This is a genomic window from Poseidonocella sedimentorum (assembly GCF_900116005.1).
GTDB classification, from domain to species: Bacteria; Pseudomonadota; Alphaproteobacteria; order Rhodobacterales; family Rhodobacteraceae; genus Poseidonocella; species Poseidonocella sedimentorum.
In genome coordinates this window covers 226,652-280,917 of sequence record NZ_FOYI01000003.1, presented here as the reverse complement: position 1 = coordinate 280,917, position 54,266 = coordinate 226,652, and the positions used below count along the sequence as shown (strand labels likewise).

Sequence of the window (54,266 nt, the reverse complement as noted above, 5' to 3'; positions counted from 1 at the left end):
TCTTTCTCGGGGGGCTTTACAAGGGTAAAGAGTTTCGCGAGCGCGGAATCGACGGTGATCATTTCGTGGGGCTCTGATCTTCGACTTGTGACAGTTCCCACTCCTGAAACGTGCGTCCGTCTGCGAGCTTCCAAGCGATCCGTCCATTCGTCGACCTGCCCGAGATAACAGCGGCGGCGGCGCTCGGGCTGGAAAATGCGTAGTCCGTGGTGAACTGGGCACGATTGTTCAGGATTGAAATGGTTCCATTGGCAACCAATTCCGCGTGAAGTGTCGTGTAGTTTGACTTGTGTGCCTCTGCACCGACCCATTGGGCACGCACGTCCGAACCCTTTTGCACTACCATTTCGCCATCGATGAGCCGCGCCTGAGCGGTAATCTCATGTCGCGGCAGCGAGAATTGGAACATCGGCGCGTCGGTCGTTTCAGCAACTAGCTTGGCTTGCGGACTGCGCTTTTTCTGAAGGAACATATCGATCCGGATCGCCGGTAAAATCATGAAAAGCGTTTCCAGAAAGCTCTCCATATTCGCGATGGCGGCTTCGCTGAGGCGACTGCCCGGCGGGGTGTTGCCATTTTCAAGTGGAATTGCCCCAACCTCGCGCGCGATCTCCACGAGGCGCGCTTCGATGTAGCGGACATGCGCCTTGTGCAAATTGTCTGCGGCGCTGGTAATGAAGACAGCCTCTTCCCACCAATCCTTGCCCGCGACATGACCGCGCAGGCGCGCTCCCAGGTCTTCGGCCTCGCCGATGTAAGCCATCGGGACGCCATCGCGGGCACCGATGAGGATGTAGACTCCGGTGTGGCCCGCTTCCGCACGGCGCAGCGCAGTCGCGACCTGAGTCCGGGGAAAGCGCAGGACATGGCCGGTCCAGTTGAAGACCTCGGCTGTGAGCATGCCGTCGGGGCGACCATCGACGAAGTAGAGTTCGAGGGATCGTCCATGCGCGGTCATGCCGCCTCGTAACGTCCTGATTTTCCGCCGTCTTTCAGGATCACGCGGATGCCGCCGATTTCCATGGCGCGGTCGACCGCCTTGGCCATGTCGTAGACGGTGAGCGCGGCGGTGGTGACGGCGGTGAGAGCTTCCATCTCGACGCCGGTCTGGCCCGTTGTCTTGACCGTGGCTTTGATGCGGATGCCGGGGAGGGTTTCGTCCGGTGTCAAATCCAGCGCGACCTTGGTGATCGGCAGCGGGTGGCAGAGCGGGATGAGATCGGCGGTTTTCTTGGCGCCCATGATCCCTGCGAGCCGGGCCACGCCGAGCACGTCGCCCTTCTTGGCCTTGCCGTCGCGGATGAGCGCGAAGGTCTCCTCGGCCATGCGGACGAAGCCTTCGGCTTGGGCGATGCGGTCGGTGCTCGGCTTGTCGGAGACATCGACCATATGGGCGCGGCCGTCGGCGTCGAAATGGGTGAGGTCGGCCATTCAGGCGGCTCCGGCGAGCGGGTCTGCGAGGAGCGCGCGGGTGGCGGCTTCGACGTCCTGCTGGCGCATGAGGCTCTCGCCGATGAGGAAGCTGCGCGCGCCGTGGCGGGCCATGCGGGCGAGATCGGCAGGGGTGTTGAGGCCGGATTCAGAGATCAGGAGCCGGTCTTCGGGGACGCGGCCCGCGAGCTCTTCGGTGGTCTCCAGCCGGGTCTCGAAGGTCTTGAGATTGCGGTTATTGACGCCGATGAGCGGGCTTTTGAGGGTCAACGCGCGGTCGAGTTCCTCGCCGTCATGCACCTCGATCAGAACATCCATGTCCCAGCCTAAGGCGGCGTCTTCGAGCTCGGCGGCCTGGGCGTCGGAGACGCTGGCCATGATGATCAGGATGCAGTCGGCCCCGAGCGCGCGGGCCTCGGCGACCTGATAGGTGTCGTACATGAAATCCTTGCGCAGCGCGGGCAGGGCGGTGGCGTCGCGCGCGGCGGTCAGGAAGGGTTTCGCCCCTTGGAAAGACGGTGTGTCCGTGAGAACCGAGAGGCACGTGGCGCCGCCCGCCTCATAGGCTTGGGCGAGGGTGGCGGGGTCAAAATCGGCGCGGATCAACCCTTTGGACGGGCTGGCTTTTTTCACTTCGGCGATGAGGCCATAGCCGGTGTGGCTGGCGGCGCGCAGGGCGCGGGCAAAGCCGCGAGTTGGTCCCGCGTCGCGGGCTGCGGCTTCGACCTCGGCCAGGGCGCGCACGGCTTTGTCAGCGGCGATCTCGTCGAGTTTGTAGGCCTTGATCTTGTCGAGAATGGTGCTCATGCGGCCTCCGAAGTGAGCTTGGCGAGCGCGGTGATCTTGGCGCGCGCGGCGCCGCTGTCGATGCTCTCGCGGGCCATGTCGGCGCCGGTTTTGAGGTCGGGCGCTGTGCCGGCGACGGTGAGCGCGGCTGCGGCGTTGAGGAGCACGGCATCGCGGTAGGCGGTCTTGGCCCCGTCGAGCAGCGCGGCGAAGGCGCGGCCGTTCTCCGCAGGCGTGCCGCCGAGGATTGCGTCGAACGGGTGGACCGGCAGGCCGGCCTCCTCGGGGTGCAGCTCGCGCTCGGTGACGCTGCCGTCTTCGTTGAGCGCCGCGACCCAGCTGATGCCTGCGATGGAGAGCTCATCGGTCCCGTCGCTGCCATGCACGAGCCAGGCTATCTCGGATCCAAGCGCGCCGAGCGTCTCGGCCATGGGGCGCAGCAGGTCGCGCGAGAAGGCGCCGGTGAGCTGGCGGCGGACGCCGGCGGGGTTGGTCAGCGGGCCGAGGATGTTGAAGATCGTGCGCGTGCCGAGTTCGGCGCGGGTGGGCATCACGTGGGCGATGGCCGGGTGGTGCATCGGCGCCATCATGAAGGCGATGCCGACCTCGCGAAGCGCGGCTTCGACGACCTCGGGGCCGACCATGACATTGATGCCCATCTGGGTCAGCGCATCCGCCGCGCCGGATTTCGACGACAGGTTGCGGTTGCCATGCTTGGCGACGGTCACGCCCGCCCCGGCCACGACGAAGGCGGTGGCGGTCGAGATGTTGAGCGTGCCCTTTCCGTCGCCCCCGGTGCCGACGATGTCCATCGCGCCGGCGGGCGCTTTGACGGGCTTGCACTTGGCGCGCATGACGGAGGCGGCGGCGGCGTATTCCTCGACCGTCTCGCCGCGGGTGCGCAGGGCCATGAGCAGCCCGCCAATCTGGCTCGGGGTGGCTTCTCCTTCGAACAGGATATTGAAGGCGGCCTCGGCCTCGGCGCGGGTCAGGGACCGGTCCGCCGCGGCGCCGATCAAAGGTTTGATCGCATCGCTCATGCGGGCTCCTTCACAGCGTCGAGGAAATTGCGCAGCAGGTGATGGCCGTGCTCGGAGGCGATGGATTCGGGGTGGAACTGCACCCCCTCGATGGGTTTGGTGCGATGGCGCAGGCCCATGATCGTGCCGTCCTCGAGCGCGGCGGTCACCTCAAGCTCGGGCGCAAGATCGGTCTTGTCCACGACCAGCGAATGATAGCGCGTGGCCTCGAAGGGCGAGGGCAGATCGCGGAAGACGCCGCGACCCTGGTGATGCACAAGGTCGGTCTTGCCGTGGACGATTTCGCTGTGGCGCACGACCCGGCCGCCAAAGACCTGGCCAATGGTCTGATGCCCGAGGCAGACCCCGAAGAGCGGGGTGCCGGTCTCGGCGGCGGCCTCGGTAATGGCAAGACAGATGCCGGAGGCATCCGGCGTCCCCGGCCCGGGCGAAAGCACGATGCCGGATGGCCGCAACGCCATGGCCTCCTGAACATTGAGCGCATCGTTGCGATGCACGACCACCTCGGCACCAAGCTCGCCCAGATAATGCACGAGATTGTAGGTAAAACTGTCGTAGTTATCGATGAGAAGCAGCATGTCGCGGCACTTCGCTTTCGGCTCCCGACGGGGAGGGGCGTTTCGGTCGGCCCTACATGTTCAGGCTTGACCGCAAGCGTCAAGGGGTGGGCCGCGCGCGTCGTCGCCGCAGGCGCGGAAAATGATCGATCATTTTCCGGCCCGTTTTCCGATCAATCGGAAAACGGCTACCGCACCCGGCGTACGGACTCGGTGTTGCAGAACACCACGATCTGCCCGGCGTTTTCAACCGCCGTGTAGCCGCGCCGTTCGATCTCTTCGAGGAACCTGTCGCGTCCCGCATAGCGCTCGATATCGCGCAGTTTGCGGCGGATCACCGCACCGGAGCGGGCGGCTTTGGACGAGAAGAGGTGGGTCATCCAGGCATCGGGAGAGAGCGGCGCAGTCATGGCCCCGAGTGTTTCCCCGATCGGTTAAGAACCCCTGAAATGGCGCAGCACGTGGATCCGGATCGCCGAGGCGAGGCCGCTGTCCGTCCCGCGATCCTCATCGATCTGAGCGGCGAGTTCGTTGATCGTCTGGCCGCGCGTTGCCGCGATCTCGCGGAACGCGGCCCAGAATTCGGCCTCCAGCGAGACCGACGTGCGGTGGCCGCGCAAGGTGAGCGAGTGTTTCTGCGGCCGGCCCGGCATCAGTCGCGCCGCTTGCCGTCAAGCTCGCGCGCGGCCTTCTCGGCCTCCGCGCGCGCCTTGTCCTTTTGCGCTTTGGTCTGTCCGAACTTCACCGCGTTTTCATCGGCCTGCGCGCGTTTGGCGCTCTTGGCCCTGTCCTTGCGGAAGCGGGAGAGGTTCGTGACCTTGGCCATCGGCTTACTTCGGTCCGATCATCTCTTCGGGGCGCACCACGCGGTCGAAGGTCTCGGCATCGACAAAGCCAAGCGCGATGGCCTCTTCCTTGAGGGTCGTGCCGTTTTTGTGCGCGGTCTTGGCGACCTTGGTGGCGTTGTCGTAGCCGATTTCGGGCGCCAGCGCCGTTACCAGCATCAGGGATTCGCGCATGAGCTTGCCGATGCGTTCCTCGTTGGCTTGGGTGCCGTTGAGCATCCGTTCGGTGAAGCTCGCCGCCGCATCGCCCAGAAGCTGCATCGATTGCAGCAGGTTATAGGACATCATCGGGTTGTAGACGTTGAGCTCGAAATGCCCCTGGCTGCCTGCGAACTTGATTGCCGCGTCATTGCCCATCACATGGGCCGCCACCTGCGTGAGCGCCTCGGCCTGCGTCGGGTTGACCTTGCCGGGCATGATCGAGGAGCCGGGCTCGTTTTCGGGCAGGATCAGCTCGCCGAGGCCTGAGCGCGGGCCCGAGCCGAGAAAGCGCATGTCGTTGGCGATCTTGTAGCAGGAGCCCGCCACCGTCGCGATCGCACCGGACATGAACACCATCGCGTCATGGGCCGCCAGCGCCTCGAACTTGTTGGGCGCGGTGACGAAGGGCAGGCCGGTGATCTCGGCCATGTTCGCCGCGACCTGTTCGCCCCAGCCCTTTTTCGTGTTGAGCCCGGTGCCCACGGCCGTGCCGCCCTGCGCCAGCTCGTAAATCCCGGGCAGCGCCGCCTCGATCCGCGCGATCCCTTGCCGGATCTGGTGGGCATAGCCGGAGAACTCCTGCCCCAGCGTGAGCGGCGTTGCGTCCTGGGTGTGGGTCCGGCCGATCTTGATGATGTCCTTGAACTCTTCGGTCTTGGCCTCGAGCCCTTCGAGCAGTGCCCGGAGCCCCGGCAGCAGCACGTCGCGCGCGGTCATCGCGGCGGCGATATGCATCGCGGTCGGGAAGGTGTCGTTGGAGCTTTGCCCCATGTTGCAGTGGTCGTTGGGATGGACCGGATCCTTGGAGCCGATCTCGCCGCCCAGGATCTCGATCGCGCGGTTGGCGATGACCTCGTTGGCGTTCATGTTCGATTGCGTGCCCGAGCCGGTCTGCCAGACGACGAGGGGGAAGTTGTCATCGAACTTGCCGGCGACCACTTCGCCTGCCGCCTGGATGACGGCATCCGCGATGCCCGCATCCATCGACCCATTGGCCTTGTTGGCCATGGCGCAGGCCTGCTTGATGACGCCGAGCGCCCGGACGATGGCCACGGGTTGCTGTTCCCAGCCGATGGGGAAATTCATGAGCGAACGTTGGGTCTGCGCGCCCCAATACTTGTCGGAGGGGACCTCAAGCGGGCCAAAGCTGTCGGTTTCAGTGCGGGTCTCGGTCATCGCGCGTCTCCCTGGTCGATGATCTTGTTGCATGCGGTTTACCCGCCCCGGGCGCCGACGGCAACGCGATCTGCGCGCCAAAAGGGGTGAGTCGGGGATGCGGGGCGAAAGATTGTTGCGTAAACGCAGGGTAATCATATGTTCTCGCCCCGCATTGTTGATCCAACGCAGCGTCGTTAACTCTGCCTTTAGGTTCTGCTTCGCGAAACCGGGTGCGGTGCGGTACAAAAATGACCTCTCATCAGGGGTTTAGTTGTGAAGCAGTTTCTGATTTTTCTGTCGTTGATCTTTGCCGTCGCAGCGCCGGCCAATATCCTGAACGATTATGATCTGGGCAAGCGCCCGGTCATTCTCACCCAGCCCGCGCCCGTTCCGCTCGGTCGCCCGCACCTGGATCACCCGATCCGGCTCAGGGTGGACCGCATGGCCTCGCGGCTTTCGGCGCCGACGGTCGGCCGCACCGTGGGGGATGCCTCGGTCGGAGGCGACGTGCCCTCGCTTGAGGCCGTGATCACCGATCTCTTCGGCGCGCCGATCGAAGCCTTTGTCTCAACCAGCGCGGGCCTGATGGGCCCAGACGATTGCCTTCTTTGCCTTGAGAGCTTTTCGCCGGTCATCTTCACCACGCCGCCGCTCATGGAAGACAAGATCGCGCCCCTGCTTCTGGCCTCCAACGCGCCGCTGGGGGAATACATCATCCTCGCGCGCGCCTATCCGACACAACGCGGCACCTCGGGCCCCGCTGGCCGGTCGGCCGGGGCGCCCACCAACGGGTTCGGTGGGTTTACGGACGGGAATAGCCTTCGCACCCTGGCTTCGCTCCGCAGTGCGGCGGGGACAAGCTCCGGCTCGTCCGACGGCGCCTCGGGAGGGAGCGGCGCGACGCTGACGCCCACCCCGGTCGAGCCCAGCCTCACGCCAGTGCCGCTTCCCGGCGCGCTGCCGCTCCTGATCGCCGGACTCGGCGGGTTGGGCCTCATCGCCCGCCGCCGCGCACTTCAGTCTGTTGAACGAGGCTGATCAAGCGCGAGAGGATGGTTCGGACCTCAACCCGACCGCTTTTCCGAGGACCTCCAACACTCGATTTTCTGAATTCGCTGTCGCCTGGCGGGACGCACGGGCGATCTGCGCGATACCTTCCCTTCGCGGCCACGCATCGCCATCGCCATTCGTTTGACGCGCGCAAGACCCAACAAGCGCGAGGATCGCCACCGGAGCGCGGACTTTCAAATCAACCCTGATGGACGAGCTGTTGATGGACGCGCCTTTGACAGACGGCCTTTGATAGACGGGCCGTTGAGATGTGTTCGCGCGTAAGGCTGCGCAATGGCCTTACTTGCGGAACCGGTCGAGGCTGACAATTTCGGCGTCCTTGCGTTTTGGCGCCGCGTCGTCATCGCCCGCTTTTTCGCGCGCGGGTTCGGCGCCGGACGGAGTCGCGCGGCCCGGCCCGTCCACAGGCTCGCCAGCGTCATCCGCGTCGGACGGGGCATCCCCAATCGTGCGCAACGTCTCGGGCTCGTCTTCCTCGGGACTTTCGAACCGCAGCCCGAACTCGACCGACGGGTCCACGAAGGTGCGGATCGCATCATAAGGAATGTAGAGCGGCTCGGGCGCATCCCCGAAATTCAGCGTCACGCTGAATCCGTCTTCATCCACCGACAGGTTGTCGTACCAATGCTGCATCACCACCGTCATCTCGCCGGGGTAGCGATCCGAGAGCCAGTCGGCGATCTCGGCATCGGGGTGCAGGGTGTCGAACGTGATGAAGAAATGATGCTCCCCCGGTAACCCGTGGTCCGCAACATCCTGCAGCACTTCGCGAATGAGCGACCGCATGGCCCGGTGCATGAGATTACCATAGTCAATCTCGCGCGACATGTGACTCACCTCCAACTACGACACGTCCAGAGCATAGGTGAGTTTGGGCGAAACGAAAGGGGGAACCTCGGCGCTTTTGCCGGGCCCGGGGCTCAGAGGGCGGAAAGCCCGAAAGATGCCGCCGCCATGAGCATCAGCGCGCCCCCCAGCGGCAGGCGCGCGCCGAGGAGCAGCGCCGCGGCGAGGGCGGTGAGGGCCAGCGCGGCAGGGTCGGGGCGCGCAAGGTCCGGCAGGGCGATCGACAGCGGGCCGAGCCGGAGCGCGCGGGTGGCCTCGAACAGGATGGCCATGGAAAACCACAGCGCGAGGTTGAGGATCACCCCCGCGACCGCGGCTGTGATTGCGCGCAGCGCGCCCGCGAGCGCAGGCGCCGAGGTGAGCCAGCCGACGTAGGGCGCGGCGAGGAAGATCCACAGAAAACAGGGCACGAAAGTGACCCAGAGCGCGGTCGCCCCGGCCAGAATCGCCTGACCCGTGCCGCCCGCGCCGATCATCGCGACGAACTGGGTCACGAGGATGAGCGGGCCGGGGGTGGTCTCGGCGAGGCCGAGCGCGTCGATCATCTGGGAGGCGGTGATCCAGCCATGGGTCTCCACGAGGCTCTGCGTCATATAGGCAAGCACCGCATAGGCGCCGCCGAAGGTGATGATGCTGAGCTTGGAGAAGAACACCGCCACATCCCACAGGTAGGGCGCGGGCCAGAGCAGCAGCGCCGCGAAGGGTAGCGCCCAGAGACCGCCCCAGATGAGCAGCGTGTGGAGGCTTGATCGCATGCTCGGCCCGTGGCGCGAGGGTGCGGGCGGCTCCGCGGGGGGAGCGTTGCGAAACAGCACCGCGCCTGCGAGCGCCGCGCCGGCGAGGATCAGCGGGAAGGGCAGCCCGAGCGCGAAGATCGCGAGGAAGGAGCAGGCCGCGAGCGCGCGATCGGCCCCGCTGCGCAGCGCCTTGCGCCCCAGACGCACCAGCGCCTGAAGCACGATCACGATGACAGCGCATTTGATCCCCATGAAGGCGGCCTGAACGCCGGGGGCGGCGCCGTACGCCGCGTAGCCCAGCGCCAGCACCGCGATCACCGCCGCGCCCGGCAGCACGAAGAGCCCCCCGGCGATGAGCCCCCCGGCGACGCCCCGCAACCGCCAGCCGGCGTAGGTCGCGAGCTGCATCGCCTCGGGGCCGGGCAGCAGCATGCAAAAGCCGAGGGCGCGCAGGAAATCCGCCTCGCCGAGCCAGGGGCGGCGCGCCACCAATTCGCGGTGCATCAGCGCGATTTGCGCCGCCGGCCCGCCGAAAGACAGCACGCCAATCCGCCCGAATACCCGGGCCAGATCGCCCAGCCCGGGCTCCCCGTCGCGCGCCTTGGTCATGGATAGAGTGCCCCCGTTTGCCGCCGTGCTCCGCCCCGCCGCGCCCACCAAGCCGCATCCGCGAGGGCGGCGCAATAAAAATGCGTGGCGAGGGTTTGTTAAGCATTCGCTTCTAGTGTTTCCAACAAAGCAACAGTTGCCGGATTGACGAGAGGAGCGCCCGTGCCCGCACTGCCCAACCCGCATGAAGTCGCCGCTGCGATGGGCGATCGGGGCCGCATGGCCATGCTGATGGCGCTGCACGAGGGCGCGTGCCTCTCGGCGAGCGAGCTTGCGACGGTGGCAGAGGTATCGCGGCCCACGGCGAGCGCGCATCTCAAGCGGCTAGAAGGCGTGGGGCTGGTCTGCGGCGAGACCGACGGGCGCAAACGGGTGTTTACGCTTTCTGGCGCCGGCGCGGCTGATGCGGTGGCGTCTGTCTGGCGGTTCATTGATCCCGAGGCGGAGGGGCCGGCGGCTGTGGCGCTGCGGCCCGAAAAGGCGCCTCTGGGCGCTGCGCCTTCGGCGAAAGGCGCGATGCCCGCGCAAGAGGATGAGGCCGTGCCCGCAACGGGCAGCGGTGGGGGCGCTTCGGCGCCGCTTGCTGTCGCGCGCGCGGACGCAACGATTTCTGCGCCCGTCAGTGATGACACCGACCGCGAAATTCTTGAGATTGCTTCGGGCGAACGCGCGCCCGCGTTGGAGGCAGAGCCGCCGAGGGTCACGGCTGAGGACGAGGTCACCGCCAAAACCCTTGAGCCGGATGCGGCGGCGGCGATTCTGGCCAGTCTGCGCGCGCGCGGGGGGCTTGACGGGGCGCCGGAGGGCGCGCGGTTGACCCGGGCGGGCCGGGCGATCCTTCTGGCGCGCGGGCTTGATCCGGCGGTGCTGGAGGCGGGCGATCTGGCCGAGGCCGAGGGCCCCGAGACCATGGCCGCGCCGCTTGCGGACGGGCTTTATGCGATGTGCCTTGAGCGCGGCTGGATCATCGATCCGCCGGGCGACGTGACCCCGGACGGACAAGCGGCGCTGGACCAGCGGTTTCCGGTGCCCGAGGCGTGAGCCGCGCCTCGACAGTTCCATCACAGAAAAAGACGTAGATCCCGGCGCGGGTATTCCCGCCGCCGCGTCACACCGTCCGGCCTGAAAACCACTGAAAAATTAAGGGGGAAAGTGCAGGCTTCTGTTGCCAGGTGCCTGCGAACCCCGCCTTACGCTGCTAGGCGCAAGGGCTTAGATTTCGATAGTTCGGACTGCTTACGCAGCCAGAGCCACCGGAGCACGATTGTCGTTTGCAATTGTACTTTTCGGACCGATAACGGTGGTACCTCACCGAGACAAAGCTACACCTTTAGACGTTCGTCGATCCTGTTTCGGCCCCATGATCCCCAAACGAAGGATTTTTGGTGGAGCCGCCGGGTACCGCCCCCGGGTCCGATCCGCTTATTACGAGCGCGTTTATGTCCATAGTCCCGAGGGACAGGTCTAATATAGGGCGCTTGCCGGGGCGAATTCAAGGGCCATCAGAGGTTGGCGAGGATGAGCCAGAGCGCCAGCACGGCCTCGACCGCGAAATAAAACAGCGCCTTGGCCAGCGGCGGGCGGTCGATCACCAGCGAGGTGGCGCGGCCCAGGGCGGCCCCGGCATAGGCCAGGCCCAGCATGAGGTAGGCCAGCGGCGCGCCGATGAGGATCGCGCCGAGCCCGAGCGCGACGAAGAGCCCCCCGGCGGACGCGCGCAGCTCGCTCAGTCCCATGGTGCTGCCCGCGGGTTGCAGGTCGAGCGCGGAGGCGGCGGTGCGCGGCGAGAGCCAGCCGATCGCGCCGAGGGCGATGGTGATCAGGGCGGCGGCGATATTGAGCAGGTCGATCATGATGCGGGCGTTCCTTCGTGGCTCTCTCGGTTGTAGGGCGCGCGGGGCCGGGCTCAAGGGCGCACGGTCTGGGCGGCGGCGCGGGATCGGTGTAGCACTTGACCAAAGATCACTGGGAGACGTGTGGAGCCGCGAGGATGATTACACCGGATTATTGCCGCGAAATGGCGCGCTACAATGCCTGGCAGAACGACCAGCTTCGGGAGGCGATTTACGGGCTGCCCGTGGCGGAGATCACGCGCGATCGGGGCGCGTTTTTCGGCTCGATACTCGGGACGGCCAACCATCTGCTCTGGGGCGACGATATGTGGATGGCGCGCTTCGGCGCGGGGCCGCTGCCGGAAATCGCGCTGGCCGAGAGTCCGGCCCTGACCCCGACGCCCGCCGCCTGGGCCGGGGCGCGGCGGCGGCTCGACATGCGCATCATCGCTTGGGCGGACCGGCTCGCGGCGCTGGATCTCGTCGGCGATGTGTCGTTTTTCTCGGGCGTAGAGCAGCGCGAGATGAGCCTGCCCGTCGGTCTCGCGATCACGCATTTCTTCAACCACCAGACACACCACCGCGGGCAGATTCACACCATGCTGACCCAGGCCGGGGCGGCGGGGCCGGTCACGGACCTTATATTCCGCAAGCGCTGAGCCGCCGCGCGCCCCGCCCGGCGCGCGCGGGCTTGATCCGCTGGCCAGCGGCCTAGTCTTTAGGATAGGTCTGGGGGGCATGGGGCGCCGGCGGGCGGTTTTGGCCGCAGGGTCCGCCTGGCGGTTGCGCGCTGCCCCCATGTCATAAAACGACCCCCGCTCGCGGGGCTCCGGGCTGGCCCGGCGGCCCGGACGCAACGACGGGGGCACCAGAAGTGAGAGGGAAAGATGTCAGATACAACAACGCAACAGGGGATCCCCGAACCCAGCGGCGGGACGGAGATCATCGACACCGATTATGAAATCGGACAGGACAACATCGAACGGCAGATCGGCCCCTTGGGTCTCGACATCCACAACCCCGTCTTTGCGATTTCGGGGCTGATGGTGGTGCTCTTCGTGTTCTTCGCGCTGGCGCTGCCGGATCAGGCGAGCGCGATGTTCGGCTGGCTCCGGCCCTGGCTCACCAGCACGTTCGACTGGTTCTTCCTCGGCTCGGCCAATATTTTCGTGATTTTCTGCCTCTTTCTCATCGTCTCGCCCTGGGGCTCGGTGCGGCTCGGCGGCGATGGCGCGCGGCCCGACTATACCTATGCGGGCTGGTTCGCGATGCTCTTTGCCGCGGGCATGGGCATCGGGCTGATGTTCTACGGCGTCTCCGAGCCGCTGAGCCACTATGGCTCGGCCATTGGCGGCACCGCCGGTGAGGCCGGTGCGCGCACCGACTGGGCCCCCCTCGGCGCGGCGGCGGGCGACACCGAGGCAGCGATCCGGCTCGGCATGGCGGCGACGATCTTCCACTGGGGGCTGCACCCTTGGGCGATCTACGCGGTGGTGGCGCTGGCGCTGGCGCTCTTCAGCTATAACAAGGGGCTGCCGCTGACGATCCGCTCGGCCTTCTACCCGATCTTCGGCGAGCGGGTCTGGGGCTGGTGGGGCCACCTGATCGACATCGTCGCGGTGTTTGCCACGCTCTTCGGCCTTGCCACCTCCCTCGGCCTCGGCGCGACCCAGGCCAATGCCGGGCTCAACGCGCTCTTTGGCGTGCCCACCGGCTCGACGACCGAGGTCATCCTGATCTCGCTCATCACCGCCGTGGCGCTGGTCTCGGTGATCCGCGGGCTCGACGGGGGCGTGAAGGTGCTCTCGGAGATCAACATGGGGCTGGCGTTTCTGCTTCTGCTCTTTGTGCTGCTGATGGGCCCGACGGTTGCGATCCTGACCGGGTTTGGCGACAGCCTGCTGGCCTATATCCAGTACCTGCCGGCGCTGTCCAATCCGATCGGCCGCGAGGACGTGAACTTCAGCCAGGGCTGGACGGCGTTCTACTGGGCCTGGTGGGTGAGCTGGTCGCCCTTCGTGGGCATGTTCATCGCGCGGGTGTCGCGCGGCCGGACGGTGCGCGAGTTCGTGATCTGCGTGCTGCTGATCCCGTCGCTCGTCTGTGTGCTGTGGATGAGCGTCTTTGGCGGCGCGGCGATCCAGCAGGTGGTGCAGGACGGCGTGACCGCGGTGAGCGATGCGCCGCTGGAGCTCAAGCTCTTCGCGATGCTCGACGGAATGCCGCTGGCGGGGATCACGAGCTTCATCGGCATTGTGCTCGTGGTGGTCTTTTTCGTGACATCCTCGGACTCCGGCTCGCTGGTGATCGACACGATTACGGCGGGCGGCAAGGTCGATGCGCCGGTGCCGCAGCGTGTGTTCTGGTGCGTGTTCGAAGGGGCGGTCGCGATCGTGCTCCTGATCGGCGGCGGTCTCGGGGCGCTGCAGGCGATGGTGATTTCCACCGGGCTGCCCTTCACGCTGGTCCTGCTGGCGATGTGCTGGACGATCGTCCAGGGGCTGCGGGCCGAGCGCCGCGCCTGACCGACCAACGGCTCGCGCGGGTGGCCCCCGCGCGAGCCATACTGAAAGGTGCGCGACCGCGCACACGTGTTTGCCCTTTGGCAACGCGACGCATTTTCCCCATCATCCGCTTGACCTTGCCGGCCCGCGCGGGCTTCCTCTGCGCGAATGACCACGAGGCGGAGGGCGGGACATGGCGCTGGATCTGGAATTTGTGCGGGGACAGTTTCCCGCGTTTGCGGAGCCGTCACTGCGCGGCCAGGCGTTCTTCGAGAATGCGGGCGGGTCCTATACCTGCGCGCCGGTGATTGCGCGGCTGGAGCGGTTTTACCGGGAGCGCAAGGTCCAGCCCTACGGGCCCTATGCGGCGTCGCGGCTTGGCGGCGAGGAGATGGACGAGGCGCGGGTGCGGCTGGCGCAGTTGCTCGGGGTCGCGCGGGATGAGTTGAGCTTCGGGCCGTCGACCACGCAGAACACCTATGTGCTGGCGCAGGCCTTTGGCCAGATGCTGGCGCCGGGCGACGCGATCATCGTCACGAATCAGGATCACGAGGCCAATTCCGGCCCATGGCGGCGGCTGGAGCGGCTGGGGATCGAGGTCCGCGAGTGGCGGATGGATCCGGGCACCGGGCATCTCGACCCGGTGGCGCTGGAGGCGCTGATTGATGATCGGGTGCGGCTGGTGTGTTTTCCTCATTGCTCCAACGTGATCGGCGAGATCAACCCGGTGGGTGAGATCTGCGCCAAGCTGCGCGGGGCGGGGATCTGGTCTTGCGTTGACGGGGTGTCCTATGCGCCGCACGGGCTGCCCGATGTGGGGGCGCTCGGGGCCGATGTCTATCTCTTTTCGGCCTACAAGACCTATGGGCCGCATCAGGGGATCATGGTGTTGCGCCGCGCGCTCGGGGAGGCCTTGCCGAACCAGGGGCATTATTTCAACGAAGGTGCGCTCTACAAACGGCTCACGCCCGCGGGGCCCGATCACGCCCAGGTGGCCGCTTCGGCCGGGATGGCCGATTACTTCGATGCGCTGGCGCGGCATCACGGGCGCGCGGACGGGCGCGCGGCGCATGATCTGATGCGCGCGGCGGAGGTCGAGCGGATGGGGCCGCTTCTGGCCATGCTCGCGGGGCGCAATGATCTGCGGCTTCTGGGCCCGTCGGATCCCGAGGCGCGGGCGCCGACGATTGCGGTTGTGCCGGCGCGCCCCGCAGGGGAGATCGCGCGCGATCTGGCGGATCACGGGATCATGGCGGGCGGCGGCAGTTTCTATGCCGACCGCGCGCTGGAGGGGATCGGCGTGGCGCCGGATCCGGGCGTCTTGCGGCTGTCCTTCACGCATTACACCTCCGCCGCCGAGATCGAGCAGCTGATGGAGGCGTTGGAGGCGGTTCTCTGAGCGCTAGGGCGCGCGGTTGGCGGTGAGCTCCACCGAGACGGTCACGTCAAAGCCCAGGGTGCCCGCGTCGCTGACCGACTGGCCGATGCCGAAGGCGCGGCGGTCGAGCGTGGTGCGGCCGGACATGGTCGCGGTGTCGCCGTCGATGGTCAGGGTGAAGGGCAGGGTGACGGGCTCTTCCGTCCCCTTGAGGCTGAGCGTGCCCTGGGCCTCGAGCCCGTTGTCCCCCTCGATGATCTCGGCGGCAAAGCGTGCGGTCGGGTGGGTGTCCGCGTCGAAGTATTCCGCGCTCATGGCCTGGGACGTGACGCTGCCGAGGGTGAGGGAGGCGATGTCGATCGTGACATCGACCGTGCCTTTGTTCGGGCCGGCGGCCTCGGGGTCATAGGCGATATCGGCTTGCCAGGCGGCGAAGGAGCCGGCGATGGCGGCGCCCATCTGGACGACGTCGATCCCGAGCGTGCCGCTCTCGACGGTCCAGAGGGGGAGGTCGGATGCGGCGACGGGGTCGGTCTCGGGATCGGCGGCGCGCGCGGCGGGCGCTTGGGTGATCTCCTCCGGCTCGGCCGGGGTCAGCAGCCCGAGGCCGATGACCACCGTCGCGCCCCAAAGAGCAAACGCCGCGAGCAGGGGGGCCAGATGCGACGGGCCCGTGCCCGGCTGGCCCGCGGCGGTGCCCCGGGTCATGCGGGCCATGGTGGCATCGCGGTCGATCACGCTGTGTTTCAGGGCCCCGGCGATGTGGGCCGCGAGCGCGGCGTAGAGCACCCAGGCGGCGAGTTCGTGCAGGTGGGCGAAGGCTTCGGCGAGCGCGGCGCTCTTTGGCACGAGCGGCAGCGATTGGCCGAGGGGCCAGAGGATCGGGGCGTAGCCGTCTGTTGCGGCGTGGTGGATCCAGCCCGAGAGCGGCATGATGATCAGCGCGCCGTAAAGCGCCCAGTGGGCCGTCTCGGCCGCAAGCGTCTCCAGCCGGCGTTGCGGGTGCAGCGGGACGGGGCGCGGTTGGGTCAGGGCCCAAAGCAGCCGCGCGAGGGCGGTCACGAAAATGGCGATGCCGATGGTCTTGTGCAGCGAGAAGAGCTGGACCGCGCGGGAGATCTCGTCCTGCGAGGTCACGGTGCCGCGGCGGATCTCGTGGGCCAGATCGTTGGCGATGAGGCCAAGGGGGATGACGCTGAGCATCAGCAGCGCGGTCAGCCAGTGAAACGCGCGGGCGGCGGCGCCGTAGCTTTGGGCGGTGTTGGTGGCGGCCATGGGGAGACTCCGAACGTTGGGGCAGGACCTGAAACAAAAGATACGAGGCGCAGGTTTGCGCGCGGCGCGCCCCCTTGGCAAGGCACAGAGGCGGTGCGATGGCGCGCAGAGCGCCCATTCCCGTTGCGGCAGCCACGCGAGGTTGGTAATCAGGCGGCGAAACAGCGCGGAACCGCGCAGGACAATCGGGGGAGGGGCAGACCCATGAGCAAGGCATTCGTGTTTCCCGGGCAGGGCGCGCAGAGCATCGGGATGGGCCGCGATCTGGCCGAGGCTTACCCGGCGGCGCGGGCGGTGTTCGAGGAGGTCGACGAGGCCCTCGGCGAGGCGCTCTCGGCGCTGATCTGGGAGGGGGAGGCGGAGACGCTGACGCTGACCTCCAACGCCCAGCCGGCGCTGATGGCGATGTCGATCGCGACGCTCCGGGCGCTCGGCGCAGAGGGTGTGGCGATCACCGATGCGGGCTTTGTCGCGGGCCATTCTCTGGGCGAATATTCGGCGCTGGCCGCGGCCGGCGCGCTGAGCGTGACCGATGCGGCGCGGCTCTTGCGGCTGCGTGGCGAGGCGATGCAATCGGCCGTCCCGGTGGGACAGGGCGCGATGGCCGCGGTGCTCGGGCTCGACTTCGACGCCGTGACGGAGGTGGCCGCCGAGGCCGCTGCGGCGGGCGGTGTCTGCCAGGCCGCGAATGACAACGACCCCAAGCAGGTGGTGGTCTCGGGCGACACGGGGTCGGTGGAACGCGCGGTGGAGATCGCCAAGGCCAGGGGCGCGCGGCGGGCGATGCTGCTGCCGGTTTCGGCCCCGTTTCACTGCGCGCTGATGGCGCCCGCGGCGGAGGCCATGGCGGCGGCGCTGGCCGAGGCGGATATCCGGGCGCCGTTGGTGCCGGTGGTGGCCAATGTGCTGGCGCGGCCCATAAGCGATCCGGCGGAGATCAAGGCGCGGCTTGTCGAACAGGTCACGGGCCGGGTGCGCTGGCGCGAGAGCGTGGCGTGGATGGCCGGCGAGGGTGGCGTCACCGAGATCTGGGAAATCGGCGCGGGCAAGGCGCTCACGGGGATGGTCCGGCGGATCGCGCCGGATGTGGCCACGCGGGCCTTCGGCACGGTCGGGGATGTTGCAGCGCTGCGCAGCTGAGCGCACCGCCAGCCCCGGGGCGGGGGCGGAATTTTATCGATAAAATTCCGGCAAAATTCTGATTGATCAGAATTTTTTCGGGAGACCACGAGCGACGAGGAGAGGTGGGAATGTTTGATCTGAGCGGAAAGTCTGCGCTTGTGACCGGGGCGTCGGGCGGCATTGGCGGCGCGATTGCGCGCGGGCTTCATGCGGCCGGGGCGAGCGTGGGCTTGTCGGGCACGCGCGTGGAGCCGCTTGAGGCGCTGGCGGGCGAGCTTGGCGAGCGGGCGCATGTCCTGCCGTGCAATCTCGGCGACAGCGAGGCGGTGGACGCGCTGCCCAAGGCGGCGATTGCCGCGATGGGCGGGCTCGATATCCTGGTCAACAACGCCGGGATCACCCGCGACAACATTTTCATGCGCATGTCCGACGAGGAGTGGCAGGCCGTGCTCGATGTCAACCTCACCGCCGCGATGCGGCTCTGCCGGGGTGTCATGCGGCCGATGATGAAGGCCCGTTGGGGGCGGATCGTCAACATTTCCTCCGTGGTTGGCGCGACCGGCAATCCCGGTCAGGCCAACTATGCCGCCGCCAAGGCCGGGCTCATCGGGATGAGCAAGTCGATCGCCTATGAGGTCGCGTCGCGCGGGATCACCGTGAACGCCGTTGCGCCCGGGTTCATCGCCACGGCGATGACCGAGGGGCTCACTGACGACCAGAAGGAGAAGATCAGCGCGCAGATTCCCGCCGCCCGTATGGGCACGCCCGAAGAAATCGCGGCGGCCGTGCTTTATCTGGCCAGTCCCGAGGCGGGCTATGTCACGGGCACAACCCTGCACGTCAACGGCGGCATGGCGATGCTGTAGGCCGGACCGGAGTGGTTGCGGGAAGGCGTTTGGGATCAAGGGTATGCCGCGCATCGGGCGCGCCCAGGGCCCGGGCCCATCGCAGGCGCGCCACGATGCTTGCCGCAGGGGCGCCTGCCGGGTGCGTACGGTGGGTGAAACCGTTTGCGTTGGCGCGTTCATATGGTATAGGCGGCGCAGTCCGGCCCGGAGCGCAGCGTTGTGCTAAGGGCCTACCCGTATGGGAAAAACACCGCCCGTGAGGGCAGACCATGCCGTCCCGCATTGGCGGTCGGGCAAAGAAACGAAGGGTAGAAGGCCTTTCACACGAATGAGGATTGAGAGATGAGCGACGTTGCAGATCGCGTTAAGAAAATCGTAGTGGAGCACCTCGGTGTCGAAGAAGACAAGGTGACCGAATCCGCCTCCTTCATCGATGATCTGGGCGCCGACAGCCTCGACACCGTCGAGCTCGTCATGGCCTTCGAAGAAGAGTTCGGGATCGAGATCCCCGATGATGCGGCGGAAACCATCCAGACCTTTGGCGATGCGGTGAAATTCATCTCCAACGCCACCTGATCATTCGGCCCTGGCGGCCCCGCCGAACAGGCGGCGCGCGCGGGTAGGGCGGATCAGACGGACAGATTCAGGGGGGCGGTCGCTGCGGCGCACCGCCCCTTTTCCTTGCCGTTTGCCTCGGATTTACGCCTTGCTGCGGCGCCCCTGGGGGAGCCAACCCAAAAGCCCCGCCAGCGCCGCGCCGCGCGGCGGTTTGGCCGGGGGCAGGGCGCGCGAGGCCACGGGCAGATCGCTGTGGCGCAGGACCTTGGCGAATTCCACATCCGTCAGCCGGGGCAAGAACATCACCGCCCCATGGCGCGCGCGCATCCGGCGCAAAAGCGCGGTGCGGCGGATCTCGGCGGGCAGCGCGATATGGATCTCGTCGGGCAGCTCAACGGGCCGCGACAGGGCAAAGCGCGCGCCCTTGCGGGAGATGTCGAGTATGCGGATCGGGATGCCATCGGCCTCGATATGGACCTGCGCGGGCAGGCTGCAATTGACGCGGGGCGCCTCGCGCGCATCGTAATCGGGCAGGGCGTTGAGCGCCTGATAGCGCTTTTGCCGGCGCCGGGCCCAGACGACAAGGCTGAAGCAGATGCCCCAGAGGATGAAGGGCCGCACGCGCTCATGGGCCCAGATCCGCTGCACCGGTTTGAACAGATCGGTGAGAAAGCTCAGCCGGTCGCGCCAGCTTGGCGAGAGGCAACCCAGCGCCTTGTGATCGGCCTCGACCTGAAGCGCGCGGCGCAGGAAGGGCTCGGAGGTGATGAGTGCGGCGGCGGGGCTCGATCCGTTGATGGCCACGGTCTCGGCCACATCCGCATGGGCTGTCACGTGATCCTGCAGGCGTTCGCGATCAGGCACCGAGACGCTGGCGGGCAGGGCGCGCAGCGATTGGCGCGCGATCTCGATCTTGGTGCGATACTGGTCGATGAGCTGGAAGTGATCGATCCCGACGGCGACCTTGTGCGAGAGCGGATCGAGCGCGAGGATCTTGTCCATCACCTGACAGGCGGGCGTCGAGTTGACGGGCCCGGCGGGCGCCTCGGGCTTTTTCGCGCCGGCCGCCCAAGCGGGCGCGGCGAGGCAGAGCGCGGCGAGGACAGCAAGCGCGCGGGCCGTTTTCACGGGGCGCAGGGCGCGCCATGCCGTGGGCGGATATCTGGTCATTCGGATCATGCGCGCGACTGTGCCGGGCCAAGTTTTCCAAATCCTTGCCGGAGACGCGCGGAAAAGGGGAAAAATAGATAAAAGGCAGCAGGTTGCCGCGGCACGCGCTTGGGTAGCAGGGTCTGGGCGGGGCCCGGGTGGGCCCCGGACGTGGTTGGACCAGTCTTCTGCGCCACCTCCTCGGTCGCGGCAAGGCGCCGAGGCGCGGGGCGTGCTTGCGCGGTGGCTTGCGGGCGGGGCGGTTTTGCCTGTATTCACGGGTCCGAAGCACGAGGTCACGGAGAGGGCAAACAGATGCGTCGAGTGGTTGTCACCGGATTGGGATTGGTCACGCCGCTGGCCTGTGGGGTCGAGGAAAGCTGGGCACGGATCCTTGAGGGGAAGTCCGGCGCGGGCACGATATCGCGCTTTGACGCGAGCCATCTGGGCACGACCTACGCCTGCGAGGTCCCCTATGGCGACGGCAGCGACGGCACGTTCAACCCCGATGACTGGATGGCGCCGAAAGAGCGCCGCAAGGTCGACACATTTATCCTCTATGGCATGGCTGCGGCGCAGCAGGCGGTCGAGGATTCGGGCTGGACGCCGGAGGACCGCGAGAGCCTTGAGCGCACCGGCGTCATGATCGGCTCCGGCATCGGCGGGCTTGAGAGCATCGCCGAGACCGCGATTCTCATCCGCGAGAAAGGGCCGCGGCGGGTCTCGCCCTTCTTCATCCCCGGCTCGCTCATCAACCTGATCTCCGGTCAGGTCTCGATCAAATACGGCTTCAAGGGCCCGAACCACGCGGTGGTCACGGCCTGTTCGACCGGCGCCCATGCGATCGGCGATGCCTCGCGGCTCATCCAGCATGGCGATGCGGATGTGATGGTCGCCGGCGGGGCCGAGGCGGCGATCTGCGAGGTCGGCATTGCCGGGTTCAACGCCTGCAAGGCGCTCTCGACCAAGCGCGGGGATGAGCCCGAGAAGGCCAGCCGGCCCTATGACGCGGACCGCGACGGCTTCGTCATGGGCGAGGGCGCGGGCGTTGTCGTGCTGGAGGAATACGAGCACGCCAAGGCGCGCGGGGCCAAGATCTATGCCGAGGTGCTGGGCTATGGGCTTTCGGGCGATGCCTATCACATTACAGCGCCGTCCGAGAGTGGCGAGGGCGGCGAGCGCTCCATGCGCGCGGCGCTCAACAACGCCGGGCTGGAGCCGGGGGACATCGACTATATCAATGCGCATGGCACGAGCACCATGGCCGACGTGATCGAGCTTGGTGCGGTCGAGCGGCTTTTGGGCGATGCGGCCAGCGGCGTGACCATGTCCTCGACCAAGTCCTCCACCGGGCACCTGCTCGGCGCGGCGGGCGCGATCGAGGCGATCTTCTCGATCCTCGCGGTGCGCGATCAGGTCGCGCCGCCGACGATCAACCTCGACACGCCTGCCGTCGAGACGTCCATTGACCTTGCGCCCAACGCCAAGCGCGAGCGCAAGATCGACGTGGCGCTCTCCAACAGTTTCGGCTTCGGCGGGACCAACGCATCGGTGATCGTCGGAAAACTGCGCTGATGTGGCGCCATATCGCAGCCAATGCGCTGACCCTGCTGATCGTCGTCATCTTCATGGCGGGCGGCGCGGTGATCTGGGGCAAGCAGCAATATGACGCGGCCGGTCCGCATGAGATCGGGATCTGCATTCAGGTCCCCTCCGGCGGGCGCATGGGCGCGGTGTCGGAGGATCTGGCGTCCAAGGGCGCGATTTCCAATGCGCTGATCTTCCGGCTCGGCGCGGATTACACCGACAAGACGCAAGCGCTCAAGGCGGGCAGCTTTCTCATCCCCGAGGGGGCGAGCATGCGCGAGATCACCGACATCATCACCCGCGGCGGGCCCAACAACTGCGGGACAGAGGTGGTGTATCGCGTCGGGATCGCGCGGATCATCGGCGAGGTGCGCGAGCTGGACCCGGCCACCGGGCGGATGAATGAGGTGGCGGAATTCGATCTGGCGGACGAGGCGCGGCCCGAGGCCTATGAGACCGTGCGGGCCGAGGATTTCACGCAATACAGGCTGGTCGTGGCCGAAGGGGTCACGAGCTGGCAGGTGGTCGAGGCGCTCAAGGCGATCGAGCCGCTGGAGGGCGAGATCGCCGAGGTGCCGGCCGAGGGCAGCCTTGCGCCCGACAGCTATGCGTTGCGCGAGGGGGACGACCGTAGCGCGATCCTCGAAATGATGGCCGCGCGGCAGGCGAGCTGGCTCGCCGAGGCCTGGGCGGGCCGTCAGGAGGACTTGCCGCTGGAGAGCCCGGAGGAGGCGCTGATCCTGGCCTCGATCGTCGAGAAGGAGACCGGCATCGCCGAGGAACGCGCGCTGGTCGCGAGCGTCTTCATCAACCGGCTCACGCGCGGGATGCGGCTGCAGACGGACCCGACCGTGATCTATGGCATCACGCAGGGGCAGGGCGTGCTGGGGCGCGGGCTGCGCCGGAGCGAGCTTGACGCCGCGACACCCTACAACACCTATCAGATCGACGGCCTGCCGCCGACACCCATCGCCAACCCCGGCCGCGCCGCGATCCGCGCCGCGCTCAACCCGGCCGAGAGCGACTTTGTCTACTTCGTCGCCGACGGCACCGGCGGCCACGCCTTCGCCCGGACGCTCGACGAGCACAACCGGAACGTCGCCGAATGGCGGCGAATCGAGGCCGAGCGCGCGAATCAATAGCGTCAGCTTATGCGAATCGGGGGTGCGGCGGGGTGAATTTGCCGCGTCGCCCCCCGCCTCGGGCCGCCCTCGTCTTTACCTTTTGATCACGATCCGGGAGCCGGTGGGGCGGGGTTAATCACCCCCCACCGCACGGTGCGGTGTGATTTCCGAAATATGAAGCGCAGTATCTTGTATCCTGCCCGCCGATGACCCGTCACATGAGCGCCAATTTCGGCTATATCACTATATATATCTATGGGCCGCGATTAGGAAAAATTTAATAGTACCGTACGGTTAGGGCTCGAAGCTCATGTATTTAGCGCTTGACTCACCGAACGCTGTTTCGTACAAATAAGACAAGCTGGAAGAAGTGGGTAAGCGGCCCCGGAGGCAACTCCGAGGCCGTTTTCTATTTCGCTCGTGCGGAGGTCATAAAAAAACTCCCATGAGAGGTAACAGAGCAGATGGCATTGATCACCGAACAAGAGCGCCCCGCGATCGAGGAAACCCGTATCGAGGAGCTTTTCGAAACGATCTCAAGTCTGGCAAGCACGCTGAAACTCGCTGAGAACCTGCTGGAGCAGGAAACTTATGACGTCGCCAAGGAGACGCAGAAGTATCTCAACGATGTGCGGGCTGCCTTCAAGCAAGCGGTAGACCTGGAGAAACTCCTCAATGCGGAACGCAAGCAACGATCAAGCGCAGCCGCCGGCTACGCCCTCGATCTCGGAGCAGCCCGATCTCAGATCGGGTGCCGATTGGCTAAGCTCCGCGTCAGAAAGTGTTGCAAAGGAGTTTCTTGACTCGCTGACCGAGGGGGAGCTTCTCGCTCTCCCTTATCTCTTCGAGTTTTGGGCATTGCCGCATCAGCTTCCGCCAGAGGGGAACTGGCGGAGTTGGATAATCATGGGTGGTCGCGGGGCAGGCAAGACCCGCGCGGGCTCGGAGTGGGTGCGTAGCATGGTCGAGGGTGACAAGCCCGAAGATCCAGGCCGCGCACGGCGTGTGGCCCTGATCGGGGAAACCCTCGATCAGGCACGCGAGGTGATGATTTTTGGCGAGAGCGGGATACTGGCCTGCTCTCCGCCGGACCGGGTGCCGGTATGGGAGGCGAGCCGCAAGCGGCTTGTCTGGCCGAACGGCGCGACGGCGCAAGTGTTTTCGGCCCATGATCCGGAAAGCCTCCGGGGGCCCCAGTTCGACGCCGCCTGGGCCGATGAACTGGCCAAGTGGAAGAAGGCGGAAGAAACATGGGACATGTTGCAGTTCGGGCTTCGGCTCGGGGATCTGCCTCAGGCCTGTGTGACGACAACGCCGCGCAACGTGGCGGTGTTGAAGGATTTGCTGGAACGCGACAGCTCGGTCGTGACCCATGCGCCGACCGAGGCGAACGCGGCCTATCTTGCCGAGAGTTTTCTCGAGGAGGTGCGGCGGCGCTATGACGGGACGCGGCTTGGCCGGCAGGAGCTTGACGGCATCCTGCTCGACGAGGCCGAGGGCGCCTTCTGGACGCTTGGCGCGCTCGAGGCGAGCCGCGTGGCGGAGGCTCCGGCGCTGGATCGGATCCTCGTCGCGGTCGACCCGCCGGTGACGGGCCATGGCCAGTCGGATGAATGCGGCATCGTGGTCGCCGGTCTGGTGGCCGAGGGCCCGCCGCAGGAGTGGCGCGCCTATGTGTTGGCGGACCGCACGGTGCAGGGTCTGGGCCCGACGGGCTGGGCCAAGGCGGTGGTCGAGGCGGCGGCGGAGTTCGGCGCGGATCGGGTTGTCGCCGAGGTGAACCAGGGCGGCGATCTGGTGGAGACGGTGTTGCGGCAGGTTGATCCGCTGTTGCCGTTTACCAAGGTCCACGCCAGCCGGGGCAAGGCCGCACGGGCCGAGCCGGTCGCGGCGCTTTATGAGCAGGGCCGGGTGCATCATCTGAAGGATCTCGGCGATCTGGAGGACCAGATGTGCAAGATGACCGCGCAGGGCTACACCGGTCGGGGTAGCCCGGATCGGGTCGATGCGATGGTCTGGGCGCTGACCGAGCTGATGATCGGCCCGGCGGCGCAGTGGCGCCAGCCGCGGATGCGGATCATCGTCTGATCCCGCAGCGCCGCCCGTCTGGGCGATGCGTTCAGGACAATTCGACAGGAAGCAGGCGGGGAGATCCCCGCGAAAGGTCGGTCGCGCAGGTGACGGGCGTCAGAGCTATGCAAGGAGATTGGGATGTTTGACTTCCTCAAACGGGGCGGGTCCGGGCCGGTGCCCGAGACCAAGGCGAGCGCGGCGGGCCGCGTGGTGGCCTGGGGCAGCGCGGGACGCGTCGCCTGGAGCCCGCGCGATGCGGTCTCGCTCACGCGGACGGGGTTCACTGGCAATCCCATCGGGTTCCGGTCGGTCAAACTCATCGCCGAAGCCGCCGCCGCCCTGCCGCTCGTGCTGCAGGATTCGGTCCAGCGCTACGAGACGCATCCGGTGTTGTCGCTGATCCTTCGGCCCAATCCGGCGCAGGGCAAAGCGGAGCTCTTCGAGTCCCTCTATGGTCAGCTGCTGCTCAACGGCAACGGCTACATGGAAGCGGTGGGCGAGAACGGCGCGACGCCGGGGGAGCTGCACGTGTTGCGCTCGGATCGGATGTCGGTCGTGCCCGGCGCGGACGGCTGGCCGGTCGCCTACGAATACGAGGTCAGCGGCCGCAAGCACCGGTTTTCGATGACCGAGGGCGCAACGCCGGTCTGCCACATTCGCAATTTTCATCCTCAGGATGACCACTACGGCCTTTCGCCAATGCAGGCCGCGGCCACGGCGATCGACGTGCACAACAGCGCGTCGCGCTGGTCCAAGGGTCTGCTCGACAATGCGGCGCGGCCCTCGGGCGCGATCGTCTATTCGGGGCCGGATGGCTCCGGCAGCATGGCGCAGGATCAATATGACCGGCTCGTGAACGAGATGGAGGCCAACTATCAGGGCGCGCGGAATGCGGGCCGGCCGATGCTGCTCGAAGGCGGGCTCGATTGGAAGCCGATGGGGTTCTCGCCTTCCGACATGGAATTTCAGAAGACCAAGGAAGCCGCGGCGCGGGAGATTGCGGTGGCCTTTGGCGTGCCGCCGATGTTGCTGGGGATCCCGGGGGACGCGACCTACGCGAATTACCAGGAAGCCAACCGTGCTTTCTATCGCCTCACGGTCCTGCCGCTGGCGACGCGGGTGACGGCGGCGATTTCCTATTGGATCGCGGGGATCACCGGCGAGGAGATCGGGCTCCGGCCGGACCTCGATCAGATCCCGGCCCTTGCGTCGGAGCGCGACCAGCAATGGCGCCGCGTGGCCGAGGCGGGGTTCCTGACCGATGCCGAGAAACGCGCGCTGCTGGGGCTGCCGGCGCTCGCGGAAGGAGAGGGCGATGCCTGACGGCGTGGAAAGCTTCGAATGCGCGCCGGGATTGCGGCTCGAGGCACATGAGCGACTCGTGGCGCTTCAGTTCCAGAATTCGGTGGAACGGCTTGAGCGTCTCGAGGCGATGATCGAACGGATCGAGAAGCGGCTTTGGCTCGCGGTCTACGGCGCGCTGGCCGCAATCCTCGGCCAGGCCTTCCAATCCTTGCTTACGGCGGTGCCGTAGGGCCCCGGAAATTGATCAATCAATTTCCGGCCCGGATTTTGATTGATCAAAATCCGGCTCCCCGACAAACACAGGAGACACACATGACCCAAGACATGGGGCTCGAACGCAAATTCTGCCGGATCGACGGAACCGAGGTTTCGACCGACGGGAAGACGATTTCCGGCTACGCCAGCCATTTCGGCGCCTGCGACCAGGGCGGCGATATTGTGCAGCGCGGAGCCTATGCGGCTTCGCTCTCCCGTCTGACGACGGAGGGCCGGGCGGTCAAGATGCTCTGGCAGCACGATCCGGCGCAGCCCATCGGCATCTGGGACGAGGTCCGTGAGGATGAGCGCGGGCTGTTCGTGAAGGGCCGTATTCTGGACAGCGTCGAGCGGGGTCGCGAGGCGCGTGCTCTCATCGACGCCGGCGCGATCGACGGGCTGTCGATCGGCTATCGGACGCTCAAGGCGACCAAGAACACCAAGGGCCAGCGGCTCTTGACGGAACTGGAGCTCTGGGAGGTCTCGCTTGTGACCTTCCCGATGCTTCCCAGTGCGCGGGTGCAGGCGAAGGGCGAAGAGCCCGTGGCCGGCGCCTTGCGTGACATGGCGCTGCTGTTTGAGCAGGCACGCCGCGAGCTGGCGGGCGACTGACCCGCTTTTACCAACCCGAGTACGAGGGGAATCCCCAATGACCGACAGCAATGCTCGGGCCGCCGGTGGCGTGTCCGAAGTGGCCGAGGCTGTTTCCAGTTTTGTAAGCGACCTCAAGGGCTTCAAGGCCGACCTCACATCGAAACTAAAGCAACAGGATGAAAAACTGACCATGATCGAACGCAAGAATTTCGCCCCCGCGCGTCCCGCACTCAGCGCTGCCGTCGAAGCCGAGGTCCCGCACAAGAAGGCGTTTTCCGCCTATCTGCGCAGCGGTGATGACGATGGGCTGCGTGGGCTGGAGCTCGATGGCAAATCGCTGAATACTTCGGTGGCGGGTGACGGCGGCTATCTTGTCGATCCGTCCACCTCCGAGACCATCCGCTCCGCGCTCGGCACGACCGCCTCGCTGCGGGCCGTGGCCAATGTCGTGAACGTCGAGGCGACCTCCTACGACATGCTCGTCGACCATACCGATCTCGGCCATGGCTGGGCCACCGAGACCGGCGCGCTCGCCGAGACCGACACGCCCAAGATCGACCGCATCTCGATCCCGCTGCACGAGCTTTCGGCCCTGCCCAAGGCTTCTCAGCGTCTGCTGGATGACAGCGCGTTCGATGTCGAGACCTGGCTCGCCACGCGCATCGCCGAGAAATTCGCCCGTGCCGAAGCGGCGGCCTTTGTCTCCGGCGACGGCCTCGACAAGCCCAAGGGTTTCCTCGCCCATAACGCGGTCGACAACGGGTCCTGGACCTGGGGCAATCTTGGCTATGTAGCCACCGGCGTCGACGGTGATCTCGGCGGCTCCGAGAAGATCATCGAACTGGTCTACGCCCTCGGTGCGCAGTACCGCGCCAACGGCACCTTCGTGATGAACTCCAAGACTGCCGGTGCGATCCGCCAGCTCAAGGATGCCAACGGCCGCTTCCTGTGGTCCGACGGTCTGGCGGCGGGCGAGCCCGCGCGTCTTCTGGGCTATCCGGTGCTGATCGCGGAAGACATGCCGGACATCGCGGCGGATGCGACGCCGATCGCCTTTGGTGACTTCTCGGCGGGCTACACCGTCGCCGAACGTCCCGATCTGCGCATCCTGCGGGATCCCTTCTCGGCCAAGCCCAACGTCATCTTCTACGCCACCAAGCGCGTCGGCGGTGATGTGAGCGACTTCTCGGCCATCAAACTGCTGAAATTCGCCGCCTCCTAAAGGCTGCGATAGGGCGGTGCCATCCGGCGCCGCCTGCCTTCGGATGCGTGTCCGACCTACGCGGGTGTTGTCTAGCTGCTTCCCCTCCGTCCGAGCAATATCCGCCGGGCACGCATCCGATCCAACCGTCCCGGGGGGGCGCATTTTCGGAGAACCTTCATGATGCTCGTCGAAGAGACAGCGGTGCCGGCCGAGGCCCTTCCGGTCGCGGAATTCAAGGCGCACCTGCGGCTGGGAACCGGCTTTGCCGATGATTCACTCCAGGACCAGGTCCTGCAGAGTTTCCTCAGGGCCGCCATGGCCGCGATTGAATCCCGCACCGGGAAGATCCTGATCACCCGGGACTTTTCCTGGAGCCTCACCGCGTGGCGCGCCGCCGAAGCCCAGGCGCTTCCCGTGGCCCCCGTGGACCAGTTGATTGAGGTGTCGATCATGGACCGGCTGGGCGAAGAGACCTTGTTGGACCCGGAGAGCTACTGGCTCGAAAAGGACAGCCAGCGCCCGCGCCTGAGGCCGCGCGGGGCCTTTTTGCCGTCGATCCCGACCGGCGGGACCTGCGAGGTGGTCTTTACCGCGGGCTTCGGGCCCTGGTCAGCGATCCCGGCCGATCTGGCGCAGGCGGTTATGCTTCTGGCCTCGCACTACTACGAATATCGCGACAACCAGTCGCTTTCGGCGGGTTGCATGCCCTTCGGTGTCACCTCACTGATCGAACGCTACAAGACCGTCCGGCTCTTTGCCGGGGGTGGCGCGGCATGAGCGCGGCGGACCCCATCCGGCTAAACCGTCCGCTCATTCTCGAGACGCTGGAGCGTGTCGAGGACGGGGCGGGCGGATACTCCGAGAGCTGGACCACGCTGGGGACGCTCTGGGCCGAAGTGCGCGCGCGCAGCGGGCGCGAAAGCGCAGGGGCCGCAGCGCCACTCTCGACGGTCCCATACATCATCACGGTGCGCGCCGCGCCTTTCGATGCCCCGTCCCGGCCGCGCGCCGGGCAGCGGTTTCGCAGCGGCAGCCGGCTCTTTCCGATCCTCGCGGTGGCGGAGGACGATCCGGGCGAGCGCTATCTGACCTGCTTCACCCAAGAGGAGATTGTGGCATGAGCTATGGCGTTTCGGCCGCGCTTCAGGCGGCGGTCTTCCAACATCTGGCGGCTGATGCGGATATTTCCGCGGCCACCGGCGGCGCGATTTACGATGCGATGCCGCCCGGCGCGGTCCCCGACACTTACGTGACGCTCGGGCCGGAAGAGGTTCAGGACCGCTCGGACATCTCGGCGCGCGGGGCCGAGCATCGGTTCACCGTCTCGGTGGTGACCGACACGGCCGGGTTCGCCAAGGCCAAGACCATCGCCGGCGCGATCGGCGATGCGCTCGACGGGCCCGCCCTGACACTGTCGCGCGGCCGGCTGGTCTCATTGAACTTCACGCGCGCCGTTGCGCGTCGCGGCGACAATGGCGCCGAACGGCGCATCGATCTGACGTTTCGCGCGCGGGTCGAAGACGACTGAATTCTTATCAAATCGGAGGTGGCGACATGGGCGCACAAAACGGCAAGGACCTGTTGATCAAGGTGGATCTCACAGGCGGCGGCAATTTCCAGACCATCGCGGGCCTGCGGGCCTCGCGCATCAGCTTCAACGCCGAGACGGTCGATGTGACCAGCCTCGAGAGCGCGGGCGGGTGGCGCGAGTTGCTCGGCGGCGCGGGCGTCAAGAGCGCGGGCATTTCCGGCTCGGGCGTCTTCCGCGACGAAAACACCGACGAGCGCGCGCGGCAGATCTTTTTCGACGGCGAGACCCCGGAATTCCAGGTGGTGATCCCGGATTTCGGCATCGTCGAAGGCGCGTTCCAGATCACGTCGATCGAATACGCTGGCAGCTACAACGGTGAGGCGACCTACGAGATGTCGATGGCCTCGGCGGGTGCCATGAGCTTCACGGCGCTCTGATGGCCAACCCTTTCGCGGGCGAAGTGGGGCTGACGATTGATGGCGAGGTTCACACCCTCAAGCTTACGCTCGGGGCGCTGGCCGAACTGGAAGCGCAGCTCAAGGCCGACAGCCTGATGGCCGTCGTGGAGCGTTTCGAAAGCGGCGGGTTCACCACCCGTGACGTAAGCGCGCTGCTGATCGCGGGTCTGCGCGGAGGGGGCGCGGCGCTGAGCGCCGAGGCTCTGCTCAAGGCCGATATCGAGGGCGGGCCGGTGGCCGCGGCCCAGGCGGCGGGAGAGCTTCTCGCCCGGGCCTTCACGGTCCCGGAGAGCGCATGAAGACCTTCGACTGGCCGGGCCTGATGCGGGCCGGATTGCGCGGGCTCGGGCTCAGACCGGCCGAGTTCTGGGCGCTGACGCCGGCAGAACTTCTGATCATGCTGGGGCAGGGGAGCGGCAGCGCGCCCCTGTCCCGCGCGCGGCTGGATGCCCTGGCCGCCGCATACCCCGACACCGATCCGGGAGACGGACCCCATGAAGCGTGAGATCGTCGAGGAGACATCGGAGGCGACCGATGCCCTCAATGACAACCTGACCCGGACGGCCGATGTGCTCGCCGGGTTCAACAAGCAGATCCGCATGACGCGCGCCGAGGCTGAAGATGCCAGCAAGCGCACGCAGGAATTGCAGAAAACCCTCGGCGGCGATCTGAAATCGGCGTTCCGCTCTATCGTGGTGGATGGCCAGGAGGCCTCCGTCGCGCTCAAGGCTGTGGCGCAGTCGCTCATCCAGACGACCTTCGAGCGCTCGGTCTCCAACGTGACCAACACGCTCGCGGGCTCGCTCGGCGATGGGATCGGCGGGGTGATCGGCAAGCTCTTGCCCTTCGCCAACGGCGGCAGTTTCAGCCAGGGGCGCGTGACGCCCTTCGCCACCGGAGGCGTGGTCTCGCAGCCAACCTATTTCCCGATGCGTGGCGGCACCGGGCTCATGGGCGAGGCGGGGCCGGAAGCGATCATGCCGCTCACCCGCGGCTCCGACGGCAAGCTCGGGGTGCGCGCGGCGGGCGGCGGCGGGGGCGCGGTCAACGTGGTGATGAACATTTCCACGCCCGACGCCCGCAGTTTCGAACGCAGCCGCAGCCAGATCGCGGCCCAGATGAACCGCGCGCTCGCCAAGGGCCAGCGCAACCGCTGATGCGCCCGGACGGCGCAGGTGCGGATCCACTACGGAGGGACAGATGAATTTTCACGAGGTACGGTTTCCCGCCAATCTCAGCTTCGGCTCGGTCGGCGGCCCAGAGCGGCGCACCGAGGTGGTGACGCTCGCCAACGGGTTCGAGGAACGCAACACTCCCTGGCGCCATTCGCGGCGCCGCTATGATGCGGGGCTTGGCCTGCGCTCGCTCGACGACATCGAAACGCTGGTCGCTTTCTTCGAGGCACGTCAGGGCCAGATGTACGGCTTTCGCTGGAAGGACTGGGCGGATTATCGCAGTTGCAAGCCCTCCGCCGAGGTGCGCTTCAACGATCAGGTGATCGCCACTGGCGACGGCGTCTCGGGCGAGATTCAGCTGGTCAAGACCTATCGCTCTGGCGGGCACAGCTACGCCCGCCCGATCACCAAACCGGTGGCCGGCACGGTGCGCGTTGGGCTCGGGCACGACGAGGTGTTCGAGGGGGTCGATTGGGATATTGACCCGGCGCGCGGGCGCATCCTTTTCCGCCATCCGCCGGACGAAGGGCTCGCGATCTCCGCGGGCTTTGAGTTTGACGTGCCGGTGCGATTCGACACCGACGCGATCCGCACATCCGTCGCCAGCTTCCAGGCCGGCGATGTGCCGGACGTGCCGGTGGTGGAGGTGCGGGTATGAGCGCGCTCGGCGATCATCTCGAGAGCGGCGTCACGACGCTCTGCACCGCCTGGGCCATCACCCGTCGCGACGGGCGCGTGCTCGGCTTCACCGATCACGACACCGAGCTGAGCTTCGACGGCATTACCTTTCGCGCCGACAGCGGGCTGACCGCCCGGGCGCTGGCGCAATCGACGGGCCTGTCGGTGGACAACACCGAAGCGCTTGGCGCGCTGCGTGATGATGCGATCTCGGAGGCCGACATCGACGCCGGGCGGTATGACGGGGCCGAGGTGCGCGCCTGGCGCGTCAACTGGGTGGATCCCTCGATGCACGCGCTCAAGTTCCGCGGCCGGATCGGCGAGATCCGCCGCGGTGGCGGCGCGTTCCATGCCGAGCTGCGCGGGCTTGCCGACCAGCTCAATCAATCCAAGGGGCGCATCTTCCACAAACCCTGTTCCGCGATCCTCGGTGATGCGGCCTGCGGGGTCGATGCCGATGCCCTCGGTCTGGCGCTGGAGACAGAGGCGCTCACGGTCAGCGAGCGGCGAGATTTCACCGTCGGCAACGACGCAGGCTTTCCCGTCGGCTGGTTCGAACGGGGCCGGTTCAAGGTCTTGAGCGGGGCGTCCGAAGGGCTGATCGGGATCATCAAGCGGGACCGGATCCAGGACGGGCAGCGCCGGATCGAGCTCTGGGAGCCAATCGCAGCCGAGGTGCTCGCGGGCGACCGGATCCGCCTCGATCCAGGTTGCGACAAGCGGATGGAAACTTGCCGCGCGAAGTTCGACAATATCGCGAATTTCCGCGGGTTTCCGGATATCCCCGGCGAGGACTGGATGATCGCCGTCCCTGCTTCCACCCGCAACAAGAACGGCGGCAGCCGGCGATGAGCGCCTCTGGCGCCGAGGTTGTCCGGGCTGCGCGGCAGTGGATAGGGACGCCCTATGTGCATCAAGGCCGGTGTCTCGGGGCGGGGTGTGATTGCCTTGGATTGATCCTTGGCGTCTGGGGGGCGCTCGGCGGGCCTCGGTTCGCCAAGCTTCCGCGCTATTCGCCCGATTGGGCGGAGAGCGGCAGCACTGAACAGCTTCTCGGCGCCGCGACGGATCATCTCGTCCCCGCCTCCGGGGCGCAGGCCGAGGGGCAGGTCTTGCTCTTTCGGCTTCGCGATCGCGCCGTGGCCAAGCATCTCGGCATCCTGTCCCAGACGGGCGCCGCGCCGCGATTCATTCACGCCTATTCGGGACATGGCGTCGTCGAAAGCCCGCTTTCAGAACCCTGGGCGCGCCGCATCGTGGCGCGTTTTGAGTTCCCTTAAAGGAGTCTTCACATGGCAACGGTGGTCTTGTCGGCAGCAGGCGCTGCCATCGGAGGCGGCATCGGGGGGTCGGTTCTCGGTCTCAGCAGTGCGGTGATCGGCCAGGCGGTGGGCGCCAGCATCGGGCGCGCGCTCGATCAGCGTCTCATGGGCCAGGGATCGGAAACGGTGGAGACCGGCCGCATCGACCGGTTCCGCCTCACCGGCGTCGAAGAGGGGGCGGACGTCCCCCGGCTCTTTGGGCGCAACCGCGTGGCGGGCCAGGTCATCTGGTCCACCAATTTCCGCGAAACCACTCATGTGAGCGGCGGCAAGAGCGGCGGCAAGGGCCAGCCGCCCGAGCCGAAGATCAAGGAATACCGCTATTCCGTCTCGCTTGCCGTGGCGCTGTGTCAGGGCGAGATCGCCGGGATCGCGAGGGTCTGGGCTGATGGCGTGGAGCTTGCGCCCAAGGATCTCAACATGCGCGTCTATCCGGGCAGCGAGACCCAGCTGCCCGATCCGTTGATGGAAGCGGTCGAGGGCGCGGGCGCGGTTCCGGCCTATCGCGGCACGGCCTATGTGGTCTTTGAGAACCTCGCTCTCGGCCAGTTCGGCAATCGCGTGCCGCAATTCAACTTCGAGGTCCTGCGCCCGGCGAGCGCCGTGGCGCCCGAGGCCGCCTCCGAGCTCGCCCACGGCCTGAAGGGCGTGGCGCTGATGCCGGGCACCGGGGAATACGCGCTGGCAAGTTCGACGGTGAAGGTCTCCAAGGCCTGGCGCGAGGGCTGGAACAACAGCCGCAATGCCAAGTCGCGCACCGTCAATCGCAACGCGCCCTCCGGCAAGACCGATCTCGTCACCTCGCTTGAGCGGCTCGGCTCCGAAATGCCCGGCTGCGACAAGGCCTCGCTGATCGTTTCGTGGTTCGGCGATGATCTGCGCGTGGGTGAATGCCAGCTCAAGCCCAAGGTCGAGTTCCGGAGCGAAGACAGCAAATCCATGCCCTGGAGCGTTTCCGGTGTGAGCCGCGCGGCGGCGCCAACCGTGGCCCGCAAGGACGGCGCCCCGGTCTATGGCGGAACGCCGACGGACCAGTCGGTGGTCGAAGCCATCCGCCACATGCACGCGCGCGGCACCGCGGTCATGTTCTATCCCTTCATCCTCATGGAGCAGCTTGCCGGCAACGGCCTGCCCGATCCCTGGACCGGGGCGGAAGACCAGCCCGAACTGCCATGGCGCGGCCGGATCACCTCTTCGATTGCCGCCGGCCGCGAGGGAAGCCCGGACGGGACCGCCGCCGCCGAAGCCGAAGTGCGCGCGTTTTTCGGGGCGGCCGAGCGTGGCGATTTCCGCCACAACGCCAACACCGTCGACTACACTGGCCCGACCGAGTGGTCCTTCCGCCGTTTCATCCTGCACTACGCGCATCTCTGCGCTGTGGCGGGCGGGGTCGAGACGTTCTGCATCGGCTCGGAAATGCGCGGGCTCACCTGGATTCGGGGCGAGGCCAATCGCTTTGTCGCTGTGGAGGAACTCATCCGCCTCGCCGGCGATGTGCGCGCGATCCTGGGCTCGGAGTGCAAGATCAGCTATGCGGCGGACTGGAGCGAGTACTTCGGCTACCAGCCGCAGGACGGCTCTGGCGACCGCTTCTTCCACCTCGATCCGCTCTGGGCCGATGACAACATCGATTTCATCGGAATCGACAACTACATGCCTCTCTCCGACTGGCGCGAGGGCGAGAATCACGCGGATGCGGGCTGGGGGTCGATCTACGATCTCGACTACCTGAAATCCAACATCGAGGGCGGCGAGGGTTACGACTGGTACTACCATTCCCAGACCGCACAGGACGCTCAGATCCGTACGCCGATCACCGACGAGAGCTTCGATGAGCCCTGGATCTGGCGCTACAAGGACATCCGCAACTGGTGGACCCATTTCCATCACGAGCGAGTCGGCGGCGTCCGGCAGGAGGCGGCAACCGATTGGGTGCCGCAATCCAAGCCGATCTGGTTCACCGAGTTCGGCTGCGCGGCGATCGACAAGGGCACCAACGAGCCCAACAAGTTTCTCGATCCCAAGTCCTCCGAATCCGCGCTCCCGCGGGCCTCGGACGGGCGGCGTGACGAGACGATCCAGATGCAATACTACCGTGCGATGCTCCAATATTGGGGTGACGAGAGCATCAACCCGCTTTCCGAGATCTATGGCGGGCCGATGATCGACATGGACAATGCCTTTGCCTGGGCGTGGGACGCGCGGCCCTATCCGGAGTTCCCGCTTTACGTCGATATCTGGGACGACGGGGCGAATTACTACCGCGGCCACTGGCTCAACGGGCGCGCGTCTTCGCGGTCCCTCGCCTCAGTCGTCGCGGAAATCTGTCGCTCGGCGGATCTTGAGGCCTTCGACGTGGAGAAGCTCTACGGCGCGGTGCGCGGCTACACGGTTTCTGGTGTCGGCGATGCGCGCGCGGCGCTGCAGCCGCTCATGCTGGCGCATGGGTTCGAAGCGGTCGAACGCGACGGCGGGGTCACGTTCCTCATGCGCGACGGCAAGGCGGGGCTCACGCTGGATCCCGAGCTGTTGGTCGAGGGGGACGGGGACGTGCCCGCGCTGGAGCTCACGCGGGGCAGCGAGGTCGAGGTCGCGGGGCGTGTGCGCGTAGGGTTTGTCGAGGCCGATGGCGATTTCATCGCCGCATCGGAGGAAAGCGTCTTTCCCGACAACACGACCCCCGCAATCGCCGAGACCGAGCTTCCCCTGCTGATGACACGTGCCGAGGGGCGCCAGGCGACGGAACGCTGGCTCGCCGAGGCGCGCATCGCCCAGCAGACCGCGCGCTTTACCCTGCCGCTCTCGCAATACGGGATCGGCGCCGGGGACGTGGTGCGCATTCCGACCGCGACGGGCGCCGAGAGCTACCGCATCGACCGGGTCGAGGAGACCGAGGTGCGCAGCGTTGAGGCCGTGCGCGTCGACCCGGAGGCCTATGTGCCGTCGGATATCACCGACAGCCCGGGCCGGTTCCAACGCTACATCCCGCCGGCGCCGGTCTTCGCGCAGTTCCTCGATCTGCCGCTTATCACCGGTGAGGAACTGGCCTATGCCCCCCGGATCGCCGTGACGGCCGATCCATGGCCCGGGCCGCTCGCGGTTTATTCCGGCGAAGAGGACGGCGATTTCGAACTCACCACGACGCGCAGTCTCCAAGCGGTGATCGGCGTGACCGAAACCGACCTCGCGGCGGCGCCCGCAGGGGTCTGGGACGACGGGCCTGCGCTCCGGGTCTCGCTATTGTCCGGCGCGCTGTCTTCGGTCTCCGAAGCCCAGGTGCTGAGCGGGGCCAACTACGCCGCCATCGGTGACGGGACGGCGGACGGATGGGAGATCGTGCAGTTCGCCGAGGCCGAGCTGGTGGCCGAAAACACCTACCTGCTGCGCCGCAGGCTCCGCGGCCAAGCGGGGACCGACGCGCTCGCACCCGCGAGTTGGCCCGCCGGGTCGACCTTTGTGCTGCTCGACAGCGCTGTCGATCCGATCGAGTTCAGCGCCGCGATGCGCGGGCGGGCGCGCCGCTACCGGATCGGACCGCACAGCTTGCCGCATGATGACGACAGCTACATCGAACAGTCCGAAACGGTCCTTGGCGCCGGGCTCCGGCCGCTCAGCCCGTGCCACCTTGTCGCCCGGCGGGGCGCCGGCGGGCTGACCGTCTCATGGATCCGCCGCACGCGGATCGAGGGTGACAGCTGGGAGACGCCGGAGGTGCCCGTGGGCGAGGAGCGTGAGCAGTATCTCATCCGCTTGCGCAAGGATGGCGCGCTCGTCCGCGAGGAGCTGGTGGGCACGCCCGCATGGACCTACAGCGCCGCCGATCAACTCGCGGATGGGATCGACGGGCCTGTGGATATCTCGGTCGCGCAGGTTTCCGCGGTCTATGGCGGGGGGCTGGCCGCGAGCCTGACCACCACGCTCTGACCCACGATACCGCTACAAAATGACGCCGCCTCCCATGCCCGGGGGGCGGCTTTTTTGCGTTTTGGGCCAGATATGCGAGCTAGTCCGAAGGTTTGCATTTTCGATGCGAGGCGCTATTTGCTATGCTCCAGGCCACGCAGCAGGGACTCGCACCATGGCAAAAACCCAAAGTTACCCCGCCGAGATTGATCCGGTCTGGGATCGCATCCGGCGCGAGGCCCGCGAAGCGCTTGAGACCGAGCCGCTCCTGGGCGGGCTTCTGCATGCCACCGTGCTGCACCACCGCACGCTCGAACAGGCGCTGGCGTATCGTTTCGCGATGAAGCTCGCGGCGACCGAACTTCCCGAACAGCTCTTGCGCGAAATCGCGGACGAGGCGCTCGCGGCGGACCCTGGAATCGCCATGGCCGCGCGGGCCGATATCGTCGCGGTGAACGAACGCGATGCCGCCTGCCTTCGGTTCTTGCAGCCGCTGCTCTACTTCAAGGGGTTTCAGGCGTTGCAGGCCTATCGCGTCGGTCACTGGCTCTGGACACAAAAGCGCGTCGATCTGGCCTACATGATCCAGATGCGTGTCTCCGAGGTGTTCGGCGTCGACATCCACCCTGCTGCGCGCATCGGCAAGGGGATCATGATCGACCACGCCCACTCCATCGTCATCGGCGAGACCGCGGTCGTGGGCGACAATGTTTCAATGCTGCATTCGGTGACGCTCGGCGGGACCGGCAAGGAACACGAAGACCGCCACCCGAAAATCGGCGATGGCGTCCTCATTGGCGCGGGGGCCAAGGTACTTGGCAACATCCGCGTCGGGGCCTGCTCGCGGATCGCGGCGGGCTCTGTGGTGCTGCACGAGGTGCCGCCTTGCAAGACCGTCGCGGGCGTTCCAGCCAAGATCGTGGGCGAGGCCGGGTGCGAGCAGCCGTCGGTGTCGATGAACCATTTGGTGGGCGGCGCACACTGACCCGAACTTAAGGTGATGACTTAAGTTCGCTTGATAACCCGCTTGGATATATAAATAATTCCGAGAGTTTATACCTCTCGGAATTCCTGTGTTTGATGGCGAAATCCGCCGTGATGCCCGCCTCTGTGTCATGAAAAGATGCGTTCGGGCTCTTCCAGATTGCGGGCGATCTCCGCCAGTAGGCGCGCGCCGGGAGCGCCGTCGATCACCCGGTGATCCAGCGTCAGAGTCAGAGCCATTTGCGTGACCCAATCGATCCCACCAGCGCCATCGGGCCGCGCGACGGGGCGGCAAGCGCCCACCGACAGAAGTGCGGAGCGGGGCGGGGTGAGCAACCCATCAAAGCTTTCCACATCGAACATGCCGAGGTTGGAGAGAATGAAGCTCCCGCCGTCCATTTCCGCCGGAGTCAGGCGGCGCGCCCGGGCTCGGGAGACGGTGTCGTTGAGCGCGGCGGCGAGACGGGCGAGGGGCCCTTCATCCGCTGCGCGCAGAACCGGTGTGGTCAGGTCATCCCCATGGGCCACGGCGACGGCAATGTCGCAGCCGGGCAGGCGGGTGATCCGGTCGCCAGCCCAGATCGCGCGGTGTCTGGGGTGATCGCGCAAGGCCATCGCTGCGGCGCGGGCGATGCAGGCGGTGAGCGTTGCGTGGGCCGTGCCTTTGGACCGGGTCGCGTTGGCGGCGTCGCGCAGGGCGAGGAGCGCATCGACCGTCACACGCCGGCGCAGGTGGATCTGCGGCACGTCGCGCTGCGCGGCGCTGACCCGCGCGGCGATGGCGCGGCGCATCGGATCGAGCGGCGGTGTGGTTGGCGCGGAACGGCGAGCCGGCTCGGACGCCTCCAGATCCGCAGCGATGATCCGCCCCCCTGGACCGGTGCCCGCGAGCTCGGCCAGTGCCCGACCCGTTTCAGCCGCCAAACGCCGGGCGCGGGGGGAGGCAAAAACCCTTGGGATATCAGAGCTTTCCAGAGGAGCGACCGCGTCGGAGCTCCCTGCGGGAGCCGCCTCCTTGGCCGCCGCGATCACTGTCGTGATCTCGGGCGCGGCGGGAACGGGGTCAAGTCGGGCGATGACGCGGTGCACGGGGATCGGCGCGGGGCCTTCGGGAACGTGCAGTTCGGTGATTATTCCGGTCTCGGGAGCGTCAAATTCCATCACTGCCTTGTCGGTCTCGATCTCGGCGAGCGGCGCGCCCTTGGCCACGCGCGCCCCGGGGCGAACGCACCAGCGCAGCAGGCGGCCCTCTGTCATCGTCGGCGAAAGGGCGGGCATGAGGATGTCACGCGGCATGTCTCGGCTCTAGGGCGGATCGAATGAGCTGGCAAGCGTTGTGGCGAGGATCATCTGCACAAGCGCGCCGAAGCCCACGAAAGCGGCGATGGCGAGCCCCTGTGCCCGCGCGATGGCCGGGCGTTCCGTGCTCGGGAAATCGGAAAAACTGGCAGTTTGAAGCAGCGAGACGAATGGCACGGCGCATGCGATAACGAGCGTGCCGAGATTGAAGGTGATGGCGAAGAACGCGCTCCGGTCGGGGCAATCGACCGCAAGGGCGAAGGTATCCGCGCGGCGCGAGCCCGGGCGGACGGGCTGAAATCGCCTTATTTATAGCATGTTTGGCGCGCGAGGGCGACGATCTTCTCAACCGAGACGCGGGCGAGGCTGTCGAGATTGGCCGCATAGGGCAGAGGGATATCTTCGCCGGTGGCGCTCAGGACGGGGGCGTCGAGCCAGTCGAAGGTGCGCTGTGTGATGCGGGCGGCGAGGTGGTCGCCGAGGGAGGCCACCGGCCAGCCCTCTTCGACGGTCACGCAGCGATTGGTTTTGCGCAGGCTGGCGAGGATGGTGTCATAGTCGATGGGGCGCAGGGAGCGCAGGTCGATGACTTCGGCGGAGATGCCGATCGCGGCGAGGGCCTCGGCGGCGTGCAGGGCGTGGCGCACGGCGAGGCCAGCGGCGACGAGAGTCACGTCCGAGCCGGGGCGGCGGATGGCGGCGCGGCCGAAGGGGAGGATGTGGTCGATGCCGGTTGGGACATCGAAGCTCTCGCCGTAGAGCAGCTCGTGTTCGAGAAAGATCACCGGGTCCGGGTCGCGGATCGCGGCTTTGAGCAGGCCCTTGGCGTCGGCGGCTGTGTAGGGCATCGCGACTTTGAGGCCGGGGATCTGGGCGGCCCAGGCGGCGAGGTCTGTTCCGTGTTGAGCGGCGACGCGGGGCGGGGCGCCGTTGGGGCCGCGGAAGGTGATCGGGCAGGTGAGGGCGCCGCCGGTCATTGCGCGGGCCTTGGCGGCGGACTGGACGATCTGGCCGAGGGCGGGGAGCGCGTAGGCGAAGCTCATGAACTCGACGACCGGTTTCAGCCCCGCGAAGGCGGCGCCGATGGCGAGGCCGGTGAACCCCTGTTCGGTGATGGGGGTGTCGACCACGCGGGCAGCGCCGAAATCGTCGCGCAGGCCGCGGCTGACCTTGTAGGCGCCCTGATGCTCGCCGACCTCCTCGCCGATCAGGAAGACCTCCGCGTCACGGTGCATCTCTTCGGCCAAGGCGTCGCGGAGCGCGTCGCGGACGGTTTGGGGGCGGGTCGGCGTGGCGGCGGGCCAGTCGGGTTGGGGCCAGCTCGTGTCTGGTTTGCGGGCGGCCGGGGTTTGCGGCGCGGCAGGGGCAGGCGCGTCGGAGCCCCCTGCGGGGGCCGCCTCCTTGCCCGCGTCAGCCGCCGAGGCGGCTTCCGGCGCCCGTGGCGGTTGCGTCGCGGGTTGAGTGTCGGGCGTGAAGAGGGCGAGCGCGGTGTCGACGGGGATGGGCTCACCACCGGCCGGGATGAGAAGGCGGCTGATCGTGCCCGGCGTCTCGGCTTCGAATTCCATCGTGGCCTTGTCGGTTTCGATCTCGGCCAAGACATCGCCCGCCGCGACGCGATCGCCTTCGGAGACGTACCATTTCGCGAGCCGCCCCGATTCCATGGTAGGCGAGAGGGCAGGCAGGCGGATTTCCAGGTCCGTTGCGGTGCGCGCCGACATTCAGATCGTCTCCGCCCCGGTTGGCACATCCTGCATGAGCGCGTCCCGGGCCGGTTCAGGCGCGGCGCAAGCGGTCTCGGCGGCGGCGCTGACCTCTGCCTTGATCTCCCGGTCGATGGTTTTGAGCGCATCTTCGCTGACCCCGTGGCGCGAGGTGAGCATGGCGCGGATCCGCGCGATGGCGTCTTTCTCCTGGCGCACGCGGTGCATGTCTTCGCGCGTGCGGTATTTCGCGGGGTCGGCCATGGAGTGGCCGCGATAGCGATAGGTTTTCATCTCCAGGATCACCGGGCCGCGCCCGGCGGCGCAGTGGGCGCGGGCGCGTGCACCCGCCGCGATGACCGCCTCGACATCCATCCCGTCGACCGCTTCGCCGGGGATGCCGTAGCCCGCGCCGCGGCTGTGGAGGTCGGGCGCGGCGGCGGCCCCGCCGGGGGGCAGATCCGCGCCGTGTTGGTTGTTTTCGATCACGAAGATCACCGGGAGTTTCCACAGCGCGGCGAGGTGGTAGCTCTCGGCGACCTGTCCCTGATTGGCCGCGGCATCGCCGAAATAGACGAAGCTCACCCGATCCTCGCCCCGGTAGCGGTCGGCGAAGGCGAGGCCCGTGCCGATGGGGACTTGCGCGCCGACGATGGCGTGGCCGCCGAAGAACCCGTGGGCCGGCGAGGCCATGTGCATCGAGCCGCCCTTGCCGCCGGAATAGCCGGTCGCGCGGCCCAGAAGCTCGGCCATGATCCGCGCCGGGTCCATCCCACAGGCGAGCATGAGGCCGTGGCTGCGATAGGACGTGATGCGCCGGTCGTCGGAGCGGGCGACCGCTTCGAGGCCGACGGGGACCGCCTCTTGCCCGATGCAGAGATGGCAATAGCCGCCGATGAGCCCCATGCCGTAGAGCTGGCCGGCCTTTTCTTCGAAGCGGCGGATGCGGAGCATTTCGCGGTAGAGGCCGAGCGCCGTGGCTTGAGCCGCGCCTTCTACCGTCACTTCAGCCGCGCGGCCGGCTGAGGCGGCCGGGCTTTTGGCCGGGCGTTCTGCGGGGTTTTGGGGTGTCTGACCGGCTCCCATCGCGTCCTCCCTGCTGGCGCGCGGCCCGTTGGATCGCGCGCGCGTTACCCCGACAGGATCAGAGTATCGGCACCCGCCCCTGACGCAAGGGGTTTCGGGCGGCGGCGCGGGCTCAGCGGATGACGATCTCGTCGGCGCGGATCATGCCGAGCACGGCGCGCGCCTGTTGGTCGAGCAGGTCGAGATCGAGATAGGTGTCCGAGAGGCGCCGGGTGAGGTTCTCCATCCGCGCCACCTCACGGCGCAGACCGGCCAGCTCGGCGTCAAGCGCCTCGGCCTCGGCCTCGATCACCGCGCGGCGAAAGAGCCCGTGATCGCCCTGCACGGCGGAAAAGGTGAAATACACCGCGAGGAGCGCGGCGATACCGAAATAGATGAACGAGCCGAGCGAGATGCTGCTGCGCGGTCTTGCCATGGTCTGTGCCTCTTGCGCCGCCTCTTGATTGCGTGTCCGGGCGGTGTTCCGACCCCGACTATGCTGGTGCACGGGGGGCTTGGGTATCCCTTCGCGAAAAAACCGCGCGAAACTGTGGCATTTGGCCCACGGGGGGAGGCGGCGGGGCGACAGAGGCGCGGGCGAACACGGCTTCGTGACCGCGATCGTTGGGGCGCATGGAACGCAAAGCCTGGGCGCGGTGTTGTGACGACAACGGGCCCGGGGACGCCGGGCCTTCAACCGACCGAAAAGGAGAGACGTCATGCCCAAGATCACAGACGCCAAGATCCTCATCCTCGCAACCGACGGCTTCGAGCAGTCCGAATTGCAAGTCCCCCAGACCCACCTCGCCAAGCGCGGCGCGATGGTCCACGTGGCCACGCCCGATGGCAACGCCATCCGCGGCTGGAACGAGAAGGATTGGGGCGAAGAGGTCGAGGCCGATCTCAAACTCGCCGACGTCAACGTGAGCGATTATGACGCGCTGGTCCTGCCCGGCGGGCAGATCAACCCGGACCTGCTGCGCGTGAACAAAGATGCCGTCGCGCTCATCCGCGACTTCTGCACTGCCGGCAAGACCATCGCCGCGATCTGTCACGCACCGTGGCTTCTGATCGAGGCCGGGATCGTCGACGGGCGCGAGATGACGTCCTACAACTCGATCCGCACCGACCTTGAAAACGCCGGCGCCAAGTGGCGCGATGAGGCCGTCGTGACCGACAACGCCATCATCACCAGCCGCTCGCCCGAAGACCTGACCGCCTTCGTCGACAAGATCGTCGAAGAGGTCGAAGAGGGGCGCCACCAACGCGCCGCCTGACCGAGATGTTTGGTAACGAGTGAAACGCCGGGGGAGAGCCCCCCGGCGTTTTTTTGTGCGGTAAGGGTCAGGCCTTGCCCTTGTAGATATCGATGAGCTTGCCGAGCATTTCCAGGGCATCCGACCGCTCGCGCTGGAACGTGTTGCGGCCGATGATCGAGCCGTTGCCCCCGCCGTCGCGGATCGCGCGCGCGTCGTCATAGACGCTGTCCGTGCCTTTCTTGGCGCCGCCGGAGAAGATCACGATGCGCCGCCCGCCGAAAGCAGAGTCCATGCAGTGCTTCACGCGCGCGGCCTGGGTCGCGACGTCGATCCCCTGCTCTTCGTAGACGGTCTTGGCCGCCCCGAGTTCGAGATGGTCGGTCGAGAGCTTGATCTTGATCACATGCGCGCCGAGGAGTGCCGCGATCTGGGCGGCATAGGCCGCGATGTCGATGGCGGTCTCGCCGTCCTTGGAAATCGCCTCGCCGCGCGGGTAGGACCAGATGACGGTCGCGATGCCCTTGGCCGCGGCCTCTTCGCGCATGGCGGAGATTTCCTCGAACATGCCGAGCGCGCAATCCGAACCGGGATAGATGGTGAAGCCGATTGCCGCGCAGCCGAGGCGCAGCGCATCGTCGACCGAGCCGGTGATCGCCTGATCCTTTCCGGCGGTGCCGGACATGAGCGAATTGGCCGAGTTGACCTTGAGGATCGTCGGGATCTGGCCGGCGAAGGTATCGGCGCCCGCCTCGATCATCCCCAGGGGCGCGGCATAGGCGTTGAGCCCGGCGTCGATGGCAAGCTGGTAGTGGTAGTGCGGGTCATAGCCCGCGGGGTTCGGCGCGAAGCTGCGCGCGGGCCCGTGTTCAAAGCCCTGATCGACCGGCAGGATGATCATCTTGCCTGTGCCGCCGAGCTTGCCGGTCATCAGCATCCGGTTGAGATTGGCCTTCACACCGGGCGTCTCGCCCTCGTAATTGGCGAGAATTTTCTGAACGACGCGGGTGGATTTCATTATGCTGTCCTCTGGTTCGGAAAGAAATTAGTGACCGATACCAGTGGCATAAGCGGGCAGGGGGGAAGATGCAAAGCTGGTTGCGCTAACGTGGACAGTGTTAGCGCAACCAATGCGGTTTGAGGTTAACCGGGCCGGCATACGGGCGAGCGAAGGGGCGGTTGCGCCCCCAGCGGCTTCAGCCTCCGAGCGCCGCGACGCCGGGCAGGGTCTTGCCCTCCATCCATTCAAGGAAGGCGCCGCCGGCGGTCGAGACATAGGTGAAATCGCTTGCCGCACCCGCGCGGTTGAGTGCCGCGACCGTGTCGCCCCCGCCCGCGACCGAGGTCAGCTTGTCCTTGCGGCTGCGCCGGGCGGCGTGTTTGGCGGCGGCGTTGGTGGCGGCATCGAAGGGCTCGATCTCGAAGGCGCCGAGCGGGCCGTTCCAGATCAGCGTCTTGCAGCCATCCATCGCGCCGACGATCGCGGCGACGGTCATCGGCCCGGCATCGAGGATCATCGCATCGGCGGGGCATTCATCGGCCGGCACGGTCTCGTTCGCCGCGCCCGCCTTGAACTCCCGCGCCACGACCACATCCTCCGGCAGAAGGATCTCGCAGCCTGCCGCCTTGGCCTTGGCCAGGATCTCGCGCGCGGTGTCTGTCATCTCATGTTCGGCCAGCGATTTGCCGACGTCGATTCCCTGCGCCGCGAGGAAGGTATTGGCCATCCCGCCGCCGATCACCAGGTGATCGACCTTCTCCACGAGATTGCCCAGCAGGTCGAGCTTGGTCGAGACCTTGGCCCCGCCAACCACCGCCATCACCGGCCGTTCGGGCTTGCCGAGCGCGTTTTCCAGCGCCGAGAGCTCCGCCTCCATCAGCCGCCCGGCACAGGCCGGCAGAAGATGCGCGAGCGCCTCGGTCGAGGCATGGGCCCGGTGGGCGGCGGAAAAGGCATCGTTGCAATAGACATCGCCGAGGGCCGCGATCTGCTGCGCGAACTCGGCGTCGTTGGCCTCTTCGCCCGGGTGGAACCGGGTGTTCTCCAGCAGCAGGATCTGCCCCGGCTGGAGCGCTTCCGCCGCGGCGAGCGCCCCGGGCCCGACGCAATCGGCCGAAAAGACCACATCGGCGCCAAAGGCCGCCTCGAGCGCCGGCACCAGCGGCTGAAGGCTCATCTCCGGCACGCGCTTGCGCTTGGGCCGCCCGAAATGGGCCAGCAGCAGCGGCATCCCGCCCTTGGACAGGATATCCTGCACCGTCGCCGATACCCGCTCGATCCGCGTCGCATCGGTCACCACGCCATCCTCAACGGGGACATTGATGTCCACCCGCGTCAGCACGCGCTTGCCCTCCAGATCCATCTCGTCCAGCGTCTTCCAGGCCATGGTGCCCCTCGTTGGTTGTCCGTTAACGGTTCACCCCGGTTCATCCCCCATGCCGCCCGCGCGGTCAATGCCCGCTTGGCTTTCGCGCGCCAACGCCCTAGGTATCGCGCCGAAACAGACGCCGCTACCGCTGAGGAGATCGCCAATGGCCGAGATCAAGGACCCCGAAAACACTGTCATCATCGAGATCAAGGACGGGCCCGTCGTGATCGAGCTTCTGCCCGATATCGCGCCCGCCCATTCGGAGCGGATGAAAGAGCTCGCCCGCGCGGGCGCCTATGACAACGTGTGCTTCCACCGCGTGATCGAGGGCTTCATGGCCCAGACCGGCGACGTGGCGCATGGCGACATGGAAGACGGGTTCAACATCGCCCGCGCCGGGACCGGCGGCTCCGACCTGCCGGACCTGCCCTCCGAATTTTCCCGCATTCCCCACGATCGCGGCACGCTCGGCGCCGCCCGCAGCCAGAACCCGAACTCGGCCAACTCCCAGTTCTTCATCAACTTTTCCGATAACCATTTCCTCAACGGGCAATACACGGTCTACGGCCGCGTGATCTCGGGGATGGAGCACGTGGACGCGATCGCCCGGGGCGAGCCGCCCGCGGCGCCCGATCGGATGGTTTCGGTCAAGGTGGCGGCGGATGCGGATAACTAAGCGCTTCGCCCTCTTCGGGCTCGGGGCGGCGGCGCTGATCATCGGCGCCTCGCTCGGACAGGATCGCGCGCCCGCCCAGGCGCAGGAAGCCGCGGCGCCCGCCATCTCGCCCGCCGAGGTGACGGCGCCGCTGGTGATTTCCGTCGCCGGCGAGGCCGAGGGCGAGATCACCATCGCGCTCTATGACGACGTGGCCCCGGCCCATGCCGCCCGCCTGCGCGCGCTCGCCGAAAGCGGCGCCTATGACGGGGTGGTCTTCCACCGGGTGATCAACGGCTTCATGGCCCAGACCGGCGATGTGGAGTTCGGCCGGATCGGCGGCGACATGCGCATGGCGGGTCGGGGCGGCTCGGATCTGCCGGATCTGCCGGCCGAATTCTCGGATCGGCCCTTCGTGCGCGGCGTCGTGGGCATGGCCCGCTCGCAATCGCCCGACAGCGCCAATTCGCAATTCTTCATCATGTTCGCCCCCGCGCGGCACCTCGACGGGCAGTACACCGCCGTGGGCGAGGTCGTCTCGGGCATGGATGTGGTGGATGCGATCAAACGCGGCGCGGGCCCCAACGGCGCGGTCACGGGCCGCCCCGATGTGATGGAATCGGTCCGCATTGGCGAGTGAGCCATGCCTTTGACACAGGTCACCGGCGCGACATTGCGTCGGTGACCCCCTGATTTTTCAAGGTTAATTCGGAAACTGGGGCGGATTTGCCCGGGTTTCGCCTTATTTACGCCACGTTATTCCATCAAACATCCTGACAACCGCTGCAAGGCATCATAGGCACGCCTATCTGATCGATAGCGCCGTTCACGGTATGGCGTGTGTACAAGTAAGGATTGATCTCATCGTGTTGCGTTCCATTCTCGTTCCAGCCGCTGTTGTCGCGGGCCTCGCGTCGGCGGCGTCCGCCACCACTGTTGGCTATTCTCATTACGGCAGCTCGTCTTACGGCTCCTCCTCTTACGGATCGAGCTACGGCAGCTCGTCTTATGGCCGCTCTTCGGGCGGCAGCTCCTCCTACGGCAGCTCCTACGGCGGCAGCTCCTACGGCGGCGGCTCGTATGACACCGCGTCGTCGAGCGGCTGGTCCTCCTCGGTCGAGTCCGACCGGGACCGCGGCCGCGGCTCCTCGGACAAGGATCGCTACGGCGATTGGTTCGGCGACAGCTGGAAAGACTGGTTCGGCGGTGGGGATCGTGACCGGGATGACGACAAACGCGATGGTGATCGCGATTGGTCGCACGGGACAGACCGCGACGGCATGATCGACTGGGGCGACAAGGGCGAAGATACCGCCGGTGATGCCGATCGCACCCCCGCGCCCGATCTTGCCGCCGTGCCGCTGCCGCCGGCGCTGCCGCTGCTCGCCGCACCGCTGTTCGGGCTATTCGCCCTGCGCCGCCGCAAATCGGCCTGATCGCAGAATTCTGCTGCAAGTCGGCGCGCCTCTGCGGCGCGCCGCGTATCACACGCCGCGTGTGAAAACCTTCCGCAAACCGCCCGTTTCATGGCATCAAGGTGACAGCCGCCCCGTCGGAGGTCCCGCCATGCCCGCCTTGCGCCCCGTCATCGCCATCTGTCTTCTCGCCCTTTCGGCAAGTTTGTCGACCAGCGTGCCCGCCCGCGCCGATCCGACATTCTGGCGCCATGAATGGCCAAACACCGATTTCACGCGAACAGAGGTCGAGAACTGGGTCGAGATCCTCTCCGGCGGCCCACCGAGAGACGGCATCCCGGCGCTCGACGCGCCAGAGATGGGGCGCACCGGCGACGCGGCGGATCTGGACCCGCGCGAGCCCGTAATCGCGGTCGAAATCGAGGGCCACACCCCGCGCGCCTATCCCCTGCGTTATCTGACATGGCATGAAATCGTGAACGATGAAATCGGAGGCCTGCCGATCGCGGTGACCTTCTGCCCCTTGTGCAACTCATCCATCACCTTTGACCGCCGCGTGGCCCGCGGCACGCTCTCCTTCGGCGTCACCGGCAAGCTCCGCAACTCCGACATGATCATGTATGACCGCGAGACCGAAAGCTGGTGGCAACAGGCCGAAGGCCGCGCCATCATCGGCGCACTCACCGGGACCGATCTGACCGTCGTGCCAAGCTGGGTCGAAAGTTGGGCCCGCTTCGCCGCGCGCAACCCCGATGGTCTGGTGATGCAGCAACCCGGCTACACTCGGGACTACGGCCGCAACCCCTACGCGGGCTATGATAGCAGCCAGCGCCCCTTCCTTTACTCGGGCGAGCCGCCACCTCACGGGATCGCCGCGCTCGCCCGTGTCGTTCGCGTCGGCAACCGCGCCTGGCCGCTCACACGCCTTGCCGAGGCCGGGCGTCTGGAAGACGCAGGGGTGGTCCTGAGCTGGGAATCAGGCCAGGCCAGCGCGCTCGACACGGGCCGGATCGCCGACGGGCGCGATATAGGCAACGTCCGGGTGCGCGACGAAGAGGGGCGAGATCTCCCCCACGACATCCTCTTCGCCTTCGCGTTTCACGCCTTCTGGCCCGAGGGACTCTGGATGCTGGACTGAGCGCCCGGGGGTCAGGCGTCGAAGAAAATCCGGGCGGTTTTCTCAAAGGCTTTCGGCTCTTCGGCGTGAAGCCAATGCCCCGCGTCGGGCAACTTGGCAAAGCGCGCCGCTGGGAAGAGCGCCCGGATGACAGGGCGATGCTCGGGCAACACATAATCCGACGTCCCGCCCGACAGGAACAGAACCGGCCCGTCGAACTGGCCGGCGAATTCGGGAAAACTCAGGATCTTGGGCATTTCTTTGGCGAGTACGTCCAGATTGAGATACCAACGCTTTTCACCCACATCGAGCGACTGGGTGAAAAAGCTCTGCAAGGCCGGAGCGACCCCAAGCGCCGCAAGCTGCTCGGCCGCATCCGATCGCCGGCTTACCCGCCCAAGATCCACCCGGCGCATCGCATCGACATACGCCATCTGGCTGTGGCCATACGCCACCGGCGCGATATCGGCCACGAGAACCCGGCGAAGCAACTCGGGCCGCGTGAGCGCCAGAGCCATCGCCGCCTTGCCGCCCATGGAATGACCGATGATATCAACCGGCCCGTTTTCGGCCTCGATCACCTCCGCCAGATCGGCCGCCATCTCGGGATAGCCATGGCTGTCGAACCAAGGGCTCTGACCATGGTTGCGCAGATCGACCGCGATGACCTCGCGATTGTCGCTCAAACGCTTGGCGATGACGCCCCAGTTGCGCGCCGAGCCGAATAGCCCGTGGACAATCAAAAGCGGCGGCCGCTCGGTCGGACGGCCATGTCTCACCGTGTTCAGCACCAGATCACCCCCATGCTCAGGCGCTCACCGCTCGCCCCGGAAAATGATCAATCATTTTCCGGCCCGTTTTCTGATCGATCAGAAAACGCTCCCTGCTCACAGCGCGGGATAGATTGGAAAGCGGGCGCAAAGTTCGGCCACCTCGGCCTTCACCTTCTCTTCGACCGCGCCGTTGCCTTCGGGACCATTGGCCGCGAGCCCATCGACGACCTCGACGATCCAATCCGCGATCTGGCGGAACTCGGCTTCGTCGAAGCCCCGGGTTGTGCCTGCTGGTGAGCCGAGGCGGATGCCGCTGGTCACGGTCGGTTTTTCGGGATCGAAAGGCACGCCGTTTTTATTGCAGGTGATATGCGCCCGCCCGAGCGCCTGTTCTGTGGCATTGCCCTTCACCCCTTTGGGGCGCAGGTCCACCAGAAGCACATGGGTGTCCGTTCCGTGGGTCACCGTGTCGAGCCCGCCCTTGATGAGCTGGTCCGAGAGCGCCTTGGCGTTGGCGATCACGCGTTTGATGTAATCCTTGAACTCAGGTTGAAGCGCCTCTCCGAAGGCCACCGCCTTGCCCGCGATCACGTGCATCAGCGGCCCGCCCTGAATGCCGGGGAAGATCGCAGAGTTGAATTTCTTGGCCAGCGCCTCGTCATTGGTCAGGATCATCCCGCCGCGCGGGCCGCGCAGGGTCTTGTGCGTCGTCGTCGTCGCCACATGCGCGTGCGGGAAGGGCGAGGGATGCTCGCCCGCCGCGACCAGCCCGGCGAAATGGGCCATGTCCACGTGTAGATAGGCGCCGACGCTGTCGGCGATTTCGCGCATCCGGGCGAAGTCGATCTGCCGCGGAATCGCTGAGCCGCCGGCGATGATGAGCTTGGGGTTGTGCTCGGCCGCGAGCCGCGCCACCTCGTCGTAATCGAGCAGGTTGTCCTGCCGCCGGACGCCGTATTGCACCGCGTTGAACCATTTGCCGGACTGGTTCGGCCGCGCGCCGTGGGTCAGGTGGCCACCCGCGTCGAGGCTCATGCCGAGGATCGTGTCGCCCGGTTGCAGCAGCGCGGTGAAGACGCCCTGGTTGGCCTGGCTGCCGGAGTTGGGCTGGACGTTGGCAAAGGCGCAATCGAACAGTTTGCAGGCCCGCTCGATCGCAAGGTTTTCCGCAATATCAACATATTGGCAGCCGCCGTAGTAGCGCCGCCCCGGATAGCCTTCGGCGTATTTGTTGGTCATGACCGAGCCTTGGGCGGCCATGACGGCTGCCGAGACGATGTTTTCGCTCGCGATCAGTTCAATCTCGTCGCGCTGGCGTCCCAGCTCGAGTGTGATCGCTTCGAAAATCTCCGGGTCGCGCTCCTCAAGGGATTGCGTGAAAAACCCGTTCGTTGCCATCTTGCCGTCCATCATCACACTCCTCGATCTGGTGCTCCTGCTCTAGCGCAACACCCCGGGATGCGGAAGACCCCCGTTGCGCGGCACGCTGGCGCATGGGGCGCGATTGTGCTTTCTGGGCCTGTAGACCACGCGAAGGGCCGCCACATGACCGATCTCCGGATCGCATTTCTCGCGAGCGACACCCCCATTGCTCAGGCCGCCAAGGCGACGTTGGAAGCGCGCTATGGCGCGAGCCAGCCGGAGGGGGCGGATGTGATTGTCGCTCTTGGCGGCGACGGGTTCATGCTCCAGACGCTCCATGCCACGCAGGACAACCCCGCGCCGGTTTACGGGATGAACCGGGGCACGGTGGGGTTCCTGATGAACCAGTATCATGAGGACGGGCTGCCCGAACGGCTCTCGGCCGCGGCCGAGGAGGTCGTCAACCCGCTGCACATGCGCGCGACGCGGCGCGACGGCTCGGTGCAGGAGGCGCTGGCGATCAACGAGGTCTCGCTCCTGCGGCAAGGCCCGCAGGCGGCCAAACTGCGGATCACCGTGGACGGGCGGCAGCGCATGGAGGAGCTTGTCTGCGACGGCGCGCTTCTGGCGACGCCAGCCGGCTCGACCGCCTATAACTACTCGGCCCACGGGCCGATTCTGCCGATCGGTGCGGATGTTCTGGCGTTGACGGCGGTGGCCGCGTTCCGGCCCCGGCGCTGGCGCGGGGCGCTCATTCCCAAGACCTCGCACGTGCGGTTCGAGGTGCTGGGGTCCGAAAAACGGCCCGTGATGGCGGATGCGGATGGCCGGTCGGTGCGCAATGTCGCGGCGGTGGAGATCCACTCGGAGCCCGGTGTGCGCCACCGCTTGCTCTTTGATCCTGGCCATGGGCTCGAAGAGCGGCTCATTCGCGAGCAGTTCGTCTGAACCGCAGCCCCCGGGTCGTCAGCTCACGTGCTGACCCTTGGTCTGGCCTGCGATGAATTCGAAATAGGCCGAGGCGGGCAGGGGTTTGGCGAAGAGGTAGCCCTGGCCAAGCGCGGCCCCGGCTTCGGACAGGAATCGGCGCTGCCAGTCCGTCTCGATCCCTTCGGCGACCACGTCGAGGCCGAGGTTGGCGCCGAGCGAGATCAGCGCACGGACGATTTCACGATCGCGCGGGCTGCGGGCCAGACGTTCGACGAACTGCCGGTCGATCTTGAGGATGTCCACGGGCCAGGAGCTCAGGTGCGCCAGCGAGCCGTAGCCCGTCCCGAAATCGTCGAGCGCGACGCGCACGCCCTGATCGCGCAGGGTCTGGAGCACGCGGCGCATCTGGCCCTTGCGGTCCTCCAGAACGATATTTTCGGTGATCTCCAGCGTGAGCGAGGTGGAGGGCAGACCGGCGGCGGCGAGCTGATGGGTGATGTCGAGCAGCTGGTCGGGCTCGCCCACGTCGGCGGCGGTGACGTTGAGGCAGACCTGTCCGATGGTGGCGCCCTGGACGTGCCATTCCTCCAGCGCGCGGGCCAGCCCGTCGACGATGCGGCGGGTCAGCATCGGCGCGATGGAGCGATCCGAGAAGGCGCCCGCAAAGGCGGCGGGCGATTTGATCTCGCCGTCGGGCATCTTCCAGCGCGCAAGCACCTCAAGCCCGTAGGGCACGCCGGTGTCGAGGTCGAGAATCGGCTGGAAGAAGGGGATGATCTCGCCCTTCTGCAGCGCGTCGGTAAAGCTGGTCTGGAAGGCGCGGTGATCGTAGAGCCGGTCGAGCGAGGGCTCGTGATGCACGGTCTGGTTGCGGCCCATGGCCTTGGCGGCGGCGAGCGCCACGTCGGCCTGAGTCTTGAAATCCTCATAGCTGAGCGTGCGATCCCTGCGCGTGGCAACGCCGATGCGCAGCCGCCCGAGCTCAGGAAACCCGAGGGGGTGAATGCCATCCTCATAGGCCTCGCGCAGCAGCGCGATGATCGCGTCGGTGCCGCGGGTCTGGTCGATGAGCAGAAGCGCGAAGCGGTCATCGCCGATCCGGCCCGAAAGCGCGCCCGTCCCGGCGACCGATTTGACCGCATCGGCCAGCGCGAGCAGGTAGTCATCGCCGGTGCGGGGGCCGAGCCGATCGTTGATGGTGCGGAAATCGTCGATGTCGATGTGCAGCAGCGTGGCGCGGTCGGCCTTGGCCAGCCGGCATTGCGCCTCCTTGTGAAACGGGGTCGCCATGAGCACACCGGTCAGCCCGCAGCATTGGGCGGCGTGTTCGACCACGGCGCGCTGCTGTGACAGGGCGGTCTCGCGGCGGGTGAGCTCGCGCTGGCGCCGCTCGAAGGTCAAGGCCTGGGCGATGGGCAGCGAGAGCGCGCGCAGGGCCATGGCCCCGGCGGCAGAGATGCGCGGCGCGTTGAAGAGGTTCAGGGTGAGATCGGAGATGAACTCGGCATCGAGCGAGAGGCTCTGTTCAGGGAGGCGATCCGTGGTGGCGCCGGGCGTCTGCGCCTCGCCGAAACGGGCCAGCTCGGCCATCTCCGGGCCGGCGCCCTGCGTGAGGCTGGCGGCGTTGGCCTGGGTCACGGCGGTTGCGGCGGCCAAAACGGCGGTGAGCTCGCGGCCGATGGTGCTCGCGAGGTCCGGGCGCGTGGGGAAGGCCCCGGGGGATGCGACGGTGTCTCTCATCTCGGCAATGGCTCGAATTGTTGCGGACATCGCCAGCCTATCGGGCGAGAGCTTAACGATTTGTTGCCGAACGCATGAAATATGGCCGGATTCCGGCGAAAAACCTTTCTAAAACAGTCGCTTTTCAGAGGTTGTTAACCAAGGCGGATCAGGTTGGACTTTTGGGGTACCCTAAAATAGCGAGGGCGGCGCGGATGTCGTCGAGGATGGTGGGATCGTCGATCGTGGCCGGTGTGGCGACCTCGAGCCCGTCCGCGAGCTTGACCATCGTGCCGCGCAGGATCTTGCCAGAGCGCGTCTTGGGCAGCCGGTCGACCACCGCGCAGAGCCGGAACGCGGCCACGGGGCCAAGCTCGGCCCGTACCTTGGCGATGCATTCGGCCGCGATTTCGTCATGCGCGCGCGCCGCGCCCTTCTTGAGGCAGACCAGCCCCAGCGGCAG

60 protein-coding genes and 1 other RNA gene (2 of these 61 running past the window's edge) are annotated in these 54,266 nt (G+C 66.8%); 34 read left to right on the top strand and 27 right to left on the bottom strand.

Annotated features, from left to right (window positions below):
* From BM353_RS06780 to fumC, 10 genes are all read right to left on the bottom strand, one after another.
* Positions 1-62 carry the start of a molybdopterin molybdotransferase MoeA gene (locus tag BM353_RS06780; protein ID WP_092078274.1) on the bottom strand. The gene continues 1,111 nt to the left of window position 1, outside the view, so only the first 62 of its 1,173 coding nucleotides appear in the window; it begins with the start codon at positions 60-62; its stop codon lies beyond the left edge, outside the window.
* The gene (locus BM353_RS06775; protein ID WP_092078271.1) at positions 59-958 is read right to left on the bottom strand and encodes a GIY-YIG nuclease family protein; all 900 of its coding nucleotides are present in this window, start codon (positions 956-958) and stop codon (positions 59-61) included. Before BM353_RS06775 ends, BM353_RS06780 begins: the two co-directional genes overlap by 4 nt.
* Positions 955-1,431, bottom strand: a complete 477-nt coding sequence (gene moaC, locus BM353_RS06770) for a cyclic pyranopterin monophosphate synthase MoaC (protein ID WP_092078268.1) — start codon at positions 1,429-1,431, stop codon at positions 955-957. Before moaC ends, BM353_RS06775 begins: the two co-directional genes overlap by 4 nt.
* Entirely contained in the window at positions 1,432-2,238 is an 807-nt protein-coding gene (gene trpC, locus BM353_RS06765; RefSeq protein ID WP_092078265.1) for an indole-3-glycerol phosphate synthase TrpC, read from the bottom strand.
* The gene (gene trpD / locus BM353_RS06760) at positions 2,235-3,257 is read right to left on the bottom strand and encodes an anthranilate phosphoribosyltransferase (RefSeq protein WP_092078262.1); all 1,023 of its coding nucleotides are present in this window, start codon (positions 3,255-3,257) and stop codon (positions 2,235-2,237) included. Before trpD ends, trpC begins: the two co-directional genes overlap by 4 nt.
* Positions 3,254-3,835 carry an anthranilate synthase component II gene (locus BM353_RS06755; protein WP_092078259.1) on the bottom strand — a complete coding sequence of 194 codons (582 nt, stop codon included), beginning with the start codon at positions 3,833-3,835 and terminating at the stop codon, positions 3,254-3,256. Before BM353_RS06755 ends, trpD begins: the two co-directional genes overlap by 4 nt.
* A 167-nt stretch (positions 3,836-4,002) precedes the next feature.
* Positions 4,003-4,224, bottom strand: a complete 222-nt coding sequence (locus tag BM353_RS06750) for an N-(5'-phosphoribosyl)anthranilate isomerase (protein WP_092078256.1) — start codon at positions 4,222-4,224, stop codon at positions 4,003-4,005.
* A gap of 24 nt (positions 4,225-4,248) precedes the next feature.
* The gene (locus tag BM353_RS06745) at positions 4,249-4,467 is read right to left on the bottom strand and encodes a ribbon-helix-helix domain-containing protein (protein WP_092078253.1); all 219 of its coding nucleotides are present in this window, start codon (positions 4,465-4,467) and stop codon (positions 4,249-4,251) included.
* Positions 4,467-4,640 (bottom strand): DUF4169 family protein, encoded by a 174-nt coding sequence (locus tag BM353_RS06740; protein ID WP_092078250.1) that lies wholly within the window; start codon positions 4,638-4,640, stop codon positions 4,467-4,469. Before BM353_RS06740 ends, BM353_RS06745 begins: the two co-directional genes overlap by 1 nt.
* 4 nt (positions 4,641-4,644) lie before the next feature.
* Positions 4,645-6,036: a class II fumarate hydratase gene (fumC, locus tag BM353_RS06735; RefSeq protein ID WP_092078247.1), complete on the bottom strand. Its 1,392-nt coding sequence runs from the start codon at positions 6,034-6,036 to the stop codon at positions 4,645-4,647.
* 255 nt (positions 6,037-6,291) lie between these two features.
* Between fumC and BM353_RS06730 the strand changes: the two genes are divergently transcribed.
* Positions 6,292-7,056, top strand: a complete 765-nt coding sequence (locus tag BM353_RS06730; protein WP_092078245.1) for a PEP-CTERM sorting domain-containing protein — start codon at positions 6,292-6,294, stop codon at positions 7,054-7,056.
* Between the two features lie 312 nt (positions 7,057-7,368).
* On the opposite strand, the gene BM353_RS06725 is transcribed toward BM353_RS06730, so the two are convergent.
* Positions 7,369-7,917 carry an SspB family protein gene (locus BM353_RS06725; protein ID WP_092078242.1) on the bottom strand — a complete coding sequence of 183 codons (549 nt, stop codon included), beginning with the start codon at positions 7,915-7,917 and terminating at the stop codon, positions 7,369-7,371.
* A 92-nt stretch (positions 7,918-8,009) separates the two neighbouring features.
* Positions 8,010-9,281, bottom strand: coding sequence for a chromate efflux transporter (gene chrA, locus BM353_RS06720; RefSeq protein WP_092078239.1), 1,272 nt, complete (start codon positions 9,279-9,281; stop codon positions 8,010-8,012).
* A 162-nt stretch (positions 9,282-9,443) separates the two neighbouring features.
* Between chrA and BM353_RS06715 the strand changes: the two genes are divergently transcribed.
* Complete coding sequence (locus BM353_RS06715; RefSeq protein ID WP_143104113.1) at positions 9,444-10,322, top strand: winged helix-turn-helix domain-containing protein; 879 nt, start codon at positions 9,444-9,446, stop codon at positions 10,320-10,322.
* A gap of 110 nt (positions 10,323-10,432) precedes the next feature.
* Here the strand turns inward: BM353_RS06715 and ssrA are convergent.
* Together ssrA and BM353_RS06705 are read right to left on the bottom strand one after the other, a co-directional pair.
* Positions 10,433-10,781, bottom strand: a transfer-messenger RNA (tmRNA) gene (gene ssrA / locus BM353_RS06710).
* A gap of 2 nt (positions 10,782-10,783) precedes the next feature.
* Positions 10,784-11,134 carry a DUF4345 family protein gene (locus tag BM353_RS06705; RefSeq protein ID WP_092078233.1) on the bottom strand — a complete coding sequence of 117 codons (351 nt, stop codon included), beginning with the start codon at positions 11,132-11,134 and terminating at the stop codon, positions 10,784-10,786.
* A 137-nt stretch (positions 11,135-11,271) separates the two neighbouring features.
* On the opposite strand from BM353_RS06705, the gene BM353_RS06700 reads away from it, so the two are divergent.
* The 3 genes from BM353_RS06700 to BM353_RS06690 all read left to right on the top strand — a co-directional run bounded on the left by BM353_RS06700 (position 11,272) and on the right by BM353_RS06690 (position 15,016).
* Positions 11,272-11,772 (top strand): DinB family protein, encoded by a 501-nt coding sequence (locus BM353_RS06700; protein WP_092078230.1) that lies wholly within the window; start codon positions 11,272-11,274, stop codon positions 11,770-11,772.
* 228 nt (positions 11,773-12,000) lie between these two features.
* Positions 12,001-13,638, top strand: coding sequence for a BCCT family transporter (locus BM353_RS06695; RefSeq protein WP_092078227.1), 1,638 nt, complete (start codon positions 12,001-12,003; stop codon positions 13,636-13,638).
* A 172-nt stretch (positions 13,639-13,810) separates the two neighbouring features.
* Positions 13,811-15,016 (top strand): aminotransferase class V-fold PLP-dependent enzyme, encoded by a 1,206-nt coding sequence (locus BM353_RS06690; RefSeq protein ID WP_092078224.1) that lies wholly within the window; start codon positions 13,811-13,813, stop codon positions 15,014-15,016.
* 3 nt (positions 15,017-15,019) lie between these two features.
* Here BM353_RS06690 and BM353_RS06685 read toward each other — a convergent pair whose 3' ends face one another.
* Entirely contained in the window at positions 15,020-16,270 is a 1,251-nt protein-coding gene (locus BM353_RS06685; RefSeq protein ID WP_092078221.1) for a cytochrome b/b6 domain-containing protein, read from the bottom strand.
* Positions 16,271-16,474: 204 nt separating this feature from the next.
* Here BM353_RS06685 and fabD point away from each other — a divergent pair, with 204 nt between their 5' ends.
* From fabD to BM353_RS06670, 3 genes are all read left to right on the top strand, one after another.
* Positions 16,475-17,410 carry an ACP S-malonyltransferase gene (gene fabD, locus BM353_RS06680; RefSeq protein ID WP_092078218.1) on the top strand — a complete coding sequence of 312 codons (936 nt, stop codon included), beginning with the start codon at positions 16,475-16,477 and terminating at the stop codon, positions 17,408-17,410.
* A gap of 110 nt (positions 17,411-17,520) precedes the next feature.
* Positions 17,521-18,258: a 3-oxoacyl-[acyl-carrier-protein] reductase gene (gene fabG / locus BM353_RS06675; RefSeq protein WP_092078214.1), complete on the top strand. Its 738-nt coding sequence runs from the start codon at positions 17,521-17,523 to the stop codon at positions 18,256-18,258.
* Positions 18,259-18,582: 324 nt separating this feature from the next.
* A complete protein-coding gene (locus tag BM353_RS06670; RefSeq protein WP_092078211.1) occupies positions 18,583-18,816 on the top strand; it encodes an acyl carrier protein in 234 nt (77 codons plus the stop codon).
* 123 nt (positions 18,817-18,939) lie between these two features.
* Here BM353_RS06670 and BM353_RS06665 read toward each other — a convergent pair whose 3' ends face one another.
* A complete protein-coding gene (locus tag BM353_RS06665) occupies positions 18,940-19,968 on the bottom strand; it encodes a PilZ domain-containing protein (RefSeq protein ID WP_177220468.1) in 1,029 nt (342 codons plus the stop codon).
* 294 nt (positions 19,969-20,262) lie between these two features.
* On the opposite strand from BM353_RS06665, the gene fabF reads away from it, so the two are divergent.
* The 20 genes from fabF to cysE all read left to right on the top strand — a co-directional run bounded on the left by fabF (position 20,263) and on the right by cysE (position 38,141).
* Positions 20,263-21,522 carry a beta-ketoacyl-ACP synthase II gene (gene fabF / locus BM353_RS06660; RefSeq protein WP_092078205.1) on the top strand — a complete coding sequence of 420 codons (1,260 nt, stop codon included), beginning with the start codon at positions 20,263-20,265 and terminating at the stop codon, positions 21,520-21,522.
* On the top strand, positions 21,522-22,676 hold the full coding sequence (gene mltG, locus BM353_RS06655; RefSeq protein WP_092078202.1) for an endolytic transglycosylase MltG: 1,155 nt from the start codon (positions 21,522-21,524) through the stop codon (positions 22,674-22,676). Before fabF ends, mltG begins: the two co-directional genes overlap by 1 nt.
* A gap of 446 nt (positions 22,677-23,122) precedes the next feature.
* Positions 23,123-23,461 (top strand): hypothetical protein, encoded by a 339-nt coding sequence (locus tag BM353_RS17105; protein ID WP_245759589.1) that lies wholly within the window; start codon positions 23,123-23,125, stop codon positions 23,459-23,461.
* 103 nt (positions 23,462-23,564) lie between these two features.
* Complete coding sequence (locus tag BM353_RS06650; protein WP_245759588.1) at positions 23,565-24,746, top strand: DNA-packaging protein; 1,182 nt, start codon at positions 23,565-23,567, stop codon at positions 24,744-24,746.
* 123 nt (positions 24,747-24,869) lie between these two features.
* Positions 24,870-26,054 carry a phage portal protein gene (locus BM353_RS06645; RefSeq protein WP_177220467.1) on the top strand — a complete coding sequence of 395 codons (1,185 nt, stop codon included), beginning with the start codon at positions 24,870-24,872 and terminating at the stop codon, positions 26,052-26,054.
* A complete protein-coding gene (locus BM353_RS06640) occupies positions 26,047-26,265 on the top strand; it encodes a GTA head formation protein, RCAP_rcc01685 family (RefSeq protein ID WP_092078194.1) in 219 nt (72 codons plus the stop codon). Before BM353_RS06645 ends, BM353_RS06640 begins: the two co-directional genes overlap by 8 nt.
* Before the next feature lie 83 nt (positions 26,266-26,348).
* Complete coding sequence (locus BM353_RS06635; RefSeq protein ID WP_092078191.1) at positions 26,349-26,903, top strand: HK97 family phage prohead protease; 555 nt, start codon at positions 26,349-26,351, stop codon at positions 26,901-26,903.
* Between the two features lie 37 nt (positions 26,904-26,940).
* On the top strand, positions 26,941-28,107 hold the full coding sequence (locus tag BM353_RS06630) for a phage major capsid protein (protein ID WP_092078188.1): 1,167 nt from the start codon (positions 26,941-26,943) through the stop codon (positions 28,105-28,107).
* Positions 28,108-28,266: 159 nt separating this feature from the next.
* Entirely contained in the window at positions 28,267-28,866 is a 600-nt protein-coding gene (locus BM353_RS06625; RefSeq protein WP_092078186.1) for a head-tail connector protein, read from the top strand.
* Positions 28,863-29,210 carry a head-tail adaptor protein gene (locus BM353_RS06620; protein WP_092078183.1) on the top strand — a complete coding sequence of 116 codons (348 nt, stop codon included), beginning with the start codon at positions 28,863-28,865 and terminating at the stop codon, positions 29,208-29,210. Before BM353_RS06625 ends, BM353_RS06620 begins: the two co-directional genes overlap by 4 nt.
* The gene (locus BM353_RS06615) at positions 29,207-29,617 is read left to right on the top strand and encodes a DUF3168 domain-containing protein (protein WP_092078180.1); all 411 of its coding nucleotides are present in this window, start codon (positions 29,207-29,209) and stop codon (positions 29,615-29,617) included. The genes BM353_RS06620 and BM353_RS06615 overlap by 4 nt, the downstream gene beginning before the upstream one ends.
* 26 nt (positions 29,618-29,643) lie before the next feature.
* Positions 29,644-30,057 (top strand): phage major tail protein, TP901-1 family, encoded by a 414-nt coding sequence (locus tag BM353_RS06610; RefSeq protein WP_092078177.1) that lies wholly within the window; start codon positions 29,644-29,646, stop codon positions 30,055-30,057.
* Positions 30,057-30,377, top strand: coding sequence for a gene transfer agent family protein (locus tag BM353_RS06605; protein WP_092078174.1), 321 nt, complete (start codon positions 30,057-30,059; stop codon positions 30,375-30,377). Before BM353_RS06610 ends, BM353_RS06605 begins: the two co-directional genes overlap by 1 nt.
* Positions 30,374-30,583, top strand: coding sequence for a rcc01693 family protein (locus BM353_RS06600; protein WP_092078171.1), 210 nt, complete (start codon positions 30,374-30,376; stop codon positions 30,581-30,583). The genes BM353_RS06605 and BM353_RS06600 overlap by 4 nt, the downstream gene beginning before the upstream one ends.
* Positions 30,573-31,235: a phage tail tape measure protein gene (locus BM353_RS06595; RefSeq protein ID WP_092078168.1), complete on the top strand. Its 663-nt coding sequence runs from the start codon at positions 30,573-30,575 to the stop codon at positions 31,233-31,235. The genes BM353_RS06600 and BM353_RS06595 overlap by 11 nt, the downstream gene beginning before the upstream one ends.
* A 43-nt stretch (positions 31,236-31,278) precedes the next feature.
* Entirely contained in the window at positions 31,279-31,911 is a 633-nt protein-coding gene (locus BM353_RS06590; RefSeq protein ID WP_092078165.1) for a DUF2460 domain-containing protein, read from the top strand.
* A complete protein-coding gene (locus tag BM353_RS06585; protein ID WP_092078162.1) occupies positions 31,908-32,783 on the top strand; it encodes a DUF2163 domain-containing protein in 876 nt (291 codons plus the stop codon). Before BM353_RS06590 ends, BM353_RS06585 begins: the two co-directional genes overlap by 4 nt.
* Positions 32,780-33,211, top strand: coding sequence for an NlpC/P60 family protein (locus BM353_RS06580; RefSeq protein WP_092078159.1), 432 nt, complete (start codon positions 32,780-32,782; stop codon positions 33,209-33,211). Before BM353_RS06585 ends, BM353_RS06580 begins: the two co-directional genes overlap by 4 nt.
* A gap of 12 nt (positions 33,212-33,223) precedes the next feature.
* On the top strand, positions 33,224-37,177 hold the full coding sequence (locus tag BM353_RS06575) for a baseplate multidomain protein megatron (protein ID WP_092078156.1): 3,954 nt from the start codon (positions 33,224-33,226) through the stop codon (positions 37,175-37,177).
* A 154-nt stretch (positions 37,178-37,331) separates the two neighbouring features.
* On the top strand, positions 37,332-38,141 hold the full coding sequence (gene cysE, locus BM353_RS06570) for a serine O-acetyltransferase (RefSeq protein ID WP_092078152.1): 810 nt from the start codon (positions 37,332-37,334) through the stop codon (positions 38,139-38,141).
* 128 nt (positions 38,142-38,269) lie between these two features.
* On the opposite strand, the gene BM353_RS06565 is transcribed toward cysE, so the two are convergent.
* From BM353_RS06565 to BM353_RS06550, 5 genes are all read right to left on the bottom strand, one after another.
* Entirely contained in the window at positions 38,270-39,436 is a 1,167-nt protein-coding gene (locus BM353_RS06565) for a dihydrolipoamide acetyltransferase family protein (protein WP_092078149.1), read from the bottom strand.
* Between the two features lie 9 nt (positions 39,437-39,445).
* Positions 39,446-39,616: a hypothetical protein gene (locus BM353_RS16880; RefSeq protein WP_177220466.1), complete on the bottom strand. Its 171-nt coding sequence runs from the start codon at positions 39,614-39,616 to the stop codon at positions 39,446-39,448.
* Between the two features lie 128 nt (positions 39,617-39,744).
* The gene (locus BM353_RS06560; RefSeq protein WP_092078146.1) at positions 39,745-41,160 is read right to left on the bottom strand and encodes a pyruvate dehydrogenase complex E1 component subunit beta; all 1,416 of its coding nucleotides are present in this window, start codon (positions 41,158-41,160) and stop codon (positions 39,745-39,747) included.
* Complete coding sequence (gene pdhA / locus BM353_RS06555; protein WP_092078143.1) at positions 41,161-42,228, bottom strand: pyruvate dehydrogenase (acetyl-transferring) E1 component subunit alpha; 1,068 nt, start codon at positions 42,226-42,228, stop codon at positions 41,161-41,163.
* A gap of 112 nt (positions 42,229-42,340) precedes the next feature.
* Complete coding sequence (locus BM353_RS06550) at positions 42,341-42,643, bottom strand: FtsB family cell division protein (RefSeq protein ID WP_092078140.1); 303 nt, start codon at positions 42,641-42,643, stop codon at positions 42,341-42,343.
* Between the two features lie 283 nt (positions 42,644-42,926).
* Here BM353_RS06550 and BM353_RS06545 point away from each other — a divergent pair, with 283 nt between their 5' ends.
* A complete protein-coding gene (locus BM353_RS06545; RefSeq protein WP_092078137.1) occupies positions 42,927-43,484 on the top strand; it encodes a type 1 glutamine amidotransferase domain-containing protein in 558 nt (185 codons plus the stop codon).
* Positions 43,485-43,551: 67 nt separating this feature from the next.
* On the opposite strand, the gene BM353_RS06540 is transcribed toward BM353_RS06545, so the two are convergent.
* Positions 43,552-44,481 carry a class I fructose-bisphosphate aldolase gene (locus BM353_RS06540; RefSeq protein WP_092078134.1) on the bottom strand — a complete coding sequence of 310 codons (930 nt, stop codon included), beginning with the start codon at positions 44,479-44,481 and terminating at the stop codon, positions 43,552-43,554.
* Between the two features lie 178 nt (positions 44,482-44,659).
* Positions 44,660-45,850: a phosphoglycerate kinase gene (locus tag BM353_RS06535; RefSeq protein ID WP_092078131.1), complete on the bottom strand. Its 1,191-nt coding sequence runs from the start codon at positions 45,848-45,850 to the stop codon at positions 44,660-44,662.
* 145 nt (positions 45,851-45,995) lie between these two features.
* On the opposite strand from BM353_RS06535, the gene BM353_RS06530 reads away from it, so the two are divergent.
* The 4 genes from BM353_RS06530 (at position 45,996) to BM353_RS06515 (ending at position 49,040) form a co-directional block, all read left to right on the top strand.
* Positions 45,996-46,508 (top strand): peptidylprolyl isomerase, encoded by a 513-nt coding sequence (locus BM353_RS06530; RefSeq protein WP_092078128.1) that lies wholly within the window; start codon positions 45,996-45,998, stop codon positions 46,506-46,508.
* Positions 46,495-47,127: a peptidylprolyl isomerase gene (locus tag BM353_RS06525; protein WP_092078125.1), complete on the top strand. Its 633-nt coding sequence runs from the start codon at positions 46,495-46,497 to the stop codon at positions 47,125-47,127. Before BM353_RS06530 ends, BM353_RS06525 begins: the two co-directional genes overlap by 14 nt.
* A 226-nt stretch (positions 47,128-47,353) precedes the next feature.
* Complete coding sequence (locus BM353_RS16875; RefSeq protein WP_177220465.1) at positions 47,354-47,923, top strand: hypothetical protein; 570 nt, start codon at positions 47,354-47,356, stop codon at positions 47,921-47,923.
* A gap of 130 nt (positions 47,924-48,053) precedes the next feature.
* Positions 48,054-49,040 carry a DUF3179 domain-containing protein gene (locus BM353_RS06515; RefSeq protein WP_092078119.1) on the top strand — a complete coding sequence of 329 codons (987 nt, stop codon included), beginning with the start codon at positions 48,054-48,056 and terminating at the stop codon, positions 49,038-49,040.
* A gap of 11 nt (positions 49,041-49,051) precedes the next feature.
* Here the strand turns inward: BM353_RS06515 and BM353_RS06510 are convergent, their stop codons facing one another.
* The gene (locus BM353_RS06510) at positions 49,052-49,810 is read right to left on the bottom strand and encodes an alpha/beta fold hydrolase (RefSeq protein WP_092078116.1); all 759 of its coding nucleotides are present in this window, start codon (positions 49,808-49,810) and stop codon (positions 49,052-49,054) included.
* A gap of 96 nt (positions 49,811-49,906) precedes the next feature.
* On the bottom strand, positions 49,907-51,202 hold the full coding sequence (glyA, locus tag BM353_RS06505) for a serine hydroxymethyltransferase (protein WP_092078509.1): 1,296 nt from the start codon (positions 51,200-51,202) through the stop codon (positions 49,907-49,909).
* 135 nt (positions 51,203-51,337) lie between these two features.
* Here glyA and BM353_RS06500 point away from each other — a divergent pair, with 135 nt between their 5' ends.
* Positions 51,338-52,102 carry an NAD kinase gene (locus BM353_RS06500; RefSeq protein ID WP_092078113.1) on the top strand — a complete coding sequence of 255 codons (765 nt, stop codon included), beginning with the start codon at positions 51,338-51,340 and terminating at the stop codon, positions 52,100-52,102.
* An 18-nt stretch (positions 52,103-52,120) separates the two neighbouring features.
* On the opposite strand, the gene BM353_RS06495 is transcribed toward BM353_RS06500, so the two are convergent.
* Positions 52,121-53,824 (bottom strand): bifunctional diguanylate cyclase/phosphodiesterase, encoded by a 1,704-nt coding sequence (locus BM353_RS06495; RefSeq protein WP_143104112.1) that lies wholly within the window; start codon positions 53,822-53,824, stop codon positions 52,121-52,123.
* Between the two features lie 148 nt (positions 53,825-53,972).
* On the bottom strand, positions 53,973-54,266 hold the 3' portion of the coding sequence (locus tag BM353_RS06490; RefSeq protein WP_092078108.1) for a propionyl-CoA synthetase. It continues 1,605 nt past the right edge of the window; only the last 294 of its 1,899 coding nucleotides appear in the window; its start codon lies beyond the right edge, outside the window; the stop codon is at positions 53,973-53,975.

Excerpts from the sequence above, each read along its gene's own strand:
- glyA (WP_092078509.1), bottom strand. The coding sequence starts at position 51,202 with ATGGACGGCAAGATGGCAACGAACGGGTTTTTCACGCAATCCCTTGAG.
- BM353_RS06665 (WP_177220468.1), bottom strand. The coding sequence starts at position 19,968 with ATGACCAGATATCCGCCCACGGCATGGCGCGCCCTGCGCCCCGTGAAA.
- mltG (WP_092078202.1), top strand. The coding sequence starts at position 21,522 with ATGTGGCGCCATATCGCAGCCAATGCGCTGACCCTGCTGATCGTCGTC.
- BM353_RS06645 (WP_177220467.1), top strand. The coding sequence starts at position 24,870 with ATGTTTGACTTCCTCAAACGGGGCGGGTCCGGGCCGGTGCCCGAGACC.
- BM353_RS17105 (WP_245759589.1), top strand. The coding sequence starts at position 23,123 with ATGGCATTGATCACCGAACAAGAGCGCCCCGCGATCGAGGAAACCCGT.
- fabD (WP_092078218.1), top strand. The coding sequence starts at position 16,475 with ATGAGCAAGGCATTCGTGTTTCCCGGGCAGGGCGCGCAGAGCATCGGG.
- fabG (WP_092078214.1), top strand. The coding sequence starts at position 17,521 with ATGTTTGATCTGAGCGGAAAGTCTGCGCTTGTGACCGGGGCGTCGGGC.
- BM353_RS06590 (WP_092078165.1), top strand. The coding sequence starts at position 31,279 with ATGAATTTTCACGAGGTACGGTTTCCCGCCAATCTCAGCTTCGGCTCG.
- BM353_RS06530 (WP_092078128.1), top strand. The coding sequence starts at position 45,996 with ATGGCCGAGATCAAGGACCCCGAAAACACTGTCATCATCGAGATCAAG.
- BM353_RS06650 (WP_245759588.1), top strand. The coding sequence starts at position 23,565 with ATGGGTGGTCGCGGGGCAGGCAAGACCCGCGCGGGCTCGGAGTGGGTG.
- BM353_RS06565 (WP_092078149.1), bottom strand. The coding sequence starts at position 39,436 with ATGCCGCGTGACATCCTCATGCCCGCCCTTTCGCCGACGATGACAGAG.
- trpC (WP_092078265.1), bottom strand. The coding sequence starts at position 2,238 with ATGAGCACCATTCTCGACAAGATCAAGGCCTACAAACTCGACGAGATC.
- cysE (WP_092078152.1), top strand. The coding sequence starts at position 37,332 with ATGGCAAAAACCCAAAGTTACCCCGCCGAGATTGATCCGGTCTGGGAT.
- BM353_RS06670 (WP_092078211.1), top strand. The coding sequence starts at position 18,583 with ATGAGCGACGTTGCAGATCGCGTTAAGAAAATCGTAGTGGAGCACCTC.
- BM353_RS06635 (WP_092078191.1), top strand. The coding sequence starts at position 26,349 with ATGACCCAAGACATGGGGCTCGAACGCAAATTCTGCCGGATCGACGGA.
- BM353_RS06610 (WP_092078177.1), top strand. The coding sequence starts at position 29,644 with ATGGGCGCACAAAACGGCAAGGACCTGTTGATCAAGGTGGATCTCACA.
- BM353_RS06595 (WP_092078168.1), top strand. The coding sequence starts at position 30,573 with ATGAAGCGTGAGATCGTCGAGGAGACATCGGAGGCGACCGATGCCCTC.
- BM353_RS06550 (WP_092078140.1), bottom strand. The coding sequence starts at position 42,643 with ATGGCAAGACCGCGCAGCAGCATCTCGCTCGGCTCGTTCATCTATTTC.
- BM353_RS06725 (WP_092078242.1), bottom strand. The coding sequence starts at position 7,917 with ATGTCGCGCGAGATTGACTATGGTAATCTCATGCACCGGGCCATGCGG.
- BM353_RS06515 (WP_092078119.1), top strand. The coding sequence starts at position 48,054 with ATGCCCGCCTTGCGCCCCGTCATCGCCATCTGTCTTCTCGCCCTTTCG.
- BM353_RS06600 (WP_092078171.1), top strand. The coding sequence starts at position 30,374 with ATGAAGACCTTCGACTGGCCGGGCCTGATGCGGGCCGGATTGCGCGGG.
- BM353_RS06775 (WP_092078271.1), bottom strand. The coding sequence starts at position 958 with ATGACCGCGCATGGACGATCCCTCGAACTCTACTTCGTCGATGGTCGC.
- pdhA (WP_092078143.1), bottom strand. The coding sequence starts at position 42,228 with ATGGGAGCCGGTCAGACACCCCAAAACCCCGCAGAACGCCCGGCCAAA.
- BM353_RS06630 (WP_092078188.1), top strand. The coding sequence starts at position 26,941 with ATGACCGACAGCAATGCTCGGGCCGCCGGTGGCGTGTCCGAAGTGGCC.
- BM353_RS06585 (WP_092078162.1), top strand. The coding sequence starts at position 31,908 with ATGAGCGCGCTCGGCGATCATCTCGAGAGCGGCGTCACGACGCTCTGC.
- BM353_RS06615 (WP_092078180.1), top strand. The coding sequence starts at position 29,207 with ATGAGCTATGGCGTTTCGGCCGCGCTTCAGGCGGCGGTCTTCCAACAT.
- BM353_RS06750 (WP_092078256.1), bottom strand. The coding sequence starts at position 4,224 with ATGACTGCGCCGCTCTCTCCCGATGCCTGGATGACCCACCTCTTCTCG.
- BM353_RS06580 (WP_092078159.1), top strand. The coding sequence starts at position 32,780 with ATGAGCGCCTCTGGCGCCGAGGTTGTCCGGGCTGCGCGGCAGTGGATA.
- BM353_RS06500 (WP_092078113.1), top strand. The coding sequence starts at position 51,338 with ATGACCGATCTCCGGATCGCATTTCTCGCGAGCGACACCCCCATTGCT.
- BM353_RS06705 (WP_092078233.1), bottom strand. The coding sequence starts at position 11,134 with ATGATCGACCTGCTCAATATCGCCGCCGCCCTGATCACCATCGCCCTC.
- BM353_RS06625 (WP_092078186.1), top strand. The coding sequence starts at position 28,267 with ATGATGCTCGTCGAAGAGACAGCGGTGCCGGCCGAGGCCCTTCCGGTC.
- BM353_RS06700 (WP_092078230.1), top strand. The coding sequence starts at position 11,272 with ATGATTACACCGGATTATTGCCGCGAAATGGCGCGCTACAATGCCTGG.
- BM353_RS06745 (WP_092078253.1), bottom strand. The coding sequence starts at position 4,467 with ATGCCGGGCCGGCCGCAGAAACACTCGCTCACCTTGCGCGGCCACCGC.
- BM353_RS06495 (WP_143104112.1), bottom strand. The coding sequence starts at position 53,824 with ATGAGAGACACCGTCGCATCCCCCGGGGCCTTCCCCACGCGCCCGGAC.
- BM353_RS06640 (WP_092078194.1), top strand. The coding sequence starts at position 26,047 with ATGCCTGACGGCGTGGAAAGCTTCGAATGCGCGCCGGGATTGCGGCTC.
- BM353_RS06525 (WP_092078125.1), top strand. The coding sequence starts at position 46,495 with ATGCGGATAACTAAGCGCTTCGCCCTCTTCGGGCTCGGGGCGGCGGCG.
- BM353_RS06540 (WP_092078134.1), bottom strand. The coding sequence starts at position 44,481 with ATGAAATCCACCCGCGTCGTTCAGAAAATTCTCGCCAATTACGAGGGC.
- moaC (WP_092078268.1), bottom strand. The coding sequence starts at position 1,431 with ATGGCCGACCTCACCCATTTCGACGCCGACGGCCGCGCCCATATGGTC.
- BM353_RS06605 (WP_092078174.1), top strand. The coding sequence starts at position 30,057 with ATGGCCAACCCTTTCGCGGGCGAAGTGGGGCTGACGATTGATGGCGAG.
- BM353_RS06690 (WP_092078224.1), top strand. The coding sequence starts at position 13,811 with ATGGCGCTGGATCTGGAATTTGTGCGGGGACAGTTTCCCGCGTTTGCG.
- BM353_RS06685 (WP_092078221.1), bottom strand. The coding sequence starts at position 16,270 with ATGGCCGCCACCAACACCGCCCAAAGCTACGGCGCCGCCGCCCGCGCG.
- BM353_RS06620 (WP_092078183.1), top strand. The coding sequence starts at position 28,863 with ATGAGCGCGGCGGACCCCATCCGGCTAAACCGTCCGCTCATTCTCGAG.
- BM353_RS06575 (WP_092078156.1), top strand. The coding sequence starts at position 33,224 with ATGGCAACGGTGGTCTTGTCGGCAGCAGGCGCTGCCATCGGAGGCGGC.
- fabF (WP_092078205.1), top strand. The coding sequence starts at position 20,263 with ATGCGTCGAGTGGTTGTCACCGGATTGGGATTGGTCACGCCGCTGGCC.
- trpD (WP_092078262.1), bottom strand. The coding sequence starts at position 3,257 with ATGAGCGATGCGATCAAACCTTTGATCGGCGCCGCGGCGGACCGGTCC.
- BM353_RS06695 (WP_092078227.1), top strand. The coding sequence starts at position 12,001 with ATGTCAGATACAACAACGCAACAGGGGATCCCCGAACCCAGCGGCGGG.
- fumC (WP_092078247.1), bottom strand. The coding sequence starts at position 6,036 with ATGACCGAGACCCGCACTGAAACCGACAGCTTTGGCCCGCTTGAGGTC.
- chrA (WP_092078239.1), bottom strand. The coding sequence starts at position 9,281 with ATGACCAAGGCGCGCGACGGGGAGCCCGGGCTGGGCGATCTGGCCCGG.
- BM353_RS06535 (WP_092078131.1), bottom strand. The coding sequence starts at position 45,850 with ATGGCCTGGAAGACGCTGGACGAGATGGATCTGGAGGGCAAGCGCGTG.
- BM353_RS06755 (WP_092078259.1), bottom strand. The coding sequence starts at position 3,835 with ATGCTGCTTCTCATCGATAACTACGACAGTTTTACCTACAATCTCGTG.
- BM353_RS06545 (WP_092078137.1), top strand. The coding sequence starts at position 42,927 with ATGCCCAAGATCACAGACGCCAAGATCCTCATCCTCGCAACCGACGGC.
- BM353_RS06740 (WP_092078250.1), bottom strand. The coding sequence starts at position 4,640 with ATGGCCAAGGTCACGAACCTCTCCCGCTTCCGCAAGGACAGGGCCAAG.
- BM353_RS06560 (WP_092078146.1), bottom strand. The coding sequence starts at position 41,160 with ATGTCGGCGCGCACCGCAACGGACCTGGAAATCCGCCTGCCTGCCCTC.